This is a genomic window from Serratia sp. CoH_122_TC_1 (assembly GCF_058191755.1).
Genome location: NZ_JBXWLA010000017.1, coordinates 1 through 56,316, shown reverse-complemented (window position 1 = coordinate 56,316; position 56,316 = coordinate 1). Strand labels below are relative to the sequence as shown.

Genomic DNA, 56,316 nt, shown 5'->3' with positions numbered 1-56,316 from the left:
ACCAACTGCGAAATGGTGTGTTCAAACAGGCCGATGACACGTGACGCGATAAACGCGGTGCACAGATTGATTGCCAACCAAGCCCAGCGAGTTTTCACCGCTTTGCTGACAGGGGCAAATACATCTTCTTCCGGGCTCAACCCCCCCATACGGCGAAGGTTGCTGTCGCTTTCTTCATTGACGACGTCGACGATCTCTTCAATCGTCAGGCGGCCCATCAGTTTGCCCTTGGCATCGACAACCGGGGCACTGATCAGGTCATAACGTTCAAACGCGCTGGCTGCAGCCTCCGCTTTGTCTTCCGGCAGAAAACGGGTGGGATCGTTGTCCATGACTGCGTGTACCGGCGTTTCAGGATCGTTGAGCAGCACCGCGGTCAGCGGCAGTTCACCGAGCAGCGTATTTTTACGGTCCGTGACAAAGAGTTTATCGGTAGCGTCCGGGATGGTTTTGCGCAGCCGCAAGAAACGATGCACGGCCCCGAGGGTAACGTCAGGGCGCACAGTGACCAGTTCAAAATCCATCATCCAGCCGACGGTGTCTTTGCCGTAGTGGATCATCTCGCGCACCTGCGCACGCTGATCCGGCTCCAGCGAGGTCAGCAGGCGGCCCATCAGGTTACGCGGCAGATATTGAGCCAGATAAGCCTGTTCGTCGACATCCAGCGTTTTGATCGCCTTGAGCAGGTCTTTATCGCTCATCTCTTCGATCAGGCTGTCCCACACCGGTTCGGCCACTTCCACCAGTGTTTGGCCGCGTTTGGCATTGCCAACCAAACGCCACAGCGCCAGGCGTTCGTCCTGCGGTAACGCTTCCAGTAAGTCGGCCAGGTCAGCGGCATGCATGTCGTCCAGCAGCCCGGTAATTTCGGCGGTCTGGTTTAGCAGTTCACTTTTACTGAGGGCGTTTTCATCCCCTGGTCTGCCGAGAATACCGTCTATCAGGTCTTTGTTGTTTAACAACAGGGAAAGAATGCGCTGACGATGCTCAGCGACTTTTTTAACATTATGCGTTGCGGCGGACATGGTATTCCTTACTGGCACTCAGTGATCCTTACGGGCGATCTCTACACAAGATAGAGCATAGTGAATGCAGGCGTCATTTTTATGAAATGGGCACAGATGCCAAGGAATAAGTAAGGGGCCTGGCATGCCGAAATGCGGTCCGACGGCAGGCTGCTTAACTATTCGATTGCTCTGCAGGAGGTGTTGGGTCTGTCGGTTCAGGGGGGAGTGTCCTGGTTTTCTCCCTCTACCTCGGTGGTCTCTTGATAGGGGGCGAGCTTTTTTTCCTGATGATGGGGCACCGCAACGACGGCGGCATACAGCAGACGGCCGACTAAAATGATAAAGCTGATAAACAGCACTATTTTCGTCATTTGTCCGGTAGTTTTTTTACGCATATATCACCCGGCATGCCGGTTTCCTGTGTTATACCCGCTGCCTTTCAAACGGTAGCCACTGTAGCGGCTGTGTGGAGCCAACGGCTCATATGAGCGTAATAGGCCGTGCTTTTACCGTACTGAGAGCGAGTAATGAAAGCCGATAAAGTGTAAATGGGATTCTAGCGATTGGTGACAAATATTGTCTATTTATTTCCGGCGACCCAAACAGAGTATTTGACCGGTGTTTAGCTTGGGTTTGAGTTTATCTGTGGGATCAGCATGTTAAGAGATGACAAAAAATGGCTGACATATTTTTACCCAACTTTTCCTCCTTGGTTGATCGGCGTCAAGCCTGAGACGGCCCTCGTGCATAAAATTCCCCCCCGTTCCCCTGTCGCATATGGTACTTTCAGTTTGCCTCATGAATGGATAGAGGTATGAAAAGGAACCTGCCTTACCACCTGAACGCGTGAATGGAATTGCGCTCTGAAGGACTCATTATTTTTATGGTTGAACCGACATTTTGGAAACATTTGCGTGAGCGCTGGTGGGGATACCCCCTGATCTGGAGCTTGTTGTTGATCCCGTTCGCCGGTTGGCTCTCCCCCCGCATCATGTTACCCGAGAGCAAGGTTTATCTGCTCTACCTGCCGCTGGCAGCCTGTATTGCGTTGTTGATGGTTTATGACTGGCGGGCGTTGCCGGGAATTGCTCTTGCCATTTTACTGCGTTACGGCTGCCGACTTGGCCTGGAAAGCGGCGTGCTGCTCACGGCGTTATACCTGTTATGTCTAAGCCTATGTTGGCTGGGGTATCGCAACCAAACCCAGCGTCGCTGGTGTGCGGCCCCCGGCGTGCCCAGGTTGGTCAAGGCAAGGCTTGTCTGGCTGATCGTGTTGCCGGCGCTGCTGTTTATTCTCGGATTGAAGCTGTTGGTGGGGTTAAAACAATTGCCTGACGAGCTGGGAATGATGCCGGGTGATAATGGCTATCTGCTCGCGTTGGTTAATTTCCAGGCGTTGTTATTAGGGTGCCTTTCCGCGGTGCCACTGTTCTACTTTATGTTGCGCCTGCTGAAAAAGCCCGGGTTCATGTTAAGACTTTGGCGGCGCGTTGGCCGTGAAATGGCTCCAGACGTCGATAAAAAAGAGCTGGCGCTGTGGTTTTTGATCCTGTGCGCAATGGTCATATTGCTGTCTTATCATGCAAAAGATGCCAATCCTCTGTTGTTGGGGGGCTACGGTCTGATATTACTGCTGCCGGTGATGCTGTATGGCGCAATGCGTTTTGGCTACCAATTCAATTGCATCATTTGGTCGTCCACGCTTTTGGTGTTGCTTTCCCATCATCCCGACTATGCCCAGCACGAAAACCTGTTGCATAACCTTGCCGTTATTTCTTCGATGATGGTGGTGTTTACCTTATGCATTTTCTTGATGTCTGCGCTCAATACTCGCCAACGGTTGAGTCATGCCAGGGCGCAAAACGCCGCGCTGCAGGACCCGGTGATTGGATTGCCCAATCTGCGCGCCCTTAAACGGGATCTGGCCCAATCACCGCCTTCGACGTTGTGCTTTCTGCGCGTGAGTGAGTTGGACTTGTTAAGCCGTAATTACGGCATGCAGTTGCGCATTCGTTTTAAGCAGCAGTTGGCCGCGCTTTTACACCAAATCTTGGCGCCGGGCGAGGGGGTTTACCATTTGCCGGGCTATGACCTGTTGTTGCGAGTGGACGGCAGTAACAGTGAAGAAAAGGTCGCTGAGATTTACCGCGGGTTGGAAAAATTCCGATTGGTTTGGAATGGGTTGCCAATCCATCCGCCGTTGGGACTCGGGTACTGCAGTGTGATTGCCGATTTTGAGCATCTGTATCTTCTGCTGGGGGAACTCAGCTCGTTGGCCGAAGTCTCGCTGACCAGTGGCAAGCCGGAGAGCGCACACAATGGTGGTCATTTGATACAGGACGAAATCAAACGCAAGGTGGCGTTGCTGCATGGGGTGCAGAGTTCGCTGGATAGTGATGGGTTTATCCTGATGGCGCAGCCGATCCTGGGTCTGCGCGGCGATAGGTACCACGAGATTCTGTTACGTATGCGTGATGATCAGGGGGCGATCATCTCACCGAACGACTTTTTACCGGTGGTGCATGAGTTCGGTCTGTCCTATCGGCTGGACATGTGGGTACTGCGCAATACGTTAAAATTTATGGACAAGCACCGTACCGAACTGCCCAGCGTACGCTTTGCGATCAATGTGTCCCCCTCTTCGCTGTGCAGGCCCATGCTGTGCCATGACGTGCAGAATTTGCTGAAGCAGTACCGGATTGAACCCTATCAACTGACACTGGAAGTGACTGAGTCGCATTTGCTGCAGGATACCGACTACGCCGGTACCAATTTACAGGTATTACGTGAAATGGGGTGCCGTATAGCGTTAGATGATTTTGGCACGGGCTATGCCAGCTACGATCGGCTCAAGATACTGCCGGTGGATATGCTGAAAATAGACGGGAGTTTTGTTCGCGATATGCTGACCAATCCGGTGGATTTCCAGGTAATCATGTCGATTTGCAAGGTCGCACGGATGAAGCGATTGGTCATTGTGGCGGAGTATGTTGAAAGCGCGGAACAGTGGGCGGCGCTCAAGGGCGCTGGCGTGGATTATATGCAGGGCTATTTTATCAGTGAACCTCAGCCGCTCACGGCACTGCTGCCGGCACAACCTTGATTATCGCCCCCAAGCGGGGGCGATAGCTTTAGGCTGAGCGCTGCTCGTCCTGAGAGCCTTCTTCTTCGCAAATCAGTTTCCAACCCACGACGTCGTTCCAGTAGGCCTGTTCACGTTCAAAGTCCAGTTGCACCAGACTGTTTTGCGCCAGGTAGCCCGCAGGGAAACGCAGTGTCCAGTGGTTGTCGTCAGTGCTCAGACGCAACGTTTCTGGGGTAGTGGTCGACTGACGTTGATTGTTGAGCAGGGTACTCAGACGCAACAGTTGGATCAGCGGCAGGTAATGTTTTTTCTTGAACAGGTTCAGGCGTGGCAGTTCTTCCAGCTTAATGCCTTTACGGTGGAAGCGGACCAATGCAGCCAGCAACAACTGCTGCTCTTGGTTAAAGCCAGGCAAGTTGGTGTTTTGCAGAATATAGGCCGAGTGGCGGTGCATCCCACTGTGATTGATGCTTAAGCCTACTTCATGCAGCATGGCGGCCCACTTCAACAGGGCTTCCAACTGCGGGTTCGCCAGCTTGGTGTTTTGCGCCATCCACTGTGCGTACAACAGTTCCGTGGTTTCCAGCACCCGCTTGGCTTGTTCACGGTCGATATTGTAGTGATCGGCCAGGCTCTTGGCGGTGCGGCTGCGAATATCTTGATGGCGGAAACGGCCTTCCATCTCGTACAGGACGCCTTCACGCAGAGCACCGTCGGAAAGACGCAGATCGCGGATTGCCAGCGCATCGAATACGCCACACAGGATAGCCAAACCTGGAACAAATACCGACTGACGGTCTTCTGACAGCCCCGGCAGGCTCAGTGCACTGAAGTTTTTAAACTGCAGCACCTGTTCCGCTAACATCTCCAGCCTTTCAAGCGTAATCAGACCGTCTTTTTCACCCATTTCCACCAGCACTTCGTGTGCCGCTTTGATGGTGCCGGACGCGCCTAGCGCATACTGCCAGCCCTGAATGCGGTATTGCCAGGCCAGGGTTTCCAGTTTCTGCGCTGCTGCGAGGCGTGCACGTTTAAAGTTGTTTTTGCTGATTTCCCCGCCAGGGAAAAACTGCTGGGCGAAACTGACGCAACCCATGCGGCGGCTTTCTGCCAGCAGGGGCTCAAAGTCTTCGCCGATCACCAGCTCGGTGGAACCGCCGCCGATATCGATCACCAACTTGCGGCCTTTTTCCGGCTGGGTATGTTCCACGCCCATAAAGATCAGACGTGCTTCTTCCTGCCCGGCGATGATTTCAATGGGGTAAGGGATGACTTTGGCCGCGCGCTTGAGGAAGACCTCTGCGTTTACGGCCTGGCGTAATGTATGGGTACCGACGATCGTAACGTTATCCGCCGGGAAGCCCTGAAGCCGTTCGGCAAACAGCGCCAGACAGGCCAGGCCACGTTCTATTGCCTCTTCACTGAGCACATTGTTGCTGTCCAATCCATCGGCGAGGTGTACCCGCTGCTTTAAACGGCCTAATACCTGTAAGGCGCCGTTGACGACGCGGGCAATCACCATGTGGAAACTGTTCGACCCGAGATCGATGGCAGCGATTTCCTGCGGTTTGTTCGTTGCTGTGCTTTTTAGCGGCATAGTTGCTGGCCTACTGTCCTGGTTGTTCCAGAGCTTTTAAATACTCATAAATGGCAACCTGAGAACGGACTTTACGGCGATTGCCGCGCGGTACGTACTGGTTGCTCAGTTCTTTATCGAGGTAACGCGCCTTGACCGTGTCGCTGAACAGGATTTCAAGAATATCCAGAACCCGTTGTTTCAGCGTTGGATCCAGCAGCGAGACCGCGACTTCGATGCGGTAATCTATGTTACGGGTCATCCAGTCTGCGGAAGACAGATAAACCAGTTTGTCACCTTTGTTTTCGAAAACGTAAACCCGATCGTGTTCCAGATAACGGTCGACGATGCTGATTATCTGAATATTGTCACTGATCCCCGGCAGGTTGGGAATCAAAGAACACATCCCTCGCACCAACAGGCGGATTTTTACACCGGCGCCGGAGGCGGTATATAACCGATCTACCAACCCTTTATCCACCAGATTGTTGATTTTCAGCATAATGCCAGCCGGATGCCCCGCCTGAGCGTTGGCAATTTCCTGGTCGATCAACTCATACAGCTTCAAGCGCGAGTTCTGCGGCGACACCATCAGGTTGTCGAACGTGACCGGTCGATATGGGTTTTCGATAAAGTTGAACACGCGACGCACCTCATTGGTGATGCGTGAGTCGGCGGTCAGCAACGAATAGTCGGTATAAATACGCGCGGTTTTCTCGTTAAAGTTACCGGTCCCGATATGAGCATAGCGCACAATCTCATCGCCTTCACGGCGCGAGATCAGGAACAACTTGGCGTGGATTTTCAGCCCCGGCGCCGAGAAGATAACGTGCACGCCAGCTTCCGTGAGACGCTTAGCCCAGTGGATGTTGGCCTCTTCATCAAAGCGCGCCTGTAGCTCAACCACCACCGTGACTTTCTTGCCGTTGTGGGCTGCGTGGATCATCGACTCGATGATGCGGGAGTCTTTTGCTACGCGATAAATATTGATTTTGATCGCCAGCACGCTGGGGTCGAAGGACGCCTGGCGCAGCAGTTCCAGCACATGCTCAAAAGTGTGGTATGGGTAGTAAAGCAACACGTCTTGTTCGCGGATGGCGTCAAAGCCGTTGCGGAACTTATCGAACCAAATATGGCGCAGGCGAGGCAGCGGTTTGTTGACCAGGTTGGCCTTACCGACGTTAGGGAAGCCGATAAAATCTTTGAAATTGTGATAGCGGCCGCCGGCAATCACCGAATCGTAGTTGGAGATGCCAAGTTTACCGCGTAGCAGTTCCACCATTTCATTTGGCATATCACGCTGATAAACAAAACGCACCGGTTCGGCGGTTAGACGCTGCTTCAGGCTGGAAGACATCAGTTCCAGCAGGCTGGATTCCATTTCTGTGACCAGATCGTATTCCGCGTCACGGGTCATTTTCATGGAATAGGCATTGAGCGCATCGTAGTCGAAGAAGCCCTTAAAGATATCGTCGAGGCAATAACGCAGGATGTTATCCAACAGGATCATCGGTTTGCGGCGACGCGGAGCTTCCGGTGGCAGGTTGACGAAGCGCGGCACCTTGTCGGACGGGATCTCCAGCAGCGCGTAATCGATGCGCGTACCGCGGATGATCTCAACGGCCAAATAGGTGTAATCGTCTTTCAGGAACTGCACCAGATTGGTTTCGTGGTTGATCAGGATAGGCGTGATGTGTTGGCGCAGATGCTGTTTGAAGTATTGTCGCAGCCAAATCTGCTGGTTCTCTGACACCTGGCGTTCGTTGATCAGGAAGATTTGATTACGCGCCATTTCCAGCAGTAAATCGTTATAGAGGCTGTCGAACTCTTGATCGGTTTTTAATACCTTGGCCTGGATCTTTTTCAGCAAATGGCGAGAGGTGCCGCCAGAACCCTGTTCTTCGCTGATCAGAATGCGTCGTTTGAGATCGGCAAAACGGACTTTATAGAATTCATCAAGGTTATTGGAGTAAATGCCCAGAAAACGCATGCGCTCAATCAGGGGATTGCTCTTATCTGCGGCTTCCTGCAACACGCGTTCATTAAAGGATAACCAGCTTAATTCTTTTTCGATGTAGAGCTTTTCCTGACCCATTGCCACTCCAGTTCAATTTTAGAAAAGGATCCGGGACCTAGCCCGGATGCCGCTTCAGGTCGCGTCCCTAAAGCCCGAGCGCTGCGTGGTCGGGCTTGAACCTAGGTTCGCTATACCCAGCCCCCAGGCCTTGACTGCGGGCTTTGGGACTGCGACGGCGCCATGACCCATTGCGGGACACAGCCTACTATCTTGCATCATTATTGCGAGAGATTGACAGGAAAGTCCAACATATCCATTACGTTGGCGTGAGGCATTTTAATACGTAAAAATATTTACTGTGGCATCAGCGCGGAAGGGGCTGTTTGCGTAGCATAAAGTTGTGATTATTGTGCTTTATATTTATGTATGTGATCGGTATTGCCATCATTTTTCAGCAACATATGTGATGAATGATGAGTATTGCAGCGTAAAATTCGATGAGTGCTCTGGGTAACTTTGTCATGCAAACGTCATAAAACTGACATAAGATGCCCGGTTATTCTATGGCGCAAGCCTGCTTATATCAGCGATAGCGAGAGACATGGCACAGACTACGGTAAACCAACATCCCCGGGATCGCCTGCGAGCGCGCATCGACCGTAGCGTGCAGGCGGCGGTCACCGTCAGCGGGTTGCTGGTGCTGATGACGTTGATGCTGATCTTCGTTTACCTGCTGTTTGCGGTGCTCCCGTTGTTTAAACCGGCGGCGATGGGCCAGGCAAAGCCGTTGCCGTTCAGTGCAGCTGCACCGGCGTTGGCGCTGGGTATGGATGTGCAGCAGCGCATCGGTTATCGCATTGACGACCAGGGGGCGGGGCAGTTTTACCGCTTAGCGTCCCAAGAAGGTACTAAAGCGGGTGCGCCGTTGACGCAACAACCGTTGCTGAGCAAACCGGTGCTGTTGACCCAGGCGGCTGGCGAGCGTGATTTGTTTGCTTTGGCGCAGGCCGACGGTCGATTTATTGTCGCCAGCGCGGATTTTGCCGCTGCAGGTACGTCGTTACCGCAGTGGTTATTCCCGCTTGGACAACGGCCGTTAACGCTGGACAAACAGGGGCAGCCGTTGGCCTTGTTGACACTGTCCCAGGCGCGGCATGGGCAGTATTTGCTGGCTGGGATCACCGCCGATCGCCGTTTGGTGTTTGGCCGTTTTAGCCACGATCAACCCCCACAACTGAGTGAACACCCGCTTAATAGCGCGGTGCAGCAGTTGGTATTAACGCCGGACGGCCGTCAACTGTACCTGCTGGCAGGTAATCGGCTGGCCCGCTATCAAATAAACGATACCCAGTTACAGCTAAAAGAGAGCCGTATTCTCGGCGATCATCCCCCTTATCAACTGACGGCGTTGCCCGGCGGCAGTGCGTTATTGATTGAAGCGGCCAATGGCGTTATGCGTGAATGGTTTGATGTTGAAAAAGATCAGCGCTGGCAGTTGACGCCAGTTCAACATTTCGACCATCAGTCCGAACCACAGGATTTACTGGTGGCTGAACCGTATCGCCGGGTGTTTGCTACGCTGAGGCCCGACGGTGGCTTCTCGTTATTTTCCAGTATCCAACCACAGCCATTGCTGAATGGCAGACTCGCCGCTGGGGTACAGCAGATGGCATTCGCCCCACGCGGTGATGGCCTGCTGTTGGAAACGGCACAGGGCTGGCAACACTATGCGATCGATAACCCTTATCCCGATGTCACCTGGCGCTCACTGTGGCACAAGGTGTGGTACGAGAATTACCCCGAACCGGCTTACGTTTGGCAGTCAACCTCTGGCGAGGACAGCTACCAGGCCAAGTTCAGCCTGATTCCGGTCATTTTCGGTACATTCAAAGCCGCGGCCTACGCCATGCTGTTTGCCATTCCACTGGCGTTGGCCGGGGCAATTTATACGGCCTATTTCATGTCCGCCGGGTTGCGGCGGGTGATCAAACCGGCGATTGAGGTCATGGGCGCCTTACCGACGGTAGTGATCGGGCTGGTGGCCGGTATTTGGCTGGCCCCGGTGATCGAACACTATTTACTGGCGGTCTTGTCGTTGCCGCTGTTGCTGGCCGGGGTCGTTCTGGCGAGCGGGGCGCTGGTGAACCGCTTGGCATCGCGTCGTCTGCCGCCGGGGGTTGACCTGCTGATCCTATTACCGCTGATAGCCCTCACCGTTTGGTTGGCGTTCACCCTTGGGCCTTGGCTGGAGGTGAAACTGTTCGGCGAACCGCTGCATTTTTGGCTGGGTGATGATTATGACCAGCGTAATACGCTGGTGGTCGGCGTGGCGATGGGCTTTGCGCTGGTGCCGATTATCTTCTCTCTGGCTGAGGATGCCTTGTTCAGCGTGCCGGCAACCTTGAGCCAGGGATCGTTGGCCTTGGGGGCAACGCAATGGCAAACCGTGATGCGAGTGGTTTTACCTTCTGCCAGCGCCGGTATTTTCTCGGCGCTGATGATTGGCTTTGGCCGGGCGGTAGGCGAAACCATGATTGTGCTGATGGCGACCGGAAATACACCGGTTATCGACGGCAGCCTGTTCCAGGGCTTGCGCGCTTTGGCCGCCAATATCGCCATTGAGATGCCAGAGGCCGTTGCCGGTAGCAGCCATTATCGCGTACTGTTCCTGACTGCGCTGGTGCTCTTCATTTTCACCTTTGTCTTCAACACGCTGGCGGAAGCCATTCGTCTGCGTTTGCGTGAACGTTATACCTTGAACCAGGAGGCGCCATGAGACGTTGGGCGAAGAGCGGTTCACCGTGGATCTGGCTGACCGCCGGTTCGGTCGCCGTCAGTCTGTTAGCGTTGATCGGTATTCTGCTGCTGCTGGCTGGGCAGGGTATGCGTTATTTCTGGCCCAGCCCTGTCTACCAATTTGAACTCAACCAAAGCGCTGCCGGACCGGTGACGATGATCGGTGAGTTGTACCAGCAACAGAGCATTCCGCGCCGCCAATTGCAGGAGTCTGGCGTTGAATTACCGCCAGGAAATGCGCCGAGCTTTGAACGTTATCTGATCAAGGTAGGCAATCGCGAGAGTGAAGGGCAGGATTTCCGCACGCTGCTGGCTGGCGATATTCGTCGTCAAAGCACGCCGCGCGATTTACTGGTGCTGGAGCGCAACAGCAACGGCACAGCCTATGGCTATTTGGCCGGTATGCTACAGGACGGTCAACCCTTGACCGGGCGTAACCTCAGCCAAGCGCTGTTACAGCGTTTGCCGCAAATTGCTGCGCTTTCACGCCAGGCACATGATATTCAGTTCCGCGATATGGCGCGCATCAACCAACGGTTTGACGCGTTGCGCCTGCGCGAGAAAAGCTTGCAGCACGGCGAACAGTTGAGCGCGCGTGCTCAGGCTTCCATCAATGCTGAAAGACTGGAGTTACAACGCCAGTATCGCGTGCTGTCTGACCGGTTGGACGGATTGAACCGCGATCGCCACCGTGATGCGTTGTTGTTGCGTGATATGCACGGCCAGACTCACACCATTGCGCTTAGTCAGGTGCGTGATGCCTGGTATCCCAATGCGATGAACACCACGCAAAAGCTGGTGCATTGGGGTGAGCAGGTGAAGAAGTTCCTTAGCGATAGCCCGCGTGAAGCCAATACCGAAGGGGGCGTATTCCCGGCTATTTTTGGCACGGTGCTGATGGTGATTCTGATGTCGATTGTGGTGATGCCGTTTGGTGTGATCGCCGCCGTCTACTTGCACGAGTACGCGGGTAATAACGTGCTGACGCGTCTGATACGCATCGCGGTCGTTAATCTGGCCGGTGTGCCGTCGATCGTTTACGGCGTATTTGGCCTTGGTTTCTTTGTTTATATGATTGGCGGCAGCCTAGATCAGCTGTTCTTCCCGGAATCGCTGCCTAACCCAACCTTTGGTACGCCGGGCGTATTGTGGGCGGCGTTGACCTTGGCGTTGCTGACGTTGCCGGTGGTGATTGTTGCCACTGAAGAGGGGCTGTCGCGTATTCCAGCCTCACTGCGTCAGGGCTCGTTGGCGCTGGGAGCCAGCCGGGCGGAAACGCTGTGGCGCATTGTTTTGCCAATGGCTGCGCCAGCAATGATGACGGGGTTGATCCTGGCGGTGGCGCGCGCAGCCGGAGAGACGGCACCGCTGATGCTGGTTGGCGTAGTGAAATCCGTCCCTGTGCTACCGGTGGATGACATTTTCCCGTATCTGCACCTGGAGCGGAAGTTTATGCATCTGAGTTTCCAAATTTACGATATGGCTTTCCAGAGCCCAAGCGTGGAAGCGGCCCGTCCTTTGGTGTTTGCCACCGCCTTCCTGCTGGTGGTGATTGTGGTAGGGTTGAATTTGGCGGCGATGGGCATCCGACACTCGCTAAGGGAGCGGTACAGAGCATGGTCGCAGTAATAATGACGTTATTCTTGGGGAGTGCGTAATGGGTTTGATGACGCCAGGCAGTTTGCCCCGGCTGGATGTCCAGCATCTTGATGATGAACATACCGCGTTGGCGGTAAAGGATCTCAACCTGTTTTATGGTGAAAAGCAGGTGCTGCATGATATTTCTCTGCGTATTCCCAAACACCGGGTGACGGCGCTGATTGGCCCGTCGGGTTGCGGTAAATCAACGCTGTTACGCTGCTTCAATCGTATGAATGATTTGGTGGATAATTGCCGCATTGAGGGCGACGTACAGCTTAATGGCCAGGGTATTTATGGATCGCAAATCGACGTTGCGGCGTTAAGGCGCCGAGTGGGTATGGTGTTTCAGCGGCCGAACCCGTTCCCGAAGTCGATTTATGAAAATGTGGTTTACGGCTTGCGTCTGCAAGGTGTGCGTGACCGACGGATCCTGGATGAGGCGGTTGAGCGTTCGTTGCGTGCAGCGGCGCTGTGGCATGAGGTGAAAGACCGACTGCGTGAGAACGCATTTCGTCTTTCTAGCGGCCAGCAGCAGAGATTGGTGATTGCACGGGCGATAGCGATTGAACCTGAGGTGTTGCTGCTCGATGAGCCCACGTCGGCGCTGGATCCGATCTCGACCCTGACAATCGAAGAGCTGATTTCCGCGCTGAAACAGCAGTACAGCGTGGTGTTGGTGACACACAACATGCAGCAGGCGGCACGGGTATCCGACTATACGGCGTTTATTCATCAGGGCCGGCTGGTGGAATATAACGACACCGACGACATCTTCACCTCACCGCGTCAGCGGCGTACCGAGGATTATATTACTGGGCGTTATGGTTGAGGGCGTATCATTCCTCTCTGACAGTGAAATAGAATCTATACGCCATTATCTAAAAAAACCGCTTTCACGTAATGCTGGTCACTTAAGGTGTTTTTTTAGCGAGTTCAATGTTCTTTTCGGTCGATAAACGCACAAAGCACCATGAGGCTTATGCGCCTCGACCGAGCAAGGGACCCAGGGCGGGGTCCCTTGCAATCCCGCGCCTTTGCCCACTCAGACGGTTGGCTACGCCAACGGCTCTCACTTCACCAGAGGTTTATCGCTGGCGGGTGTTTTGAACTTTGCCAGGTACTGCGGCTGGAAGATGCACATGCGCAGCACGGTCCGGTATTCGCCGTTAACGAAGAATTCGTCAATCAGCTCGCCTTCGACTTCAAAGCCCAGCTTACTGTAGATGTGGATCGCCTTCGGGTTTTCTTTGTCGACGATCAGGTACAGCTTGTACAGGTTCAGTACCGAGAAACCGTACTCCATCGCCAGTTTGGCGGCGATCGTAGCGTAGCCTTTGCCCTGATGAGTCGGATCAATAATGATCTGGAATTCCGCGCGGCGGTGGATGTGATCGATCTCCACCAGTTCCACCAGCCCGACCTTGGCGCCTTCGTGGGCGATGATAAAGCGGCGTTCGCTCTGATCGTGGATGTGTTTGTCGTAGAGATCGGAAAGCTCGACAAAGGCTTCGTAAGGTTCTTCAAACCAATAGCGCATCACGCTGGCATTGTTGTCCATCTGGTGGACGAACGCCAAATCATCCCGTTCCAGTGGGCGTAGTTTGACGTTGGTAGTGCTGGACATGGGGGTTCCTCTATGTCGTGAAATTGTGCAAAGTATAACGTCAGAGAATGAATGCCGGCGAAAAAAAACGGTGCCGCATGGGCACCGTTTAGGCAATGTTCAGACTGCGCCGTTTTAATCGGCGGCATGGCCCTGTTCAGGCAGGCGTTCGCCATCCAGCCAAGCGGCGTTATCGCGCATTGCCAAGCGGCCCTCAACAAACCAATTTACCACCAGCGGATAAATAGTGTGTTCCTGAGCTTGCACCCGCTCAACCACCTCATCTTCCTCGTCACCGGGGAAGATGGGCACTTTGGCTTGCAGGATTACCGGGCCGCCGTCGAGCTGTTCGGTCACGAAATGCACTGAGGTGCCGTGTTCGCTGTCACCGTTATCTATGGCTTGCCGGTGGGTATGCAATCCCGGGTATTTAGGCAGCAGAGAAGGGTGGATGTTCAGCATACGCCCGGCATAGTGCTGCACGAACGCTGGGCTGAGGATGCGCATATAACCGGCCAGCACCACCAGATCGGGCTGGTATTGGTCGATAGCCTCTGCCAATGCGGCGTCGAACGCTGCACGGTCGGCAAAGGCTTTGGCATCCAGCGCATGGGCGGCAATACCTGCCGCCTCTGCACGTTGCAGGCCGTAAGCCTGCGCCCGATTGCTGAATACCGCCACGATGTCGGCGGCAATCCGGCCCTGTTGGCAGGCGTCAATCAGTACCTGGAGATTGCTCCCCTGGCCAGAGACCAACACCACGATCTTTTTCATCAGTTGATGACCACTTGTTGTTCGTCAGAAGAAGCGGTCAGTGTACCTATCTTCCAGGCTTTTTCACCGGCTGCGGTCAACAAAGCGATAGCAGATTCAACGGACGCTTCTGGCAGTGCAATCACCATACCCACGCCACAGTTAAAGGTGCGGTACATTTCGTGACGGCTGACATTGCCGGTTTGCTGCAACCAGTTAAATACTGCCGGCCATTGCCAGCTGGATTCGTCGATCACGGCCTGCATGCCTTCTGGCAGCACGCGTGGGATGTTTTCCCAGAAACCGCCGCCGGTCAGGTGGGCGATAGCGTGCACGTCGATTTTCTCGATCAGTTCCAGCACGGATTTCACATAAATCTTGGTCGGTGCCAGCAGATGGTCAGCCAGCGGTTTGCCGTCCAGATCTGTGGTGCTTGGGTCGGTGTTGCTGACTTCCAGGATTTTGCGCACCAGCGAGTAGCCATTGGAGTGCGGGCCGGAAGCGCCCAGGGCGATCAAGGCATCGCCGGACTGCACTTTGCTGCCGTCGATAATCTCGGATTTTTCGACTACGCCAACGCAGAAGCCGGCCACGTCGTAATCTTCACCGTGGTACATACCCGGCATTTCGGCGGTTTCACCCCCCACCAGCGCACAGCCAGACTGCTTACAGCCTTCGGCGATGCCGGTGATCACGCTGGCCGCGGTGTCCACGTCCAGTTTACCGGTGGCAAAATAATCCAGGAAGAACAGCGGCTCGGCGCCCTGTACTACCAGGTCGTTCACACACATTGCGACCAGATCGATGCCGATGGTGTCGTGTCGTTTCAGGTCCATCGCCAGACGCAGCTTGGTGCCTACGCCGTCGGTACCGGAAACCAGTATTGGCTCGCGGTATTTCTGCGGCAACGCACACAGGGCGCCAAAACCGCCCAGTCCACCCATGACTTCCGGGCGGCGGGTCTGTTTAACTACACCTTTGATGCGGTCTACCAATGCATTGCCAGCATCGATATCGACACCTGCGTCTTTATAGCTGAGAGAGGTTTTGTCGGTCACTGCGCGATCCCCACGACGGTTTGCGATTTGAAAACTGTGCTTCCGGCTTTGATTCCGGAATAAGGCGCGGCAATTCTAACAGCGCAGGCAAACGTTTGCGAGTGGCTTGTGAGGCAGCTCTGCTTTTTCGTCATCTATACTGTTATTCAATCTTTTGTTGATCCCGATCGGGCTATTGTGGGTGGCGCTGTCGGCAAAAGGAGGTATAATCCGGCGATTTTTTTGGCCGTCAACCACCTTAATAGGAGAAAAATGATGAAGATCGTTGAGGTGAAACACCCGCTGGTGAAACACAAGCTTGGCCTGATGCGTGAAAATGACATCAGCACCAAACGCTTCCGTGAGTTGGCTTCGGAAGTCGGTAGTTTGCTGACCTATGAAGCAACCGCCGATCTGGAAACGGAGAAGGTGACCATCGATGGCTGGTGTGGCCCGGTTGAAATAGATCAGATTAAAGGGAAAAAAATTACCGTTGTGCCTATCCTGCGTGCCGGTCTGGGTATGATGGAAGGGGTGTTGGAAAACGTCCCAAGTGCGCGTATCAGCGTGGTGGGTGTTTACCGTGACGAGGAAACACTGGAGCCGGTACCGTATTTCCAAAAGCTGGTTTCCAATATTGAAGAGCGTTTGGCGCTGGTTGTCGACCCTATGCTGGCGACCGGTGGTTCGATGATCGCGACTATCGATCTGCTGAAGAAAGCCGGCTGCAACAGCATCAAGGTGCTGGTATTGGTTGCTGCACCTGAAGGTATTGCCGCGCTGGAGAAAGCGCACCCGGATGTTGAGCTGTACACGGCCTCCATCGATCAGTGCCTGAACGAGAAGGGGTACATCGTGCCGGGCCTGGGTGATGCGGGCGACAAGATATTTGGTACTAAATAAAAAAATAAGCCGACTTTAATCAGTCGGTTTTTTTTGCATAAAATATATCTATCCCCCAAATAATTGATGTTGCACCAAGGCGGCAAGCGACAGAATCCCGATGAGCTTACTTAGGTAAGTGATTCGGGTGATTGAGCGTAGCCAACGCAGAGGCAGCGGCAAGTATGACGGGGATAGCAGAGGAAAAACATCCATGACCCGTCGTGTGATAGGCGTAAGCGAACGCCCGCCGCTACTGCAAACTATTCCGCTCAGTTTCCAACATCTGTTCGCCATGTTTGGTGCGACCGTGTTGGTGCCGATCCTGTTCAAAATCAACCCGGCGACGGTGCTGTTGTTTAACGGCGTCGGCACGCTGCTGTATCTGTTTATCTGTAAGGGCAAGATCCCGGCGTATCTCGGTTCCAGCTTCGCGTTTATTTCCCCCGTGTTGCTGCTGTTGCCGCTAGGCTACGAGGTCGCACTGGGCGGTTTCATCATGTGCGGGGTGTTGTTTTGCCTGGTGGCGCTGATCGTTAAAAAAGCCGGGACCGGCTGGCTGGATGTCATTTTCCCGCCAGCGGCGATGGGGGCGATTGTTGCCGTTATCGGGTTGGAGCTGGCGGGTGTGGCGGCCAATATGGCAGGTTTGCTGCCGGCCGATGGCGTCAGCGCAGACACGACCACGATAACCATTTCTTTGGTGACGCTTGGCGTGACAATCCTGGGGTCCGTGCTGTTCCGCGGTTTTCTGGCGATTATCCCCATCCTGATTGGCGTGCTGGTCGGGTATGCGCTGTCGTTCTTCATGGGCGTGGTCGATTTGACTCCGATCCGCGAGGCGCATTGGTTCGCACTGCCCACGTTCTATACGCCGCGTTTTGAGTGGTTTGCTATCTTTACCATCCTGCCGGCGGCGTTGGTGGTGATTGCTGAGCACGTTGGCCACTTGGTTGTGACGGCCAATATCGTGAAGAAAGATTTGATCCGCGATCCTGGCCTGCACCGTTCAATGTTTGCCAATGGCATCTCGACGGTAATCTCCGGCTTCTTCGGTTCAACGCCAAACACCACCTACGGTGAGAATATCGGCGTGATGGCCATCACCAAGGTTTATAGCACCTGGGTGATCGGCGGTGCGGCGGTTCTGGCCATTTTGCTGTCCTGCGTCGGCAAGTTGGCGGCAGCCATTCAGGCTGTACCTGTGCCGGTGATGGGTGGGGTTTCCCTGCTGCTGTACGGCGTGATTGGTGCATCAGGTATTCGTGTGCTGATTGAATCCAAAGTGGATTACAACAAGGCGCAGAACCTGATCCTGACCTCGGTGATTCTGATCATCGGCGTCAGCGGTGCCAAGGTGCATATTGGTGCCGCTGAGTTGAAAGGCATGGCGCTGGCGACCATTGTCGGCATTGGTCTCAGCTTGTTGTTCAAGGTCATCAGCCTGTACCGTAAGGAAGAGGACGTGATCGACGCGCCGGACGCGCCGGCTGAACGGATGCCATAATAGAAAACGGGCAGCCAATAGGCTGCCCGTTTTGTTAATACGCAAGACATTAGCTGCGGATTTTGCGGTAAACAAATAGCACGACGATGGCGCCAATGACGGCGACCACGAAGCTGCCGAAGTTAAAACCGTCAACCTTGCCGTAGCCGAAGAAGGTGCTGATATAGCCCCCCACCACAGCGCCGACGATCCCCAATACGACGGTCAGAATAAAACCGCCGCCGTCTTTGCCCGGCATAATCCACTTGGCTAAAATGCCAGCGATGAGGCCGAAGATAATCCAGGAAATAATCCCCATTTACCGCTCCTTCTTTGTGATATCAGGCGTTATTGCTGGGTAGCCGGCTGCGTTTTTTCCGCAGAGTCGACATCACCTTTTAATTCTTCAGCTTTATTTTCAGCGCTGTTTTTAATGGCTTCGGTTTTCGCTTTGGCCTGCTCGGTCAAATCGTTGGCACCATTAATGGCATCGTTCTTGATGGTTTTAGCCTGATCGACCAACTGCTGGCTTTGTTTGCTGGCATCTTCCTTGAGTGCGTCAGCCTTGGCTTTCGCATCGTTGGTGATGGCATCTGCCTGCTTGGCGGCATCATCTTTAATCGCAGAGGCCTTGTCTTTAAGCTGATCGGCTTGCGTGGCGGCCTCTTTCTTGATGTCCTTGGCCACCGCAGCGGCTTTGTCGGTCAGATCGTCCGCTTTTTTCTGTGCGGCGTCTTTCATCTGCTCTGCGCTGTCTTTGGCTTTTTCAAGATTGGCGTCGACTTTGGATGAATCATCACAGCCGGCAAGCAATAGCCCAATGATTGAGGCCAAAAGCACTTTATTCCATACTTTCATTGTCCATATCCTTGTAGAAATCTTATTAACGGCGATTGCATTTTGCCCCACTATACTAGGATAACTCTTGGATAAAGTACAAATTCTGCCTGTCCAGGCGAGCTGTCCGCGGGGCTTTATCGGAGCCGTTGTTCACTATTACGGCATAAAATCCTGCCGATTCAACAGAGCCTGTTTTCTGTGGTAGACTTACCGCGTTTTCCTGCCAGTTTTGGTTGAGGTGCTTTTCTGAATACGCCGGCACAGCTTTCACTGCCACTTTATCTTCCCGATGATGAAACTTTTGCCAGTTTTTATCCGGGGGAGAACCCATCCCTATTAGCCGCGATCCAGTCCGCCGTTCGTCAGGAACATGGCAGCTATATCTATTTCTGGTCACGCGAGGGTGGTGGGCGTAGCCACCTGTTACATGCAGCCTGTGCGGAGCTTTCACAACGCGGTGAAGCCGTGGGTTATGTGCCGCTGGATAAGCGAGCTTATTTCGTGCCAGAAGTCTTGGATGGCATGGAGCAGCTGGCTTTGGTGTGCATCGATAATATCGAATGTATCGCGGGCGATGAAGAGTGGGAAATGGCCATCTTCAACCTCTATAACCGCATTCTGGAAACCGGACGCACGCGTCTGTTTATCACGGGCGATCGCCCGCCACGGCAATTGAATCTCCATCTGCCTGATTTGGCTTCACGGTTGGACTGGGGTCAGATCTACAAGTTACAGCCGCTGTCGGATGAAGAGAAACTGCTGGCTCTGCAATTGCGTGGCAAACTGCGCGGTTTTGAACTGCCGGAGGACGTCGGCCGTTTTCTGCTGAAACGGTTGGATCGCGAAATGCGGACACTGTTTATGACATTGGATCAGCTCGATCACGCGTCGATCACCGCACAGCGTAAGTTGACCATCCCGTTTGTGAAAGAGATCCTGGGGCTTTAACCGGCCAATGGGGCTAAATAGGGCACCACACGTCAGTGCCCATTATCCTGCTTAGAGAATGTCCAGCACGTGCTCCGGTGGCCGGCCGATACGCGCTTTACTGCCCTTGACCACGATAGGACGTTCGATCAGCTTTGGGTTCGCTACCATAGCGGCTAACAGCTGGTCTTCGCTCAGGCTTTCATCTGCCAGCTTCAATTCCTTGTACAACTCTTCTTTTTTACGCATCAGCTCGCGAGCCGAGGTGAAACCCAGCTCTTTCAGCAGTTTTTTTAGTTGGGCTACCGATGGCGGTGTCTCCAAATATAGTACCACGTCAGGCGTTATGCCCTGTTGTTCCAGCAGTGCCAGGGTTTCACGGCTCTTAGAGCAGCGTGGATTGTGGTAAATCGTGACGTTTTTCATTGAACTCATCCTTTTCAAAATCAGCTGCGCTGGTACTGGCGGAAACGCTCTTGCAACTGGCGCAATTGGTCGATGCGCGCATCATAACGCGCCTGTTTCAGGCTGCCGAGTTTTTGCAACGAACTGGCGTTGCTGAGCAGGCCGATGGCCTGATCGAGACGGCCGGTCAGCGCCAGGCTTTCGGCGCGGGCAGAAAGCTCTTCATCGCGCAGACCTTGTGCGGCGCTGGCCTGAGCAAGCAGATCCCAGGCATTGGGATCGTCCGGGTGGGCGAAGGTATAGCGGTTAAGAATTTTTGACGCCTGTGCCGGTTGGTTGCCTTCAACATAGGCGTTCGCCAGGTTGAGCTGCAGCACCGGGTTATTGCTCTGGGCAGCATTGGCGGCTTGCAGGCGCGCAATGGCCTGTGGCGCACGCTTCTGCCCAAGATCAATGTCGGTCATCAGATCGAGCAGCCAGACGTTTTTCGGGTCTTGTGCCAGCAGTGGCTGAATAATGTTACGGGCATCATCATACTTTTTCGCCTCATAAAACAGGATAGCGCGGCCATATTTGGCGGCCATCTGTTCGCGCACGTTGCCTTTGCTGTAAGTATCGAGCAACTCTTCGCGCAGGCCATAACCCTCTGAACTGTACATGCCCAGTGAACGGACCTTGGCCATCAGGTAGTCCTGCGTGGACTGTACCAGGTGCTTAGGCATTTGGTTGGCACGGTTGCGCGCGTCGGACAGGCGGCTGTCGGGCAAGGGGTGAGTTAGCAGCATTTCCGGCGGTTTTGAGGCGTAACGCGACTGGTCAGACAGTTTTTGCAGGAAGTCGGGCATGGCTTCCGGATCAAAACCGGCACGTTGCAGCACCTGAATGCCGATGCGGTCAGCTTCTTGCTCATTTGATTGGGTAAAGCTGATCATACCTTGCTGCGTGCCGGCCAAGGTGCCGCTCAGCGCCGCCATCCCCATGGTCGGGTTGGCCATGGCCAGCAAGATAGAGCCAAGCGCACCGACCCACGTCAGCGGGGCGTTGCGTTGTTGATCTTCCATGGCTCGCGCCAGGTGACGCTGGGTGACGTGTGAGATTTCATGCGCCAAGACTGACGCCAACTGGCTTTCGTTATCGGTTTCGCGGAACAGGGCAGAGTGCAACACCACGTTGCCGCCAAAGAAGGCGAAGGCGTTGATTTCGTCGTTGCGTACCAGATAGAAATGGAAGGGCGTACGCACTGAATAGGCACTCCCCACCAGTCGGTTGCCCAACTGGTTGATATATTGGGTCAGCAGTGGGTCATTGATCAGCGGTGCGCTGGCACGAAGCTGACGAACGTAAAAATCACCCATCGCCATTTCTTGGCCAATGCTCAGGGTACCGCCCGCAGAAGTGCCCATATCAGGCAGTTGATCCTGGGTTTCCGCCTGCACCGGCGCCATCGCTGTGGCGTTGAGTGTGCCAAGCAACAGTACTGCAATCGCTGTTTTGGTCAACCGGGTGGTCATAGTCAGGCCTTTCCCTTAAAGAGTCATTTCTAAGACGTCAGCATTACCTAAGAGTTCTTCTTACCTACCGGGCTTACCAGAACAATCAGCACGAAAGCGGGTTAGCTCACAAAAATGCCTGGGTTATGGCGGCCTGTTGGCAGATAACATCATAGTCAGCCGAAAGCGACAAGGAAACGTCTGTACGGCAATAATCGAGCAGAAATGCTTTATTTTTCATTTCTGAATCTCTCTGGTGTGATCTTGAACTTGCGTCGTTCAGTCGGTCTGATAAAAACAAAGACTAACTTTGTCCGTGTTTTAATTGACAAGAAAAACGTGGACTAATATAGTCTGCGTTATTGAATTCATACGTGCAGCTCAAACCCACATGGCATACATAACTACCAGCGTTGAATACGGCATCCATTGTTTACTTTGGCTGGTCGGTGAAAATCAGCGCGCACTCAGCAGCCGCGATCTTGCAGAACTGCAGGGGATTTCACCCAGTTTTCTCGCCAAAATCTTCCCTAAGCTGGAGAAGGCAGGGATTGTCGCCGCAAGTGAAGGCGTGCGCGGCGGTTATCGACTGGCTCGTCCTGCGGATGACATCACTTTTCTGGAGATCATTGACGCGATTGAAGGGCACAAGCCGCTGTTTGACTGCCAGGAGGTGCGTGGCCGTTGTGCGGTGTTTGACGACAGCCCGCCAGACTGGGCGGTTTCCGGCAAGTGTGCCATCCATGCGGTGATGCTGCAGGCCGAAAAGGCCATGCGTGATGCGCTGGCAGTGCAAACGTTGGGGGCCGTTGCCGCTCGCTTCGGGCGCAAGGCACCAGAGGGGTTCTTTGGCGAGATCGACATCTGGATTGACGAACGCATGAGTGAACGCACGACGCGTAGCGGCAAGCCCGCCCGCGCAAAGCCTCAATAACGTCTCAGTATTTCCTCTACTTCTTTTTTTCCCCGCCTGTGTGCCACAGGCGGTAGCCCTTCTGCACCCTGTTGACAGGCGGCGGAACGGCCCAACTCGCCTGGAAAATAATTCGGGCGATTCAACAACCCGATAAACGTGTATGAAGGAGTCATTCCATGACGCAGAAAATAGTGATCGCCGGTTCTGGTTTCGCTGGATTTTGGGCCGCCGTTTCCGCCATGCGGGCGGTGTCGCTTGCGGGTAAAGAAGGGGCTGTCGAAGTGACGATGGTTTCGCCGACCCCGAATCTCACCATCCGCCCGAGATTGTATGAAGCGGTGTTGGAAAATATGAGTCCGGACATCTCGGCGCAGCTTGCGGCAATTGGCGTCCGCCATTTTGCCGGGTTGGTTGAGCAGATCGACAGCGAAAACAGAACATTGCAGGTAGTGAGTGCTGAAGGACACAAACACCCACTGGTTTATGATCGTTTGGTGCTGGCGACCGGGAGCCAGTTGTTTATTCCCCCGGTTGCCGGTTTTGCCGAGTATGGATTCAATGTCGATACGCTGGAAAGCGCGCAGCGGTTGGACGCCCATTTAAAGGCGTTGAAAGAACAACCGGAAACCCCGGCGCGTAACACCGTGGTGGTGGTGGGGGGTGGGCTCACCGGGCTGGAAAGCGCAGCAGAAATGCCGATGCGCCTGCGTGCCATTCTGGGCAATGAAGCCAATATCCGCGTCGTGATTGTTGATACCGCGGAAGAAGTGGGTGCTGGAATGGGGGCTGAACCCGCCCGCGTGATCCGACAAGCCTTGGACGAATGTGGCGTTGAGCCGCGGGCAGGAACCCGTGTTACGGCGATCGATGCAGGCAGCGTAACGCTGTCGACCGGTGAGCGCATCGCAACCAACACGGTGATATTGGCCGCTGGCGTACGGGCGCACCCATTGGTTGCACAAATCCCAGGAGAACGAGACAGTGCCGGGCGTATTCTCGGCGATGCATTCCTGCATGCGCCTGCTGTTGAGGGGGTTTTTGTTACCGGGGACACCGTCAAGGCAGCGACCGACGAACTGGGCAATCATAACCTTATGACCTGCCAGCATGCGATGAGCCTGGGCCGTGTTGCCGGGCACAATGCCGCTGCGGAGTTGGTGGGGTTACTTGCACACCCTTATAGCCAACCAAAGTACGTGACCTGCCTCGATCTTGGCCCTTGGGGCGCACTCTACACCGAAGGCTGGGACCGTCAGGTACGCTTCACGCGTGAAGAGGGCAAAAAGATCAAACAGGAAATCAACACCCAGTGGATCTATCCGCCGGCATTGGATCGCGATGCGTTGTTTGCCATTGCCAATCCGGACTTTGTGATTGTGCCTTAAATTGCCTGTGGGGGCGAAATGCTCCCCTTTTTTATGACCAGGGTGACCGGGTGAGCCGATAGAGGCCTGCCTGCAGTGAAACAGTTGCCCTGGTAATGCAGACTACGCGGTTGTTAAACGTGCCTCGTCACAACGTACGGCGAGCTATCGCTCCAGCCACTCAACCGCCAATTCTCGCGCTTCATCCAGACTGACATCACGGCCTTCCCGGGTAATGGCTATTTTTAGCTCATTAATCACGTCCGCTTTTTGGGTTTCATGTTCTTGATTGGCTAACGCCAGGAAGGCATCGCCGACCACGGTACAAATGCCGATGTACAAGGCTTTGGAGTCTTCAAAACCACTGCTCATAACTGTTTCCTCTTAATTTTGATGTAAATCTACAACGGCAGAAAAGAGCGCTCAGGCACGACGGTTTTCATCACCAAAGTAGAACTGAGGCGTTGAACGCCGGGCAGGGCGGAAAGTTTTTCGTCATATAATTGCTGAAAAGCCGGCAGATCTCGGGAAATAACATGCAGCAGGTAGTCAGGATCACCGAACAGCCTTTGTGCCTGTACCACCTGAGGGATATCTACCATTGCGTCCTCAAAGGCCGCGACAGCATGACGGTCACCTTCCCGCATGGTGACGAAAACCAGCGCGGAAAAGTTAAAACCCAGGCTGCCCGGATCAAGTTGAGCGCGGTAGCCGCGGATCACGCCAGACTCTTCCAGTGCGCGTACCCGGCGATGGCAGGGGGAAACGCTAAGCCCGATCCGTTCTGCCAGCTCCGTAACAGATTGACGCCCATCCGCCTGTAGTTCAGCAAGAATCTTGCGATCTATCTTATCCATTTGGAAAAATCTCCCCAAATTAACCATTTTCAAGCAAGTAATTGGCAACACATTTTAACGCCTTGCAGATATTCTTTCCAATAATTAAACGGCCCGGACTGAGCGATTTTTACGTGATGCGTACGTCCGCAGAATGAGGAAGAACAGGTGAAAATACGCATGACAGGGCAAGGGAGCGCGCAACCATGACGCTTGCCATTTTCGCTGCATTTTGGGCCGTCTCGATTTTGTTTGTTATCACGCCGGGCGTGGACTGGGCCTATGTCATATCGGCAGGGATACGTGGCCGGGTGGTGGTGCCTGCCGTGGCGGGATTGCTGTTTGGACACTTGCTGGCCATTTTGATTGTGGCGGCGGGTGTGGGTGTGCTGGTGGCTGGCAACCCGCTCATTCTGACGGGGCTCACTATCTTGGGGGCGGCTTACCTGCTGTGGATTGGCGTTAATATGCTGGTTCACCCGTCTGTGCCCGGCAGCAGTGAGAAACAAAGCTCGGGTTCATGGGTGCGTTGGGCGGGTAAAGGGGTTTGCGTGAGTGGCATGAACCCCAAGGTTTTTCTGCTATTTCTGGCTCTGCTGCCGCAGTTCACCGATCCCCATGCCGTATGGTCAATTCCCATGCAGATCCTCGCGCTGGGTTTGTTGCACTTGGTCAGTTGTGGGTTAGTTTATTTGCTGGTGGGTTTTGGCTCGCAATCGATATTGCAGGCGCGTCCGCAGGCCGCGCGGGTTGTCAGCCGTTTTTCTGGCGCTGCCATGGTACTCATCGCTATTGGGCTGTTCGCCGAGCAGGCGTTGAAATAATGCGAAGGTGCCGTCATCAACAAATCCACTCAGACGGTTGGCTGCGCCAACGGCTCTCACTTCATCACGGCAGGCTACGACAGGCGTCCCTGCCTGTCTTGCCTGAAAACGCCGTCCATGGCGGTTTCGCCTATGCGTTGTGCTTGCGTTCGACGGGCGCCCAACCGCGTGCTCATCTCATCATGTTCACTGTCTTTCATCAGCTAACGTCACGCTGAGGGGCTGGGTTACCCGGTGGTAGCCAATTGCCATTCATTGTAGCTACAGAGAAAGGTAGGGTATTGATGGCAATTCTACGTGCACTGAGCTTACCGATACTGAATGAAAAATGCCCGTCAGGCCTGGCTGAGTACCAGCGGGCTTGAACGGGTGTCTACGGTTATGCTTTGACAGCAAGCAGCACGGAAGAGGCTTTGATCAACGCGATTAACCGTGAGCCGTTTTCCAACGCCATGTCCTGCAGACTTTCATTGGTGATTACCGATGTCAGCGTGAAACCCGCGTCAGTTTTGATGTGCACCGTACTGTTGACGGCGCCTTGTTCTAGGGCGTTGACGGTACCGGCAAATTGATTGCGCGCTGAAAAACGCAGCCCGCAATCCTCTGACGCTAAAATGACCCAAGGCGCCTTGATCAGCGCCACAGCTTCCTTACCTGTCACCAGGCCAAGAGATTGCTGGCTTTGGACAGTCACAATGGCGACCAGCTTCTCCCCGCCCGGCAGGGTGATTTCCACTTCATCGTTGACGGCGCCTTTGGCAACTGCGGATACGATTCCGGATAACTGGTTACGAGCAGATACTGACATAAATTCTCCTGGATCAGACATAATGGGGTTGCCATACAGAATGGCTATTTTCCATCTTCTTTACCAATGCCTGTGGGATATTGTGTGAACTACGGGACGTTTCATTGGGGCGGGTCATCACGAATGCCCAGATACCTGTTTGCAGAAGAAAGCAGGTCATGCTGGATGGTAAATGGCCGGCATGGTACAACCATACGCTTGAACCCCCATTTTATGCTGGGGTTTGTCGATAGATTGAGAAAATCCCCACCACAGGAACCGCAATGCCTGCCAGTCAAACCTCTAGGAGCACTCTCTGATGCTGGAGATGTTATTACAATGGTACCGTCGCCGCTTTACCGATCCACAAGCCATTGCGCTGTTGGTGATCCTGGTCGCCGGGTTCCTCATTCTCTATTTTTTGCATGGCATTTTGACCCCGCTGTTGGTGGCCATCGTGTTGGCCTATTTGTTGGAGTGGCCGACCGCGCGGCTTCAGCGCATTGGGTGTTCGCGTAACTGGGCGGCGAGCATGGTCATGATCATGTTTGCCGGTATCGCGATGCTGTTGGTGTTTGTCGTCGCCCCCACGGCCTGGCAGCAGGGGATCAACCTGATGACGGATTTGCCGGGGATGCTCAATCAGTTCTATAACTTTGCCGCGACGTTGCCGAAGCGTTATCCGGCGCTGGTGGATGCCGGCATCATCGATATGATGGCGGAGAACCTGCGCGGACGGCTGTCGGGTATGGGCGAGTCTGTCGTGAAATTCTCGCTGGCTTCGCTGGTGGGGCTGCTTACGCTGGCAATTTACCTGATCCTGGTACCGATGATGATGTTCTTCCTGCTGAAGGACAAAGAGCAGATGCTCAACGCCGTGCGGCGTGTCTTACCGCGCAATCGCGGGCTGGCCGGGCAGGTGTGGCTCGAAATGAATCAGCAGATCACCAATTATATTCGCGGCAAAGTGCTGGAGATGGTGATTGTCGGCGTCGCGACTTACCTGGTGTTCGTGATTTTGGACATGCGTTATTCGCTGCTGCTGGCGGTATTAGTGGGGTTCTCTGTCCTGATCCCCTATATCGGTGCAGTGCTGGTGACCATTCCCGTGGTGGTGGTGGCCATGTTCCAATGGGGCATCGGCGCTGATTTCTGGACGCTGATCGTCGCTTATCTTGTGGTGCAGGGGCTGGACGGTAACCTGTTGGTGCCAATACTGTTCTCCGAGGCGGTCAATCTGCACCCGTTAGTGATCATTCTGTCGGTGATCATTTTCGGTGGGTTGTGGGGCTTTTGGGGTGTGTTCTTCGCTATCCCGTTGGCGACGTTGGTGAAGGCCGTCATTCACGCCTGGCCGGACGAATTGCGTGTAGAAACGGAACAAGAATAGAATAAGCGGGAAGGGAAATAACGAAGCGCAGCAGGCCGCTGCGCTTCGTGAGAATTATTGCTGCAGGTAGCTCAGAACAATATCGTGATGATTGGTGGTCTTGAAATCATCAAACACTTTTTCAACCTTACCCTTGGCGTCGAGCAAGAAGCTGATGCGGTGAATGCCATCATAGGTTTTCCCCATGAAGGTTTTCTCGCCCCAAACGCCGAACTGCTCTGCTACCTGGTGATCCTCATCGGATAACAAGGTGAAGTTTAACAACTCTTTCTCGGCAAAACGCGACAGCTTTTCTGGTTTATCCGTGCTGATGCCAAGCACTTCGACACCGGCTTTTTTCAAGTCATCCATGTTATCCCGCAAACCGCAGGCCTGTACGGTACAGCCTGGCGTCATCGCCTTGGGATAAAAATAAACAAGCACTCGCTGTCCTTGGAAGTCGGCTAAGTTAATTTCCTCACCGTCCTGGTCAGGCAAACTAAAGTTCGGCGCTGTGTCACCGGCTTTCAATGGGCTCATAACTACTCTCCATCTTTCTCATCATGCTGTGGATAGTTAACAACGCTAATACTGCCTTGTGCTTTCAGTTCTGTACATAGGCGATGAAAGGCTTGCTCAATATTTGATGCATCTTGATTGCCGGGACTGTGTGCCGTGATCTGGATATACAGCTGCGGCGGCAGTCCACCTTCCGCCGGCTGGGTGCGGGACACCAACTCGGCAATGTTCATCTGGCTGGAGTCGAACAGATCGGTAAAACGCTCGATGAGGTGTGGGGAGTCCTGTACTTCAACCTGTACCCATACGGTGGCCGGCATCGGCGGCCTTTCGTGTGAGTTGGTCCGTTTCATTACAATGAGCAGGTCCAGTTCTGCGCCTTTTTGCGGCAGGGTGGACTCGATCAGGGTAATGGCGTTCCAACTGCCTGAAAGCAGCATGATGAACGTGAATTCTTCACCCAACATGGCCAGACGGCTATCTTCGATATTGCATCCGCAACTGCTGACGTGACGAGTGATGGCATTGACGATTCCGGGGCGATCGGCGCCGAGCGCGGTAATCACGAGATAGTGTTCATCTGGCTTAGGCAAAATGGAGCTTCCTGTCGTGCTCAATGGGGTTACCATGGTAAACATAAAAAAAACCGCCTGCCAAGCGCTTACAACACCGTTGTTTGCTTGCTTTTGGATAGGCAGCAAAAGTACCATGAGTGACTTGTTTGTGGAGGGGACGGCCAATGTTTACGGGAAGTATTGTTGCACTGGTTACGCCGATGGATGACACAGGTGCTGTCGATCGCGCGAGCCTAAAAAAATTGATTGATTATCATGTAGCCAGTGGAACTGCGGCTATCGTTTCCGTAGGGACTACCGGTGAGTCCGCAACGCTTGCCCATGACGAGCATGTCGACGTGGTATTGCAGACGCTGGAGCTGGCCGCAGGCCGTATTCCGGTGATTGCCGGCACGGGGGCCAACGCCACCGCTGAAGCCATTTCTCTGACGCAGCGTTTCGAAAATACGGGTGTCGCGGGTTGCCTGACGGTCACGCCGTACTACAACAAGCCGACTCAGGAAGGGCTGTATCAGCACTTCAAGGCGATTGCCGAAAGCACCGCACTGCCGCAAATCCTCTATAACGTGCCTTCGCGCACCGGGTGTGACATGCTGCCGCCGGTGATTGCGCGTTTAGCAAAAATTAAGAATATTGTTGCTGTTAAAGAGGCAACAGGGAACTTAAGTCGTGTAAGTCAGATCCAAGTGCTGGTTGATGATGAAGATTTCATTTTGCTGAGCGGCGATGACGCCAGCGGTCTGGATTTCATGCAACTGGGCGGCAAAGGGGTGATTTCCGTGACGGCCAACGTGGCGGCGCGTGAAATGGCGCAACTTTGCGCGCTGGCAGCGCAGGGCGATTTTGCCCAAGCACGCCGCTTAAATCAGCGCTTGATGCCGTTGCATCAGGATTTGTTTGTAGAAGCAAACCCAATTCCGGTGAAATGGGCCTGCAAGGCATTGGGATTGATGGCAACCGATACGCTGCGTCTGCCTATGACGCCGTTGACCGACGCTGCCCGTCCGGTAGTGGAACGCGCACTGAAAAGCGCCGGTTTGCTGTAACTCTAAGGGAAATTTGATGGTTTATTCATTGCAAAAGTCGAGGGTAGCAAAAGTCGTTGGCATCTCGCTGGTTATGATGTTGGCGGCCTGTAGCAGCGACCAGCGCTACAAGCGCCAGGTCAGCGGCGATGAAGCGTATCTTGACGCTTCACCGCTGAAGGCACTGAACGCCCCCGCGGGTATGATCCTGCCGGTGCAAAGCGGTAACTACGATGTTCCGGCTACCACACTGAAAGGCGGGATCGGCAAGCAACTGGATATTCGTCCGCCGGTACAGCCTCTGGCATTGCTGAGCGGTTCACGCGCGCAATATGCTGGCGACAGCGGTACGCTGCTGCTTGAGAACAGCCCGCAAAACCAGAACCTGTGGTCACGCGTTGTCAGCATGCTGCAGGCGAAAAATATCGCGATAGCCTCACGCCAAGACGCCGGTCAGACTCTGACTACCGACTGGGTGAAGTGGAACCGTCTGGATGAAGACAACCAGTACGAAGGCCGCTACCAGATCAGCGTGCAGCAGCAGGGTTATCAGCAGGCGCTGGTGGTTAAAACCGTGGGTCTGCAGCAGCAGGGCAAAACCGATCAGGTTACCGACCCGTCTGAAGTTCAGCGCTACAACGGTATGATGATGAATACCATCGTTGAAGGCCTGGACAAACAAGACAACCTGGCAAGCAGCCAGTCTGCTAATCGTTTCGGCGCGCTGGACGTGCAGAGCGCGGCAGATGATACCGGCCTGCCAATGTTGGTTGTGCGTGGCCCGTACACTGTGGTGTGGGATCGCCTGCCGGCAGCGTTGGAAAAACTGGGGATGAAAGTGGGTGACCGCAGCCGTCCGCAGGGCACCGTCGCTGTGACCTACAAATCCCTGAGCGGCAGCGATTGGGATGCGTTGGGTGCCAAGGACCCTGAACTGAAAGAAGGCGATTACAAACTGCAGGTGGGGGACTTGAACAACCGCACCAGCCTGCAATTTATCGATCCTAAAGGTAAGCCGTTGACCCAGTCACAAAACGACGGGTTGGTTGCGGCATTCCAGGCAGCATTCAGTAAAACCAGCGTTAAATAACGGAAAAGGGGCTTCGGCCCCTTTTTGTTTGATGGTTACGGTATCGTTTGCGTCGCAGATTTGGCACAATATACCCATCATTCTTGAAGCTACAGCTGTGTTGGCTGCGTGCACTCACCCCGATCACTTACTTGAGTAAGCTCCCGGGGACTCCTGCCCTTGCCGCCTTGCTGTAACTCCAATTATTTTGGGTATATCACGCCTGTGTGTTGAAGCGTTTTTAAAAATTTTTTTGGAGTAAGTGAGATGCAAAAAATAGCTGAGCTGTATCGCGGAAAGGCAAAAACCGTCTACACCACCGAAAACCCCGACCTGCTGGTGTTGGAATTCCGCAACGATACGTCAGCACTGGATGGTCAGCGTATTGAGCAGTTCGATCGCAAAGGCATGGTGAACAACAAGTTCAACCATTTCATCATGAGCAAACTGGAAGAAGCTGGCATCCCGACGCAGATGGAACGCCTGCTGTCAGACAATGAAGTGCTGGTGAAAAAGTTGGACATGGTGCCGGTAGAGTGTGTGATCCGTAACCGTGCCGCCGGTTCTTTGGTGAAGCGTCTGGGCATTGAAGAAGGCCTGGTGTTGAATCCGCCCCTGTTCGACCTGTTCCTGAAAAACGATGCGATGCACGATCCAATGGTCAATGAATCCTATTGTGAAACCTTCGGTTGGGTGAACAAAGAGCACCTGGCACGCATGCGTGAGCTGAGCTACAAGGCAAACGACGTGCTGAGCAAGCTGTTTGACGATGCGGGTCTGATCCTGGTCGACTTCAAACTGGAGTTCGGTCTGTTCAACGGTGAAGTCGTGCTGGGCGATGAGTTCTCGCCAGACGGCAGCCGCCTGTGGGACAAGAACACCCTGGACAAGATGGACAAAGACCGCTTCCGTCAGAGCCTGGGTGGTTTGATCGAAGCCTACGAAGAAGTGGCTCGCCGCATTGGCGTCAAACTCGACTAAGGGTTTTCGCTGCAAACGGGGTCATCTGGCCCCGTCATTCCCTTCATTTTCTCGTCGTCTGCGCCGTTTTGCCTGCATTTCCAGAAAAATTCTACATTTCCCCTGCCGCTGAGCATTTATAATGATCAACGTAACATGACAAAAACCTAATCTGGAGTTTACTTATGCGTTGGCAAGGGCGTCGGGAAAGTGACAATGTTGAGGATCGTCGCGGGCAGTCTTCAGGTCTGGGTGGCGGTGGTGGCGGTTTCCGTGTGCCTCGCGGCAAAGGCGGTATCGTCATTTTAGTGGTGGTGCTGGTGGCCGGTTATTACGGTGTCGATCTTTCGCCGTTGCTCAATGGCGGTGACGTGAGCCCGCAAACTCAACAACAGAGTGCTAGCATCAGTCCAAAAGACGATGAGCTGGCCAAGTTTACCTCGGTGGTGCTGGCCTCTACCGAAGATAACTGGAAAGACGTTTTCCAACGTATGGGGAAAACCTACCAGCCGCCTAAACTGGTCATGTATCGCGGTGTAACGCGCACCAGTTGTGGTACGGGCCAGGCGGCAATGGGGCCGTTTTATTGCCCGGGTGACAAAACCGTGTATATCGATTTGTCGTTCTATCAGGATATGAAAACTAAACTGGGTGCCGGCGGTGACTTTGCGCAGGCCTATGTGGTGGCGCATGAAGTCGGCCACCATGTACAAAACCTGCTGGGCATTGAAGCGAAAGTACGTCAGATGCAGCAGGGCGCCAGCCAGGCGGAAGTAAATCGCCTGTCGGTGAAGATGGAACTGCAGGCGGACTGTTTTGCCGGTGTCTGGGGCAAATATGCCGAGAAGCAACAGATGTTGGAAGAGGGTGATTTGCAGTCAGCGTTGAACGCCGCACAGGCGATTGGCGATGATCGTTTGCAGCAGCAGGGGCAAGGACGTGTTGTACCGGACAGTTTTACCCACGGTACCTCACAGCAGCGTTATACCTGGTTTAAGCAGGGTTTTGACAGCGGCGATCCTAACACCTGCAACACCTTCGCATCACGTTAACATGCTATGCCGGAGCCTGACTCCGGCATTTTTTTAAGTCTGAGTATCAGGCTATGTCCCACCTGTGGACGTGGCACCGTCGTAAATAAGGGACACCGCCTTGTTACAGGCAATGCAGCAACGTATGCAGCAGCAGGGCATCAGGCGCCTGCTGGTGCTCAGTGGCGAACCGCAATGGTGCCGCCAGCAGGCGCAACACCTGGCAGCGATGCTACCGGGTGACTGGCCGTGGGTGGGGGAAAACCCGCCCGCGGGCGTGCAGGCGTTGGCGAGTAGCGCGGTGAAAACGCTGTTGGGCCAAGAGCGGTTGCACGCGACCTTTGACGCAACAGCCGGTTTGGATGTTGAAGCGCTGGCAGCATTAGCCGGTACGTTACGTGCCGGCAGCTGGTTACTGTTATTGACGCCATCCTGGCGACAGTGGCATCAGCAGCCGGATCATGACAGCCTGCGCTGGAGCGATTGCCCACAACCGATCACGACCCCAAACTTTATTCATCATCTGCAACAGCACTTGGTGTCAGACACTGAGGTAACGGTCTGGCGACAGGAAGAGGCGCTGGCTCTGGCGCCCTTGCCGTCACGCCCGGACTGGCATGCCCCGAATGGTCGCCCTACCACGGAACAACAAAGGTTGCTGACGCAATTGTTGGGCGCCGAATCAGGCATTTGGGTACTGACGGCGGCACGTGGGCGCGGTAAATCAACGGTGGCGGGCATGCTGGTGGCGAATACGCCACTCACCTGTTGGATTACCGGGCCGAGCCGTGCTGCCACCGAAGTCGCCAGTGAATGGGCGCAGGGCCGTGCTCAATTTTGGGCGCCGGACGCGCTGCTGGCCCATTGCCGTGAACATGACGTCAGCGACGTAGGTTGGCTGCTGGTGGATGAAGCGGCGGCGATCCCCGGACCGTTATTGCAACGCCTGGTGAGCCATTTCCCCCGCGTTTTGCTGACCACCACGGTTCAGGGTTATGAAGGCACCGGCCGTGGTTTTTTACTGAAGTTTTGTGCTGGGCTTCCTGCGTTTCAGCCATTGGGGTTGGAACAGCCGATGCGTTGGGCTCGCGGTGATGCGTTGGAGCGCGTAATAGATAACGCGTTACTGTTCACCGAGCAATCCCCCTGGCAGGCCTCAGGTGAGGCGGTCAGTATCAGCAGTACCGAACAACGCGGGTTGTGTGCCGAGCCCCAACGGCTGGCACGTTTTTATGCCTTATTGAGCAGTGCCCACTATCGCACCTCGCCGCTCGATTTACGGCGGCTGATGGATGCCCCCGGCATGCATTTCGCCATGGCGCAGGTGGAGGACAACGTCGTCGGTGCACTGTGGCTGGTAGAGGAAGGCGGATTGAGCGCCGAGCTGGCTCATGACGTCTGGGCGGGGCGACGGCGGCCACGCGGCAATCTGGTGGCACAATCGCTGGCGGCGCATGGCGGGCAGTGGTGGGCGCCGACGTTGCGTTCACGGCGTATTACCCGCATTGCGGTGTTACCTGCATTACGCCAGCAGGGCATTGCTCGCCGCATGATAGCGGAGCAACGCCAGCAAGCGCAGGGGCTGGATTACCTTTCGGTCAGTTTTGGTTACACCGAGCCGCTGTGGCGATTTTGGCAATCCTGTGGTTTTGAGCTGGTACGCATCGGTAGCAAAACCGAGGCCAGCAGCGGTTGCTACACCGCCATGGCGATCCTGCCGTTAACCGAACAGGGTGAAGCGCTGCAACATGCGGCCCATAAGCATCTTGCACGTGATTGGCGCTGGTTGCAGCCACGTATCAATCTGCAACTGGAGATCACCGGTGATGATGGCGATACACAACTGGGTGAGGACGACTGGCGCGAGCTGGCCGGGTTTGCTTTCGCCCACCGGCCACTCGAGGCCAGTCTGGGCGCGCTACAGCGTTTATTGTTAGCCAGCACCTTACCGCTGCCCGCTTTGCGTCTGCATTTGCAGCAACAAGCAACGCCAATAGCCTGCGTGGTACAGCTGGGTTGCAGCGGACAGAAAGCCTTGTTGCGTCGTTGGCGGCAAGAGGCGGGTTTGGCCCTCGAACAGCTTGATGCACAGCACTGCCTGCGTTGGCACGACTGGTCTCAATCGTTGGAATAAATTGAAGATGTTACTCAATAAAACCCGATTTTCCTGATTCCTCAGCGGCGTATAGTAGCTGGCAGAAACCCGGACACTGGGTACTGGGCAGAATCTGATGAATGAAGGAGTCACCGATGAAACATGAGCATTTCGTTGTCCAAAGCCCGGCAACCCCGGCTGCGCAGCTGATCCTGCTGTTTCACGGTGTCGGCGACACCCCGGTCGCGATGGGTGAGATTGGCAGTTACTTCGCCAAGGATTTTCCGCAGGCGTTGGTGGTGAGCATCGGCGGCCCTTTCCCCTTCGGGAACGGCAGTGGTCGCCAGTGGTTTTCGGTACAGGGTGTGACGGAAGATAACCGCGCCGAGCGCATCGCAGACGTCATGCCGCAGTTTGTCGAAACCGTACGTTACTGGCAGAAACACAGTGGCGTGAATGATGCGGGCACCGCGCTGATAGGTTTTTCTCAAGGATCAATCATGGCGCTGGAAGCCTTGAAGGTAGAACCCAAACTTGCTGGCCGCGTGGTGGCTTTCAGTGGGCGTTTTGCCAGCTTGCCGGAGCAGGCATTGGGTGAGAGCGTGGTGCATTTGATCCACGGTGAACAAGATGCGGTAATTGCAGTGCAGCACGCCAGGGAGGCGGCAGAACGGCTGCAGGCCAAGGGCGTCGACGTCACGTTGGATGTCGTGGATGACGTTGGGCATGCCATTAATCAGGCGATGATGAATAGCGCCCTCGAACGACTGCACTATTACGTGCCACAACGTTACTGGGAAGAGGCTTTGTTTGGTAAGCGGGGCGATTTAATCGCCTTCAAGTAAACGTCAGGGCGCATTACGCGCCCTGATATCATTTTTTCTTCGGCCAATCGTCTTCATCATCCCACTCGGCGTTGTTATCGCGGTGAGGGGGGAGTTCCGGCTTATCGGCCAGATAGCGTTTGACGTCAACGCGACGTAGCTCTTTGATCCCACTGATGATCATCCCGACGAGAATCAGCAAGATTATCCACCAATAGTCAGCTAACCATTCCATATTTACTCCTTTCCTTCAGTGCGTATAAAACGCGAAAATATCGATGGCAGATGCTCTTCAAGCCATGCTGCACCGGCAACGTCCTTATCTTTCCAGGCTGCCAGCAACAGTGCTGGCGTCAGCAAATGTTCAGCCTCGCGCGCCAGTGGGCGGTAGCTCAAATGCCAAGGCTCCACCGCCACGCCGTCACCCTCTTCGGTGAACGGACGGTAAAAGCCAAATTCGGCCATATGATCCGTCATCCACTGGTTGAGTGGATAAAAGTAGCCGCCTTGTTCGTATTCCCAGGGTTCCAGTTGCAACTTCTGCCCAGCGGGCAACAGAGAGGGATCGTAAACGTCCAGATCGCTGCCCCAGTGATGGCGGCTGGCGCCCGGTAAAGCCGACCAGCGTAAGATCGCCTCGCAACGTTCTGCCGCGGACAGCGGCGTGATGTCGATAGGCCGACTGTCCTTATCTAATACTGGCCGCTCCCCGCAGAATTTGCCATTCCAGATCGCCTGTTGCCGTTCAAAATCACGAAATGTGCTGGCGGGCTGTAGACTAAACCCGGCTTCGAGCGCCGCCTGTTGCATGGCAAGGAACGCCGCGACCGCTGCGGGTTGCAGGCGGTGGTGACCGCTAAGCGGCGCCAGGTGGTCAGTCGAGCGCCCAGTCAGCATTTCTGGCGTGATCATGCGACTAATTGCTCCATGATGCGTTGATACATGCGACTCAGTAATTGTAGGTCAGCCGCGTGTACACATTCGTTAACTTTATGGATAGTCGCATTGACTGGCCCCAACTCAACTACCTGCGCGCCCATTTGGGCGATAAAGCGGCCGTCGGAGGTTCCGCCAGTGGTCAGCAATTGCGGTGTCAGTTCGGAATAGTGTTCGACGGCATTCACCACCGCGTCTACCAACGCCCCGCGCGCGGTCAGGAAAGGGTGACCCGACAGACGCCATTCGATGCTGTAGTTCAGCTGATGGCGTTCGAGCAACTCTTCTACGCGTTGTTTGATCGTGGCATCAGTCGATTCAGTGCTGAAACGGAAGTTGAACTGGACGAACATCTCGCCCGGGATCACGTTGTTGCTGCCCGTGCCGGCCTGCACGTTGGCGATCTGCATACTGGTTGGCGGGAAGAATTCATTGCCGTGGTCCCACTCAATGGCCACCAGTTCATTAAGCGCCGGCATGGCACGATGTACTGGGTTATCCGCCAGGTGCGGGTAGGCGACGTGGCCCTGAATGCCGTGAATGTGCAGGTTAGCAGTGATTGAGCCGCGGCGGCCGTTTTTCACCACGTCGCCGACGCGTTCGGTGCTGGACGGCTCGCCAACCAGGCAGTAATCAAGACGCTCGTTGCGTGCCATCAGGGCTTCTACCACTTTCACCGTGCCGTGCGTAGCGCTGGCCTCTTCATCAGAGGTGATCAGGAATGCCAGACGCCCCTGATGGTGCGGGTTAGCCGCGACAAAGCGTTCGGCTGCAACTACCATGGCCGCTAGTGAACCTTTCATGTCCGCCGCGCCGCGGCCATACAGCATACCGTCGCGGATGGTCGGTTCAAATGGCGGGTTGTCCCAGCGTTTTTCGTCGCCGGTCGGCACCACGTCAGTGTGGCCGGCAAACGCCAGGGTTTGCCCCTCGCCGCGCCAGGCCCAGAAATTCAGGGTGTCGCCGAAAGGCATGGGCTCAACGGTAAAACCGATGGCTTCGAGACGTTCAATCATTAGCGCCTGGCAGCCTTCGTCATGTGGGCTGAGAGAAGGGCGTTTGATCAGCTGTTGGGCCAGTTCGATCACCGGGCAAATCATGCTGCCACCTCGGAAATAAATTGCTGATAACCCTCGGCGTTGAAGCCGAGCAGAGCATGACCTTTGCTGTCGATCAGCAACGGACGCTTGATGATGGCCGGTTGGGACAGCATCAGCGCGATGGCTGCATCGGGATTGTCGCAGGCGTTACGCTGCGCTTCGTCCAGTTTGCGCCAGGTGGTGCCGCGGGTATTCAGCAGCGGCTCCCAGCCCAAAATATCGACAAAACCACGCAGCTGCTGTTCGTCCAGCCCGTCTGCGCGGTAGTCGTGAAATTGATAAGCCACACCCTGTTCTTCCAGCCAGCGGCGCGCTTTTTTGATGGTGTCACAATTTTTGATGCCGTACATGGTTAACGTCATGGAGTAAGAACCTTCTCTGCAACCCAACACCGGCGCGTGTGGCCGGTGGTAAACCGCCGGTGGCGGTGAAATGAAAGCCAGCGACCAGAATGCCGAAAAATGGCGGGGAGTTCCACCGTCCAATGGTCTGAAAGGCGAGGAAAAGCTGAAAAAACACCGGCCGAATTTACCGCGGCGGATTATTTGCTAATCTCAATGTGGTACCCAGTCTGCCTGCACAAGAAGAAAAGCATGGATAAATATCGTATCGACATCACCGAAAGCGCGATTGATGAAATACACGCGCTGATCGCTGAGGGTTTGAATCAGTACAACGATGAGATCACGGGTAGCAACGACCGACGCCCGCTGGCCGTGGTGGTGAGAGATTCCGTGAGCGGAGCAGTGTTGGGTGGGATCACCGGACGTTCATCACTGGGCATGCTGTTTTTAGATCTGTTTTATCTGCCAAAATCGCTGAGAGGTTCGGGGCTGGGCAGCGAACTGCTGCGTCGTTTTGAACGGGAAGGGCGGAGCAGGGGATGTGTTTCTGCGGTGTTATACACCCTCAGTTTCCAGGCACCGAAATTTTATGAGCTGAATGGCTGGACGCGCTTTGGTGAAGTGCCCTGCCTGCCGGCGGGCACCCACCGTATCTTTATGATGAAGGCGCTGTAGTTTTTCCGGTCAAGGCTATGGTCTGAGCTGCCGCAATTGATAACCCAGACTTTTTTTCACCATCGGCCATTCGTGGTCGATGAGGGAGAAAACCCCGTTGCATTCACTTTTTGTCCTGGTCCTTGGACCAATGCTTCATCTCTTCGTCGATAAAGTAAGTGACGAGATCGCGATACAGTTTTTCTATCACTTCCGGGCTCAAACCTTGTTCTTCGGCCCAGACGCGTCTTTGCAACAGCATGGCGTCAAAGCGCTCTTTGGCGCGCACCGCATCGGGACTGGTCTTGAATTTTGCCGCTGCCTTTACGTAGTCGAAACGTTTGGCGATCAGCGTGATGATGTTTTCATCCATCATATCTATTTCTGCGCGAATATCGTTCATATCCGCACACTCTTGCGGAAGCAGACGGTTCTCAATGTTCATTGAGTTGTTCCCTTAAGGTTAGTTCAACGCAGGTAGCCATTCTGTTGCAGGCGTTCCAATGACGCGCTGTCGGCATAAACCATGCCGGTGGTCAGCTCACGGAAGTGGTATTTTTTGTAGAAATCCAGTTTGTCGGGCACCGAGTAGATAAACACCTTTCCGAGCGGTGCCAAATCCTGCATCACCCGATCCATCAATAGCCGCCCCCATCCCCGTCCCTGAACGTCAGGATGGAGAGCCACATCGGCCAGATAGGCAACGGAGGTCATATCACTTATCGCATGTGCGGTGGCGACCAACCTGCCATCGTAGTAGCCCCAATAGCAAAATTGGCTGTGCTGATAAACCCGTTGCAGGACTTGCGGGTCTCGTTGGCCCAATCCCGCAGCGTGCAAGAGTTCAGCTAACTGCTGCCAGTCGACGCCATAACGGTTTGGGTCGGTGACTATCTCCATATCGACCTCGCTTAGCCAATTCGATCCAGATCGGCGGCATATTGGCGGATTGCCCGTTGGTAACTGCTGATATCGCTGTATGAAGACGTTTCCGCCAGCAACAGCAACAGGTCTGCTACAGCCTGTTTGGTTTCACCCAGGTTGTACAGCGTCATGGCGCGGAACAGGGTCAATTCTTTCGCCTGCGGGAATTCGGCGAGTCCGTCGTCGAAGGTCGTCAGCGATTGCTGATACAGCCCAAGCGCGCGATAGGTGCTGCCCAGGCCAAGCCAGGCTTCTTGCCGTTGCTTTGGCGGCAACCCGTGCGCCAGCGCCGAGAGATAACAAGGAATGGCCTGCTGCTCAAGCCCTTGTACGTCATACAGACATGCCAGTTGGTAGTGCAGGGTGGCTTCTTCCGGCTTTTGCAAAAGTTGTTGTTTCGCAAGTTCGGTGGCTTCTTGGTAACGGCCCAATTCTTTCAATTGTTCGATGGTCAGCGTAGGGGACATGACATGGCCTCAGAGACGTGGGGGTTTTTTGATACCTTTGGCACGCTACTACGGAAGAATTCATCACACAAGGAATATAGGCGTTGGCATAAAATCGGCCCCGTTATCCGGGGCCGTTTATGGAGAAAGACGATCAGAACTCGTGTTTTAGCGTCAGCATGACGTTGCGCGGATCGCCATAGTTACGGGTGCTGTAGAAATTAGCCTGCGAGTAATATTTCTGATCGAAAACGTTGTTCAGGTTAAGTTGCACCGAGGTTTGTGGCGTCAGTTTGTAACGTGCCATCGCATCGACCAGAACATAAGATCCTTGCTCGGCTTTACGCTGGACCATTTCGCCGTTTTTGGCCCCGTCAACGTTGGCATAAATGCGACTCTGCCAGCGTGCGCCCCCGCCCAGAGTCAGGTCGCGTAAGGCGCCAGTCAGTTGGTAGGTGGTGAACAGGTTGATGTGGGTGCGCGGCTGCTCGGTGTTGAGATTAACGTTATCTTTGTCTTTCAGCGTGAAGTGCGTAATGCCTAGCTGTGCATTCCAGCCTTGCGCCAGTTCACCGTTCAGTTCGAACTCGAACCCTTTGCTGGTCGCCCCCTGGCTCTCATGATAGGTCTGCTGTAACCAATCCAGATTACTCGTGTCTTCATCCTGCACGCCCAGGTTGTCCTGCGTGATGCGGAAGGCCGACAGCGACAGATTGAGTCGGTCATTGAGCAATGCGGCTTTGATGCCCACTTCCTTATTTACCCCTTCAATCGGGGCCAGGTAATGGCCGCTGCTGTCGAGATAGGTCTGATCCTTAAATATATTGGTGTAGCTGGCATAGGCAGATACCTGATCGGTCAGCTTATACACCGTGCCAGCGAATGGCGTCACTTTGTTTGCCGTGGTGGTGGTGGTGTTTTTGAAGCTGTTGAAGCGGGCACCGAGTACCAGATCCAAGCGTTCCGTAACGGAGAAGTCAGCACTGCTATAAATCCCGATTTGGCGCGTCCGGTAATCCATTTGCGGCATTTTGTCCGACCACTCGGGTTCACCCAGACCGCCGTTCCAATCACGCAGGCTGCCGCTAAATAGCCGGGAGGTGCTGGCGCTGCGATAGGTGCTGTAGCTGTGTTGCCAGGCTGAGGAACTGCCTACCACAAAGGTGTGGTTACGGCCCAACAGGGTGAAGTCACCGTTCAGCTTCATGTCTATCGCATGCTGATCGCGGTAGCCTTCATAGCGCCCGGCATACGGGCTTGAGGGTTTTACCGCCCAGGTATCGGGAGCGATCAGCCCGCCGAGACTCATTGCCATTTTGGCATCGAAGGCCTGGCGACTGTGGGTGTAGTTCGCTACGCCTTTCCAGTTGTTGTCGAACTGGTGTTCCAACGTGGCGAACTGAGTACTCAGTGTGGTATCCCAACTTGACCAGTCAGATGCCCCACTGTAGTGACGATCCCAGTTGATTTCGCTACCGTCGCTGAACCAGCCGGTTGGCAAGGCACCGCCCCAGGTTGAGGCTTTAGGCCGGTTTTGCTGATAATCCGCACCCAGTCGCAGCAATGTTTCGCTGGTCAGATCGGCTTCTAGCGTGCCGTAAATCACCCCCTTGCGTTCCTGATGCCGTTCCATATAAGAATGGCTGCGGTCGGCAGCGGCAGCGACGCGTACCCTGACGGTACCTTCATCATTGAGCGGTGTACCGGCATCTATCGTCGTGCGGTAGTGATCCCAAGAGCCGGCAGAAAGCTCGGCGCGGGCAAAAGGAGAAAGGCTGGAGGCTTTCTTTCTGACCAAATTGATGGCGGCACCCGGATTACCGACACCGTTTAACAAACCGGCGGCACCTCTGACGATTTCGACGTGATCCAGCGTGATCGAATCAATTTCAGATTCACCGCCGGAATAACCGGAATCAAAGAAGGTGGGAACACCGTCATATTGATAGTTATCGACGCTAAAACCGCGGTAATTGAACGAGGAGCGTTCGCTATCGTAATTGCTTTCACTGACGCCCGTTGACCAGCGCAGAATATCCTTTAGCGAATACGCATTGATATCATCAATCTGTTGACGAGTGATGACCGAAACCGACTGTGGCGTATCCTTGATGCTTAGCGGCAGGCCGGTTGCGGTGCTCATTTGTTGGGTGGTATAGGAACCGGTATTTTCGGTACTGCCGTCATCGCTAAACGGCGAAGCCACCACCTCCAGGGTTTCTTCTTTCTGCGGCCGGGAAGTCTGCTCGTTGCCTGCGGCCTGTGCAATCATGACCGGTAGGCACAGCAATGCACCACCGGAAAGGCGAATCATAAAACTAGCCATTTCCTGCCTCACAGTCCGCCGAGGTTAATCTTGAGCAGGTAATCCTGCTTTTTCTCCATCTCTTCCTTGGACTGCTTGATGCTGGCGAACAACTGCTGGCCGTCGGAAGAGAGCGCCAGGCTGTTAGGCAATGCGCGGGTCGTGATGCTGTTTTTCACCCGGTAGCTGTTGCTGTCGACGATGCTGATGCGTTTGGCTTCGCGGTGGGTGATGTAAAGCTCGCTGCGTATCGGGTTAAATAACACCGCCAGCGCGTTGATCACGTCAATCTGGTGCAGGATTTTGCCGCTGTCGATATCAACAACCAGCACGTTTGGCAGGTCTGGATCGGTGATGAAGGCGCGCCCCGTTTTAGTATCGAGGCCGATGTTGAGGAAGAAGTGTTTTTTACTCGGTTCAACCACGACGCGTTTAAGGATCTTATGGCTGGTGGTATCCAGCGTAATCAGTTCGCCGCTGCCGTTGACGCAATAGAGATGGCCGCGTTCAGTATCCAGCGCAATGCCGGTTGGGTATTCACCCATGTTGCTCAGCGTCGCAATTTTTTCCCGCTTGGCGGTATCGATGATCCACAGCACGCCTTTCTGTGACGTGCCGGAGACATACAATCGCTGATTTTTCTTATCCAGCACCATTTCGCGTGTCGGTGTGAATTGGTCTTCTTTCATACTTTCGCTGAGCTCAATGGTGGCGAGTTCTTTGCCACTCCGGGTATCGATAACCGTGACCGAGCCGTCGACGGTGTTACCGATGTACAACAGGTGGCGTTGCTCATCGAGGGCGGTGGCGAAGGCGCGACGCTGGGTGGCGATATTGGCGTCGGTTGCCAGCGTGGACGGATTGACTTTAAAGACAATACCGCCGTTTTTTTCTTTGGCGAAGGAGGGCGTAGAGGCGGCAAACAGGGTGTTGCTGGTGCCATCAAAAGCCAGTTCATACAGGCCATGCCCGATAGGCTGGGTTTGGAATTGGCTCTCGGGAAGGTCAGCGGCCAGCGTTGAACAAGACAGCAGCAGCACAGCGGAAGCCAGTGCGCTGAGGGAGAAACCTTTACCTGAAGTGGATAGGTGCATCTTCATATACATTCCTTTACATTAACTTAGGATGCGCGAATGCTAATGATATTGATAATTAATATCAATATCATTTGTTGAGTGATGTAAGAGTGAGTTTGTTACTCATTGAAAAAAATGGGATTTATTTCTGACTATCACATTATTGTTCGACACTTTTTTGTAATGCGATGATTTTTGTTGAGATGTGATGTGAGAGGGTTTCCTACTTTGTATGCCAGTAACCTGTGAAAGACTGTAAATAAAAGTACAGCCAACAATGGCTAATGGGGTGATGCTTTTTGGATTGGCAAGGCTAAGCGCCAGGGTATTAAACCCAAGCCGGCGTGCCCAGATGCTGTCGGTTTAGATCTTTTATGCAGTGGGATTGACGGATTGATACCGGAAGGGAATAGCCAAGATTCGCCAGCGATCGGATAAGTACGAAAATGTGCACTACCCCCGGTTTTCGCGGGCGGCATCGTTCCCGAACCTCTTCACTTGCTCAAAAAACAGGCGTAGAATCCGCTTCGTCTATTAATTGAGGTTGTAAATTATTATGGTTGATCGTGAGTTGGGAAACTGGAAAGACTTCATCGATGAGATGTTAGGTAACTGACACTGCGGTGAGGTTGATAACAAGGTTGGTTTATTTGTCAGACATTGAAGCACCTTGGGAACGGAATACACGTTCGAGATAAAGCAGCATCGGTTTCCCGACGCTGCTTTTTTATGCCTGTTATTCCCCTTGGTCTTGCGTTTTGGCGGCTATCGCGTGCTTGCCGGGGAAGCGGCGGCGCACCAACACAAAGAACAAGGGCACGAAGAAGATCGCCAGCAGGGTCGCGGAAATCATGCCACCCATGACCCCGGTACCTACCGCATGTTGGCTGCCAGAACCTGCGCCGCTGCTGATGGTCATTGGCAGTACGCCGAAGATAAAGGCCAGCGAAGTCATCAAAATCGGCCTCAGACGCATGCGTGAGGCCTCCAGCGTGGCCGACATCAAATCCTGGCCTTTATGGTTCAACTCATTGGCGAATTCGACGATCAAAATGGCGTTTTTCGCCGAGAGCCCAATAATGGTGAGCATCCCCACCTGGAAGTAAACGTCATTCTCCAGCCCGCGCAGCCAGGTGGCCGCGACGGCACCAATCACCCCGAGCGGTACCACCAGCATCACCGAGAATGGGATTGACCAACTCTCATACAGCGCTGCCAGGCAGAGGAATACCACCAGCAGGGAAATCGCGTACAGTGCGGGTGCTTGTGAACCGGACAGACGTTCCTGATAGGACATAGCGGTCCACTCCAGGCCGAAGCCGGTCGGCAACTGGCTGACAAGTTTTTCCATTTCGGCCATTGCAGTACCGCTGCTGACACCTTCTGCCGCCTCGCCAACAATCTCCAATGCAGAGCTGCCGTTATAGCGTTCCAGGCGCGGAGAACCATATTCCCAATGGGACGTGGCGAAGGCCGAGAACGGCACCATGCCACCTGATTTGTTGCGAACGAACCATTTATCAATATCGCCAGGCAGCATACGGAACGGGGCCGCGGCCTGCACATAGACTTTTTTCACCCGCCCACGGTCGACGAAGTCGTTCACATAGGTTGAGCCCCAGGCCGTTGACAGGGTGTTATTGATGTCATCGATGGAAACGCCCAGTGTCTGTGCCTTGCGTTGGTCAATATCGATTTGCAGCTGTGGGCTGTCGTCCAGGCCATTGTGGCGGACTCGGGACAGCAGCGGGTTGGCGCTGGCCAGTTGCAACAGCTGGTCACGTGCCGCCATCAGTTTGGTGTGGCCCAGCCCGGCGTGATCTTCGAGTTCCATATCGAAACCGGAGGAGTTACCCAGACCGGTGATTGCCGGTGGGCTGCTGGCGATCACTCGCGCCTCATTAATCTTGTTAAAGGCTTTGGTGGCGCGATTGATGATGTCGAAAGAGCTATTGGCCCCCGAGGTGCGCAGATCCCAGTCTTTCAAACGAATAAACATACGTGCCACGTTCTGCCCATTACCGCCTGGCCCCGCACCAATGGTGGAGAAGACCGACAGCACGTCCTCTTTTTCTTGGGTCAGGAAGTATTGTTCAACCTTTTCCACCACCTTGGTGGTTTGCTGCAATGTGGAGCCTGGCGGTAACTGTACCTGCACGGTAAACACGCCGCGGTCCTCTTGCGGGAGGAACGAGGTTGGCAGCTTGATAAACAGAAACGCCATGCCGCCGAGCAGCAGCAGGTAAATTGCCATATAGCGCACGCTAAAGTGCAACACGCGCGCCACGCCACGCTCGTAGCGTGCGGCATTGCGGTTGAACATCCGGTTGAACCAACCGAAAAACCCGCGTTTGCCATGATGGTGGCCTTTGGCGATAGGTTTGAGCAGTGTGGCGCACAGGGCAGGGGTCAGAATCATCGCCACCAGCACAGATAACACCATGGCGGAAACGATGGTGATCGAGAACTGGCGATAAATTGCGCCCGTCGTGCCGCCGAAGAATGCCATCGGGATAAACACCGCCGACAGTACCATCGCGATGCCGACCAAGGCGCTCTGAATTTGCCCCATGGATTTTCGTGTGGCTTCACGGGGGGGCAGGCCCTCTTCGCTCATCACGCGTTCGACGTTTTCCACCACCACGATGGCATCATCCACCAACAGCCCGATCGCCAGCACCATGGCGAACATGGTCAGGGTATTGATACTGAATCCACAGGCGGAAAGAATGGCGAAGGTGCCCATGAGCACCACGGGGACCGCGATAGTCGGGATCAGCGTGGCCCGGAAATTTTGCAGGAACAGGTACATGACCAGGAACACCAGCAAAATGGCTTCCAGCAGCGTTTTCACCACATCCTTGATCGAGGCTTTCACGAACGGGGTGGTTTCATAGGCGACTTTGGCCTCCAGCCCGTGCGGGAAATACTGCGACAGCTCGGCGATTTTGTCTTTCACCAACTGGTCGGTTTGCAGTTCGTTGGCGCCGGAGGCCAGCTTGATGTTCATACCGGCAGCCTGCAGACCGTTATAGCGGCTGAGGAAGTTGTAGTTTTCGCCACCGAGTTCGATGGTGGACACATCACCGAGTGTGACCACCGAACCGTCCTGATTGACCCTCAGGGTGATTTTGCGGAACTGTTCCGGTGTCTGTAACTGGGACTGTGCATTAATTGTGGCGTTAAGCGCCTGCTTATCGACGGACGGTGTGCCCCCTAACTGACCGACCGCCACCTGCGCATTCTGGGACTGAATCGCCGTGACGACGTCCTGGGTGGTGAGCTGATAGCTGTTGAGCTTGTTCGGATCGAGCCAGATACGCATGGCGTATTGCGAACCGTAAACGTCCATGCTGCCCACGCCGTTGATGCGGCTTAGCGGGTCCTGCAGGTTGGAGACGATGTAATCGGCAATGTCCTGTTTGTCCATGCTGCCGTCGGTAGAAACGAAGGCCACCATCATCAACGTGGTGTCGCCGGATTTTGATACCGTCACGCCTTGGGTTTGTACGGCTTGCGGCAGGCGCTTAATGGCCGCCTGCAGCTGGTTTTGCACCTGTTGCATCGCTTCGTTGGGATCGGTGCCGGCTTCAAAGGTCAGTGTCACGGTGGCCTGCCCGGTATTGGTACTCTGCGACGACATATACATCATGTTGTCCAGGCCGGTCATATTTTGTTCAATGATCTGGGTGACGGTGTTTTCCAGCGTTTGCGCAGAGGCACCAGGGTAAGTGGCGCTAATGCGAACGTTCGGCGGCGCGAGGTTCGGATACTGTTCCACAGGTAATGAAAAAATCGCCAAAACGCCCGTCAGGCAAAGAATAATTGCCAGAACCCAGGCGAAAATCGGGCGATCAATAAAAAAATTAGCCATGCAGCGCGAACCTCGTTATGACTTGTTCTATCTTTAAGACGCATCGGCGTTGCGTTTCTCAGCGGCTGGGAAGGATTCCGGCGCTTATGCACTTTACTCGGGAAGGGGGAGTAAAGCGTGGAGAAAAAAAGGAGATAATGTAAATAACGGTAGTAGAAACCTGCAAGGACAGCGCTATTGTTGTTAAAACGGTCATTAAGACAATTTTATGACTATCAAGGGCCTGGCCGAACAGTGTGCCCGAAAAATAATCAGGACTCATATTTAAGCAGGAGCTTGGCATGGAAATTAACCCGGTATTTGCCCGTCGTCTTTATCTGTGCTGGTTGATCAGCCACAGCGAACGGCCAAACGTCCCACGTCTGATGGAGTTGACGGGGTGGCCGCGCCGTACCCTGCAAGACGTGTTGAAAGCCTTGCCAGGCTTGGGGGTCGAATTGCAATTTGTTCAGCAGGGTGTACGTAACAATGACGGTTTTTACCAGTTGGAAAACTGGGGGCCGATCAACAAGGGCTGGGTTCACCAGCATCATCAGGCGCTGCTTGCCGCCATCGAATAAAGGTTCCCCGGCGTGCCGGGGACGTCTTATTGACTCTTGTGCTCCAGATACATCACTGTCGCCGCCACGCGTGAACGCACATCCAGTTTGCGCAGCATGTTGCGGATATGCACCTTCACCGTCTCTTCAGAAATGTGCAATTGTGCAGCCACCTGCTTATTGGACATCCCGCGTGCGACTTCTTGTAATACGTCCAGCTCGCGTTCTGTCAGTTCGGCAAAGGGATCGTGCTGTTCGCTGCGGGACAACAGATAATCGGCCACCGCGTCGCTAATCACATTTTGGCCTTCCGCTGCGGCGCGAATGTGTTCCAGCAACTGTTCTGGTTCACTGTCTTTCAGCAGATAGCCGTCGGCACCGGCGTCGATCAGCGCATAAACATCGTTGCGTGAGTCGGAAACCGTCAGCACGATGATGCGTGCATCTACACTCTCATTGCGCAGTGCTTTCAGCGTGTCCAGGCCGGACAACCCTTTCATGTTCAGATCCAGCAGGATCACATCCGGTGTTTGTTGCAACGCAAACGTAATGGCTTCGTTGCCGTTGCTGGCTTCGGCGACTACCGTAAACAGCGGATCCAGCCCCAGCAGCTGTTTGATGCCCCGGCGCATCAGTGGGTGGTCGTCGACGATCATCACTCGGTAATTCTTCATCACCATGAAATATGCTCCCTGTAGCGAGTAAAGCCACTCAAACGTGCCGTGCAGCACGCTTCACAGTGGGACAGCCTCTTATAAAGTAGTGGTAATTGGCGCCACAAACATCCTTAAATGACCGTTAGACTTCGCTAAACCGTAACGAAGGGTGAACAGTCCTGATTTTATGGCGGGAATGTCAGCTGGACTTCCGTGCCCTCTGGCTCACCTCGCTGGATGCGCAGCGTTCCTCCCAGTCGCGCAGCGCGCTCGCTCATGATGGTCAGGCCATAGTGACCTTCTGGTTCACTCAGGCTGGCGATACCGCAACCGTCGTCTGCAATGCTAATCCTGTTGTCACCCTCGGCCGTCACGCCACAGCGAATCACGATCTCCCGTGCATCGGCATGTTTGATCGCGTTGAGTACCGCTTCGCGTACAATTTGCAACGCATGCACTTGCTGTTGGGCATTCAGCGCCTGGGAAGAAAGCCGACAGTGTAACTGAATCCGCGCGTCGGTAAGAACCTTTAATGGCGCCAGTAACTGGTCCAGTGCGGTATTTAAATCGGCTTCCTGAATGTTCAGGCGGAAGGTGGTCAGCAGCTCGCGCAATTGGCGATAGGCGTCAGCCAGCGCCTGATCGAAGTCATTGATAATCTCATGGGCATCCGGGGCGGTGCCCGCCAACGTTCGTTTGAGCAGCGTGAGTTGAATACGCAAAAACGACAGGGCTTGCGCGAGAGAATCGTGCAACTCGCGGGCGATAGTGGCACGTTCTTCCATCAACAAAAACTGCATGTGCTGTTTCTGCGCGCGGTTAAAATACACTCCGCGGCTCAGCATGTTGGCGACACTCTGCATCAAATGCGGGTGAGGGGGATGATCCTGATGTTGCCAACTCAGTTCGCCCAACGGCTTGTCGCCCTGGGTGATGATCAGCGTTTGCCAGTCCAGCGTCGTTGAGGGTGAGCCGCTATGCAGTTGCCATTCACTGAGGTTGTCCGCCACTTTTAGCTTGATGCAGTGCAGCTGTTCACTTTGACGCACGATGTGCAGGATTTGCTCAAAGGCCTGCTGATCTATTTGCCGTACGCTCAGCGCTTGCGAACAGTTGTACAGCACCTCCAGCGTTTTGTTCGCTTGCTGCAGGCGCTGGGTTTTCTCCTGCACTTTATGCTCGAGCGATCGATACAGCTTGGCCAGATCGCCAGACATGGCGGTAAAGGATTGCGAGAGTACCCCGAGTTCATTGGGCAGTTCAGTGTCCAGCGGCGGGTAATTAAAATCCCGTTGTTGTACGCGCTGGCTGGCTTCCACCAGGTGCTTAAGCGGTGTAACGACCTGGCGTCGCATAAAGCGGATACAAAACAGCACCAAACCAATGATAGCGATATACCCCACCACGCTGATAGCGGCCACGATGGTCAGTTTCAGTTCGGAATAACGCTGTAGCGCCAGCACAAAATGGTCAATCTGATTCACATAGCCGGCGATGTTGGCCTGATAGTCTGCCGCTTGGTCAGCCTGGATCTGCTGCGCAAGCGGTTGCCAGGCGTGTTGCAGAGACTGGTATTTTTCACGGACATCCGCAGGCACGTAAAAACGATCCAACTTTTGCAATACCGGGGCTTGCAGAGACTCTTGGTATTGCCGCAGATGCTGATTCTGTTCCGGGGCCTGTTGGGTAAGGTCGTACGCCAGTCGGTAGCTTTGCATACGCAGTGAGCCGGCAATGTTGACCGCTTCGGCGTCACGCAGGCTGTCAGCGACGGTAGTCAACGCCAAGCCAGTGGAGAGCACGGACAAAATGACAATGCAAAACAGCGCCTTGGCCAGGCTGCTGGTCACTGAACGTTTAACAAGCAATCATGCATCCTTTTCTCGCGTGCGATGGACATTGTGGAGTTTCATTCGAAAGCAAAATTATAACTTTTGCAACTAAAATGCGCGTGTCTCGCATTAAGTTGCCTGTCATGTCACCCATCAATAGACGTTATATAATCAAGTAAATAGCGACTAATTGGGAATAGTGTGGCTAAAAACGCAGAGCACCCTGTAATAGATTGATCTGGCGCAAACTCCCCCCGCATTTACCCCTTTAGGGTGATTATATACCCCCCGCGCTCCTTTTATCTTACCCCCGTCTTTCTCAAGGTTTATGTCTGTCATTTTTCACGTCATGGCGGCAACTGAACGTTCCTTGGCAACGGCAACAATAACAATACAAAAAACAGGTTCTATACCCTGCAGCTTGAAAGATGACGGGGATATTTACACGCGGTGGCGTGTTTGCAATGTCGAGGAAAAACAGCATGACCGTATTGTCACGACGCAAACTGCTTGGTGGACAATGGCGTCAGCCAACCGCTGCGATTCGCCCCCCGTGGTCGCGGCAAGAATCCCTTTTTATTGCGGGTTGTACCCGTTGTCAGGCCTGTGTTCAACACTGTGAAACGGGCGTCCTTATCGTCGGTAGCGGCGGCTTTCCTGAAGTGAATTTCCAGCGTGCAGAATGTACGTTTTGCGGGCTTTGCGCGCAGGCGTGCACGGAGCCGTTATTTCGCCCATTAACGGAAACGCCCTGGCAGCAACATGCGGTGTTCGCTAGCGCTTGCCTGGCGCAACAGGGCGTGGAATGCCGCAGTTGCCAGGATAGCTGTGAACCCCAAGCCATAGCGTTTCGACCTCGTCTGGGCGAGATGGCGCGACCGATGCTGGATGTGGCGGCCTGTAACGGTTGCGGGGCTTGTGTTGCCGGCTGCCCGGCCGGCGCTGTCACCTTAACCCGGAGCGAAAATAATGATGAATAACGAATGGCACGTCAGCGGGCTGGTGGTGCAGGCTCGACCGGAAAAAATCCCACGTCTGACGTCGGCCTTACTGGCAATAACGGACACGGAAATCCCGGCGCAGGATCAGGAGCACGGCAAATTGGTGGTCATCATGCAGGCCGCCTGTTCACATGCGCTGCTGGAAAAAATTGAGTCGGTACGCAATCTGGACGGCGTGCTGGCGGTATCGCTGGTTTATCACCAGCAGGACACTCAAGGTGAGGTAACGCCATGAAACTCAGTCGTCGAGACTTCATGAAAGCCAATGCTGCAGTCGCGGCTGCGGCAGCTGCCGGATTGACTATTCCCACGGTAGCACAGGCGGTAGCAAGCAGTGCTGACGCCATTAAATGGGACAAGGCGCCCTGTCGTTTTTGCGGTACCGGCTGCGGTGTGCTGGTCGGGACCCAAAATGGTCGCATTGTTGCCTCACAAGGGGATCCCGACGCAGCGGTCAACCGTGGGCTGAGCTGTATCAAGGGCTATTTCCTGCCAAAAATCATGTACGGCAAAGACCGTTTAACTCAGCCGCTGCTGCGCATGAAAGACGGTCAATATCATAAAGAAGGCGAGTTCACCCCTGTCAGCTGGCAGCAGGCTTTCGACGTCATGGCCGATAAGTTCAAGCAGGCATTGAAAGAGAAAGGGCCTGAGGCGGTCGGCATGTTCGGCTCCGGTCAGTGGACAGTATGGGAAGGCTATGCCGCAGCCAAATTGTTCAAAGCCGGGCTGCGTTCCAATAACCTGGATCCGAACGCACGTCACTGTATGGCGTCAGCGGTGGTCGGCTTTATGCGCACCTTCGGCATGGATGAACCTATGGGCTGCTACGACGATATCGAGCAGGCTGACGCCTTCGTGTTGTGGGGCTCCAACATGGCGGAGATGCACCCGATCCTGTGGTCACGCATCACCGATCGCCGTCTGAGCAACGAACACGTCAACGTGTCGGTGTTGTCTACCTTTGAGCATCGCAGCTTTGAGCTGGCGGATAACGGCATGGTGTTCACGCCGCAGACCGATTTGGCGATCATGAATTACATCGCCAATTACATTATTCAAAACAACGCAGTGGATCAGGACTTCCTGAATCGGCACGTCAATTTCCGCCGTGGGGCGACGGATATCGGCTACGGCCTGCGTCCGACGGACCCACTGGAAAAGGCGGCGAAAAACCCGGGCAGCGATGCTTCAGAACCGATGAGCTTCGAAGAGTATAAAACGTTCGTAGCGGACTACACGCTGGAAAAAACAGCGAAAATGAGCGGCGTACCGGAAGACCAACTGGAAGCGTTGGCGAAGCTGTATGCCGATCCCAACATCAAGGTCGTGTCTTACTGGACCATGGGCTTCAATCAGCATACCCGTGGCGTATGGGCTAATAACCTGTGCTACAACCTGCACCTGCTAACCGGCAAGATTTCCAAACCGGGCTGTGGCCCGTTCTCACTGACCGGCCAACCCTCTGCCTGCGGCACCGCGCGTGAAGTGGGCACGTTTGCTCACCGCTTACCGGCCGACATGGTGGTCACTAACGAAAAGCACCGTCAGACAGCTGAACAGAAATGGCAACTGCCGGCGGGCACCATTCCGGCAAAAGTCGGTTTGCATGCGGTGGCACAGGACCGTGCACTGAAAGACGGCAAGCTGAATGCTTACTGGGTGATGTGTAATAACAACATGCAGGCAGGCCCCAACATCAATCAAGACAGGATGCCGGGCTGGCGTGATGCCCGTAACTTTGTGGTGGTATCCGATCCTTATCCAACCGTCAGCGCATTGGCTGCCGATTTGATCCTGCCGACAGCCATGTGGGTAGAGAAAGAGGGGGCTTACGGCAATGCGGAGCGCCGCACCCAGTTCTGGCGCCAGCAGGTGAAAGCGCCGGGTGAGGCCAAATCCGATCTGTGGCAGCTGGTGGAGTTCTCCAAGCGTTTTACGGTGGAGGACGTGTGGCCAGCCGACCTGCTGGCACAGAAACCGGAGTATCGCGGTAAAACGCTGTATGACGTGCTGTTCGCTAACGGCGAGGTCAATAAATACCCGTTAACGGAAATTCCGGCAGACCAGTTAAACGATGAAGCGCGTGACGTCGGTTTTTACCTGCAAAAAGGGTTGTTTGAAGAGTATGCCGGTTTTGGCCGTGGTCACGGCCATGATCTGGCGCCGTTCGACAGTTACCATCAGGCGCGCGGCCTGCGTTGGCCCGTGGTGGAGGGCAAAGAGACGCTGTGGCGCTACCGCGAAGGCACCGATCCTTACGTGAAAACCGGAGACGCGGTGCGTTTCTACGGTAAACCGGACGGCAAGGCCGTGATCTTTGCGCTGCCATTTGAACCGGCGGCAGAGAGCCCGGATAGCGAATACGATCTGTGGTTATCCACGGGGCGTGTGTTGGAGCATTGGCATACCGGCTCAATGACGCGACGGGTCCCCGAACTGCACCGTGCTTTCCCGCAGGCGGTACTGTTCATTCATCCCCTGGATGCAAAAAGCCGCAATTTGCGTCGGGGAGACAAGGTCAAGGTGAAGTCACGCCGTGGCGAACTGATCAGCACAGTTGAAACCCGTGGCCGTAACCGTCCACCGAAGGGGCTGGTCTATATGCCGTTTTTTGACGCTGCGCAGTTGGTGAACAACCTGACGCTGGATGCCACCGATCCGCTCTCGAAAGAAGTCGATTTCAAGAAATGCGCGGTGAAGTTGGAGAAGGCGTGATGACGACCCTATTTTATTACCCAGGAGCCAAATAAAAATGAAAAGCCCTGTTGTGAAAAAGACGCTTACCCTGTGGGTGACCCTATTGTCGCTGGCGTTCGCCGGCCTGGCGTTTGCCGCCGGTGATGTCGATCTCAGTCAGTCACCGGAAGTGTCCGCCACCGTGGGTGGGCCAATTTCAATGCCGAAACAGCAGGAACGGATGGCACTGAACTATGTCAATCAGCCGCCGATGATCCCGCATAGCGTGGAGGGGTATCAGATCAGCAAGAATACCAACCGTTGCCTGCAGTGCCACGGAGTAGAACATTACCGCACTACCGGTGCCCCGCGTATCAGCCCGACGCACTTTATGGATCGAGACGGCAAAGTATTGAGTGACGTCGCGCCGCGTCGCTATTTCTGCTTGCAGTGTCACGTACCGCAAACCGACGCGGCGCCTATTGTCGGCAATGATTTCCAACCCATGCCGGGCTTTGGGCATTAAGCGGGGAAGATATGAGCGAACGCAAACATACGACGACTGAAAAAAAGCCCGGGTTGTTACTGCGGCTATGGCGCTGGTGGCGCAGACCAAGCCGCCTGGCGCTGGGTACGCTGCTGCTGTTGGGTTTTGGCGCCGGGATTATCTTCTGGGGTGGTTTTAATACCGGTATGGAAGCGGCGAATACCGAGCAGTTTTGCATCGGCTGTCATGAAATGCGGGAAAACGTCTATGAGGAGTACATGGGGACGGTGCATTACAACAACCGCAGCGGTGTGCGTGCGACCTGCCCGGATTGTCACGTGCCGCATGAGTGGGCGCCCAAAATGCTGCGCAAGCTGAAAGCCAGCAAGGAGTTGTATGCCAAGGCATTCGGCTTGATCGACACGCCACAGAAATTTGACCAGCATCGGTTGGCGATGGCGAGTAACGAATGGGCGCGAATGAAGGCCAACGATTCGCAAGAATGCCGTAACTGCCATAATTTTGAATTTATGGACTTCACCGCGCAAAAAACGGTAGCGGCAAAGATGCACGACAAAGCGATCACCGAGGGGAAAACCTGTATCGATTGTCACAAAGGCATCGCCCACAAGCTGCCGGATATGCGCGACGTCCCTAACGGGTTCTAACGCAGGTAGCCGTAAAAACCCCGTCGCTCTGCATGAGCCGCGGGGTTTTTTGTTGCAAATCCGTTGTCACTGCGGGGCTTAATCGCGGTATCATTTTTGCGTTTCAGCTAACGGAAAAGAAGAAGGGTTCATGTCCGCGAAAATTGAGAATGTGAAGAAAGAGCTGTTATCAGATAACTGGTATGTGCTGCACAAATATACTTTTGATTTGAAGCGTAAGGATGGCGGTTCCGTTCAGCAGATGCGTGAAGTTTACGATCGTGGCAATGGCGCAACCATTTTGTTGTACAACCGTGCCAAGGGTACCGTAGTGCTGACGAATCAGTTCCGTATGCCGACCTACGTGAACGGTAACGAGAGCGGCATGCTGCTGGAAGCCTGTGCAGGCTTGCTGGATGCTGACTCGCCGGAGCAATGTGCGCGCCGTGAAGCCGTGGAGGAAACCGGTTTTCAGGTTGGCGACGTGAAGAAGATTTTCGAAGCCTATATGTCCCCGGGCGGCGTGACGGAGATCGTGCATTTCTTTATTGCTGAATACCATGACAACGAACGCAACACGTCCGGTGGCGGTATCGAAGACGAAGATATTGAAGTGGTGGAGTTGCCGTTCACCGACGCGGTGGCGATGATTGCCGATGGGCGGATTAAAGACGGCAAGACCATTATGTTGTTGCAGTACCTGCAAATTCACCGAATCATGGATTAAAAAAATCAGCATCGCCGTCATGTTTGTCAGCGCGCGTTTTTTATAGCGCTAGTGAAGCTTTCGGTCGATAAAGGTCAGAGGTTTTGTTCCTGCGTTCAGCGTCTTCAAGGGCGATGAACCCCGAGCTCGTATCAGCTCCATCACTGTTGTTCAAAATACAACGCCAAGAAAAAGCCCGGCAATGTGCCGGGCTTAGGATCACGCGACAGGGCAGGGCTTATTTCAGCAGTGCCTGCGCCTTGGCCACCACGTTTTCCACGGTGAAGCCGAACGCTTTGAACAGCTGTTCTGCCGGCGCCGACTCACCAAAGGTGGTCATGCCCACGATAGCGCCGTTCAGGCCCACGTAC

The 56,316-nt window shown here is 54.5% G+C and carries 55 protein-coding genes (1 of these 55 only partly in view); 26 read left to right on the top strand and 29 right to left on the bottom strand.

What is annotated here, in order from left to right; all coding sequences use genetic code 11:
• Nucleotides 1-1,025 carry the 5' portion of a magnesium transporter gene (gene mgtE / locus AC2FC2_RS20380; RefSeq protein ID WP_209638226.1) on the bottom strand. 409 nt of this gene lie to the left of the window's left edge, so 1,025 of the gene's 1,434 nt are visible here — the first part of the coding sequence; it begins with the start codon at nt 1,023-1,025; its stop codon lies beyond the left edge, outside the window.
• A 197-nt stretch (nt 1,026-1,222) separates the two neighbouring features.
• Nucleotides 1,223-1,402 (bottom strand): YfgG family protein, encoded by a 180-nt coding sequence (locus AC2FC2_RS20375; protein WP_265555412.1) that lies wholly within the window; start codon nt 1,400-1,402, stop codon nt 1,223-1,225.
• Between the two features lie 488 nt (nt 1,403-1,890).
• Here AC2FC2_RS20375 and AC2FC2_RS20370 point away from each other — a divergent pair, with 488 nt between their 5' ends.
• Entirely contained in the window at nt 1,891-4,110 is a 2,220-nt protein-coding gene (locus tag AC2FC2_RS20370) for an EAL domain-containing protein (RefSeq protein WP_490308248.1), read from the top strand.
• A gap of 28 nt (nt 4,111-4,138) precedes the next feature.
• Here AC2FC2_RS20370 and ppx read toward each other — a convergent pair whose 3' ends face one another.
• Together ppx and ppk1 are read right to left on the bottom strand one after the other, a co-directional pair.
• Nucleotides 4,139-5,689, bottom strand: coding sequence for an exopolyphosphatase (gene ppx, locus AC2FC2_RS20365; RefSeq protein WP_037424503.1), 1,551 nt, complete (start codon nt 5,687-5,689; stop codon nt 4,139-4,141).
• Between the two features lie 10 nt (nt 5,690-5,699).
• Nucleotides 5,700-7,763: a polyphosphate kinase 1 gene (gene ppk1, locus AC2FC2_RS20360; protein ID WP_037424501.1), complete on the bottom strand. Its 2,064-nt coding sequence runs from the start codon at nt 7,761-7,763 to the stop codon at nt 5,700-5,702.
• Between the two features lie 523 nt (nt 7,764-8,286).
• Here ppk1 and AC2FC2_RS20355 point away from each other — a divergent pair.
• From AC2FC2_RS20355 to pstB, 3 genes are read left to right on the top strand one after another with little or no spacing between them, the layout of a single operon-like run.
• Complete coding sequence (locus AC2FC2_RS20355; RefSeq protein WP_490659793.1) at nt 8,287-10,461, top strand: ABC transporter permease subunit; 2,175 nt, start codon at nt 8,287-8,289, stop codon at nt 10,459-10,461.
• Nucleotides 10,458-12,110, top strand: a complete 1,653-nt coding sequence (gene pstA / locus AC2FC2_RS20350; RefSeq protein ID WP_265555420.1) for a phosphate ABC transporter permease PstA — start codon at nt 10,458-10,460, stop codon at nt 12,108-12,110. Before AC2FC2_RS20355 ends, pstA begins: the two co-directional genes overlap by 4 nt.
• A gap of 28 nt (nt 12,111-12,138) precedes the next feature.
• The gene (pstB, locus tag AC2FC2_RS20345; protein WP_209638213.1) at nt 12,139-12,951 is read left to right on the top strand and encodes a phosphate ABC transporter ATP-binding protein PstB; all 813 of its coding nucleotides are present in this window, start codon (nt 12,139-12,141) and stop codon (nt 12,949-12,951) included.
• A gap of 240 nt (nt 12,952-13,191) precedes the next feature.
• On the opposite strand, the gene speG is transcribed toward pstB, so the two are convergent.
• From speG to purM, 3 genes are all read right to left on the bottom strand, one after another.
• A complete protein-coding gene (speG, locus tag AC2FC2_RS20340; protein WP_209638211.1) occupies nt 13,192-13,746 on the bottom strand; it encodes a spermidine N1-acetyltransferase in 555 nt (184 codons plus the stop codon).
• Nucleotides 13,747-13,860: 114 nt separating this feature from the next.
• On the bottom strand, nt 13,861-14,499 hold the full coding sequence (gene purN / locus AC2FC2_RS20335; RefSeq protein WP_265555422.1) for a phosphoribosylglycinamide formyltransferase: 639 nt from the start codon (nt 14,497-14,499) through the stop codon (nt 13,861-13,863).
• On the bottom strand, nt 14,499-15,536 hold the full coding sequence (gene purM, locus AC2FC2_RS20330) for a phosphoribosylformylglycinamidine cyclo-ligase (RefSeq protein ID WP_265555424.1): 1,038 nt from the start codon (nt 15,534-15,536) through the stop codon (nt 14,499-14,501). The genes purN and purM overlap by 1 nt, the downstream gene beginning before the upstream one ends.
• 255 nt (nt 15,537-15,791) lie before the next feature.
• On the opposite strand from purM, the gene upp reads away from it, so the two are divergent.
• Both upp and uraA read left to right on the top strand, forming a co-directional pair.
• On the top strand, nt 15,792-16,418 hold the full coding sequence (gene upp / locus AC2FC2_RS20325) for a uracil phosphoribosyltransferase (RefSeq protein ID WP_020828072.1): 627 nt from the start codon (nt 15,792-15,794) through the stop codon (nt 16,416-16,418).
• Between the two features lie 193 nt (nt 16,419-16,611).
• A complete protein-coding gene (gene uraA, locus AC2FC2_RS20320) occupies nt 16,612-17,904 on the top strand; it encodes a uracil permease (protein WP_490659792.1) in 1,293 nt (430 codons plus the stop codon).
• Nucleotides 17,905-17,953: 49 nt separating this feature from the next.
• On the opposite strand, the gene AC2FC2_RS20315 is transcribed toward uraA, so the two are convergent.
• Nucleotides 17,954-18,202 (bottom strand): GlsB/YeaQ/YmgE family stress response membrane protein, encoded by a 249-nt coding sequence (locus AC2FC2_RS20315; RefSeq protein ID WP_004941647.1) that lies wholly within the window; start codon nt 18,200-18,202, stop codon nt 17,954-17,956.
• A 29-nt stretch (nt 18,203-18,231) separates the two neighbouring features.
• The gene (locus AC2FC2_RS20310; RefSeq protein WP_209638203.1) at nt 18,232-18,741 is read right to left on the bottom strand and encodes an E3 ubiquitin--protein ligase; all 510 of its coding nucleotides are present in this window, start codon (nt 18,739-18,741) and stop codon (nt 18,232-18,234) included.
• 228 nt (nt 18,742-18,969) lie between these two features.
• Here AC2FC2_RS20310 and hda point away from each other — a divergent pair, with 228 nt between their 5' ends.
• Nucleotides 18,970-19,671: a DnaA inactivator Hda gene (gene hda / locus AC2FC2_RS20305; protein WP_037424480.1), complete on the top strand. Its 702-nt coding sequence runs from the start codon at nt 18,970-18,972 to the stop codon at nt 19,669-19,671.
• A gap of 51 nt (nt 19,672-19,722) precedes the next feature.
• On the opposite strand, the gene arsC is transcribed toward hda, so the two are convergent.
• A complete protein-coding gene (gene arsC, locus AC2FC2_RS20300) occupies nt 19,723-20,076 on the bottom strand; it encodes an arsenate reductase (glutaredoxin) (RefSeq protein WP_209638201.1) in 354 nt (117 codons plus the stop codon).
• 20 nt (nt 20,077-20,096) lie between these two features.
• On the bottom strand, nt 20,097-21,566 hold the full coding sequence (gene bepA / locus AC2FC2_RS20295) for a beta-barrel assembly-enhancing protease (RefSeq protein WP_209638199.1): 1,470 nt from the start codon (nt 21,564-21,566) through the stop codon (nt 20,097-20,099).
• Between the two features lie 370 nt (nt 21,567-21,936).
• Here bepA and AC2FC2_RS20290 point away from each other — a divergent pair, with 370 nt between their 5' ends.
• Nucleotides 21,937-22,479, top strand: coding sequence for an RrF2 family transcriptional regulator (locus AC2FC2_RS20290; RefSeq protein WP_209638197.1), 543 nt, complete (start codon nt 21,937-21,939; stop codon nt 22,477-22,479).
• A gap of 158 nt (nt 22,480-22,637) precedes the next feature.
• A complete protein-coding gene (locus AC2FC2_RS20285) occupies nt 22,638-23,846 on the top strand; it encodes an NAD(P)/FAD-dependent oxidoreductase (protein WP_490308244.1) in 1,209 nt (402 codons plus the stop codon).
• A 144-nt stretch (nt 23,847-23,990) separates the two neighbouring features.
• On the opposite strand, the gene AC2FC2_RS20280 is transcribed toward AC2FC2_RS20285, so the two are convergent.
• Both AC2FC2_RS20280 and AC2FC2_RS20275 read right to left on the bottom strand, forming a co-directional pair.
• Complete coding sequence (locus AC2FC2_RS20280; protein WP_209638192.1) at nt 23,991-24,197, bottom strand: DUF2767 family protein; 207 nt, start codon at nt 24,195-24,197, stop codon at nt 23,991-23,993.
• Between the two features lie 29 nt (nt 24,198-24,226).
• A complete protein-coding gene (locus AC2FC2_RS20275) occupies nt 24,227-24,682 on the bottom strand; it encodes an Lrp/AsnC family transcriptional regulator (protein WP_186427281.1) in 456 nt (151 codons plus the stop codon).
• Nucleotides 24,683-24,867: 185 nt separating this feature from the next.
• On the opposite strand from AC2FC2_RS20275, the gene AC2FC2_RS20270 reads away from it, so the two are divergent.
• Nucleotides 24,868-25,485 (top strand): LysE family translocator, encoded by a 618-nt coding sequence (locus AC2FC2_RS20270; protein ID WP_490659791.1) that lies wholly within the window; start codon nt 24,868-24,870, stop codon nt 25,483-25,485.
• 379 nt (nt 25,486-25,864) lie between these two features.
• On the opposite strand, the gene AC2FC2_RS20265 is transcribed toward AC2FC2_RS20270, so the two are convergent.
• Nucleotides 25,865-26,293, bottom strand: coding sequence for a TOBE domain-containing protein (locus tag AC2FC2_RS20265; RefSeq protein WP_209638189.1), 429 nt, complete (start codon nt 26,291-26,293; stop codon nt 25,865-25,867).
• A gap of 298 nt (nt 26,294-26,591) precedes the next feature.
• On the opposite strand from AC2FC2_RS20265, the gene AC2FC2_RS20260 reads away from it, so the two are divergent.
• The gene (locus AC2FC2_RS20260; RefSeq protein WP_037424464.1) at nt 26,592-27,662 is read left to right on the top strand and encodes an AI-2E family transporter; all 1,071 of its coding nucleotides are present in this window, start codon (nt 26,592-26,594) and stop codon (nt 27,660-27,662) included.
• Between the two features lie 54 nt (nt 27,663-27,716).
• Here the strand turns inward: AC2FC2_RS20260 and bcp are convergent, their stop codons facing one another.
• Together bcp and AC2FC2_RS20250 are read right to left on the bottom strand one after the other, a co-directional pair.
• Nucleotides 27,717-28,181: a thioredoxin-dependent thiol peroxidase gene (gene bcp, locus AC2FC2_RS20255; protein WP_209638187.1), complete on the bottom strand. Its 465-nt coding sequence runs from the start codon at nt 28,179-28,181 to the stop codon at nt 27,717-27,719.
• A gap of 2 nt (nt 28,182-28,183) precedes the next feature.
• A complete protein-coding gene (locus AC2FC2_RS20250; protein ID WP_209638578.1) occupies nt 28,184-28,789 on the bottom strand; it encodes a glycine cleavage system transcriptional repressor in 606 nt (201 codons plus the stop codon).
• Nucleotides 28,790-28,899: 110 nt separating this feature from the next.
• Between AC2FC2_RS20250 and dapA the strand changes: the two genes are divergently transcribed.
• From dapA to ypfH, 6 genes are all read left to right on the top strand, one after another.
• On the top strand, nt 28,900-29,781 hold the full coding sequence (dapA, locus tag AC2FC2_RS20245) for a 4-hydroxy-tetrahydrodipicolinate synthase (RefSeq protein WP_209638185.1): 882 nt from the start codon (nt 28,900-28,902) through the stop codon (nt 29,779-29,781).
• Between the two features lie 16 nt (nt 29,782-29,797).
• On the top strand, nt 29,798-30,850 hold the full coding sequence (gene bamC / locus AC2FC2_RS20240) for an outer membrane protein assembly factor BamC (protein WP_209638183.1): 1,053 nt from the start codon (nt 29,798-29,800) through the stop codon (nt 30,848-30,850).
• 246 nt (nt 30,851-31,096) lie between these two features.
• Nucleotides 31,097-31,810, top strand: coding sequence for a phosphoribosylaminoimidazolesuccinocarboxamide synthase (gene purC, locus AC2FC2_RS20235; RefSeq protein ID WP_004951825.1), 714 nt, complete (start codon nt 31,097-31,099; stop codon nt 31,808-31,810).
• A gap of 164 nt (nt 31,811-31,974) precedes the next feature.
• On the top strand, nt 31,975-32,841 hold the full coding sequence (gene ypfJ, locus AC2FC2_RS20230; RefSeq protein ID WP_404760760.1) for a KPN_02809 family neutral zinc metallopeptidase: 867 nt from the start codon (nt 31,975-31,977) through the stop codon (nt 32,839-32,841).
• Nucleotides 32,842-32,953: 112 nt separating this feature from the next.
• Nucleotides 32,954-34,954 (top strand): tRNA(Met) cytidine acetyltransferase TmcA, encoded by a 2,001-nt coding sequence (locus AC2FC2_RS20225; RefSeq protein WP_490659851.1) that lies wholly within the window; start codon nt 32,954-32,956, stop codon nt 34,952-34,954.
• 116 nt (nt 34,955-35,070) lie between these two features.
• Entirely contained in the window at nt 35,071-35,760 is a 690-nt protein-coding gene (gene ypfH, locus AC2FC2_RS20220) for an esterase (protein WP_490659790.1), read from the top strand.
• A 28-nt stretch (nt 35,761-35,788) separates the two neighbouring features.
• Here the strand turns inward: ypfH and AC2FC2_RS20215 are convergent, their stop codons facing one another.
• The 4 genes from AC2FC2_RS20215 to AC2FC2_RS20200 are packed head-to-tail and all read right to left on the bottom strand — an operon-like array spanning nt 35,789 to nt 38,137.
• Nucleotides 35,789-35,974: a YpfN family protein gene (locus tag AC2FC2_RS20215; protein ID WP_265555436.1), complete on the bottom strand. Its 186-nt coding sequence runs from the start codon at nt 35,972-35,974 to the stop codon at nt 35,789-35,791.
• A gap of 2 nt (nt 35,975-35,976) precedes the next feature.
• Nucleotides 35,977-36,651: a M15 family metallopeptidase gene (locus AC2FC2_RS20210; protein ID WP_265555438.1), complete on the bottom strand. Its 675-nt coding sequence runs from the start codon at nt 36,649-36,651 to the stop codon at nt 35,977-35,979.
• Nucleotides 36,648-37,775, bottom strand: coding sequence for a succinyl-diaminopimelate desuccinylase (gene dapE, locus AC2FC2_RS20205; protein WP_209638173.1), 1,128 nt, complete (start codon nt 37,773-37,775; stop codon nt 36,648-36,650). The genes AC2FC2_RS20210 and dapE overlap by 4 nt, the downstream gene beginning before the upstream one ends.
• The gene (locus AC2FC2_RS20200; protein WP_490659789.1) at nt 37,772-38,137 is read right to left on the bottom strand and encodes an ArsC family reductase; all 366 of its coding nucleotides are present in this window, start codon (nt 38,135-38,137) and stop codon (nt 37,772-37,774) included. The genes dapE and AC2FC2_RS20200 overlap by 4 nt, the downstream gene beginning before the upstream one ends.
• A 231-nt stretch (nt 38,138-38,368) precedes the next feature.
• On the opposite strand from AC2FC2_RS20200, the gene AC2FC2_RS20195 reads away from it, so the two are divergent.
• A complete protein-coding gene (locus AC2FC2_RS20195) occupies nt 38,369-38,794 on the top strand; it encodes a GNAT family N-acetyltransferase (protein ID WP_209638169.1) in 426 nt (141 codons plus the stop codon).
• Nucleotides 38,795-38,897: 103 nt separating this feature from the next.
• On the opposite strand, the gene AC2FC2_RS20190 is transcribed toward AC2FC2_RS20195, so the two are convergent.
• The 5 genes from AC2FC2_RS20190 to yncE all read right to left on the bottom strand — a co-directional run bounded on the left by AC2FC2_RS20190 (nt 38,898) and on the right by yncE (nt 43,548).
• A complete protein-coding gene (locus AC2FC2_RS20190; RefSeq protein WP_490659788.1) occupies nt 38,898-39,218 on the bottom strand; it encodes an isochorismate lyase in 321 nt (106 codons plus the stop codon).
• A gap of 23 nt (nt 39,219-39,241) precedes the next feature.
• Complete coding sequence (locus tag AC2FC2_RS20185) at nt 39,242-39,673, bottom strand: GNAT family N-acetyltransferase (RefSeq protein ID WP_404760763.1); 432 nt, start codon at nt 39,671-39,673, stop codon at nt 39,242-39,244.
• Nucleotides 39,674-39,684: 11 nt separating this feature from the next.
• On the bottom strand, nt 39,685-40,164 hold the full coding sequence (locus AC2FC2_RS20180; RefSeq protein WP_490308238.1) for a tetratricopeptide repeat protein: 480 nt from the start codon (nt 40,162-40,164) through the stop codon (nt 39,685-39,687).
• Between the two features lie 133 nt (nt 40,165-40,297).
• Nucleotides 40,298-42,469 carry a TonB-dependent siderophore receptor gene (locus AC2FC2_RS20175; RefSeq protein ID WP_490659787.1) on the bottom strand — a complete coding sequence of 724 codons (2,172 nt, stop codon included), beginning with the start codon at nt 42,467-42,469 and terminating at the stop codon, nt 40,298-40,300.
• 8 nt (nt 42,470-42,477) lie between these two features.
• On the bottom strand, nt 42,478-43,548 hold the full coding sequence (gene yncE, locus AC2FC2_RS20170; RefSeq protein WP_490659786.1) for a 7-bladed beta-propeller protein YncE: 1,071 nt from the start codon (nt 43,546-43,548) through the stop codon (nt 42,478-42,480).
• A gap of 532 nt (nt 43,549-44,080) precedes the next feature.
• Between yncE and ypfM the strand changes: the two genes are divergently transcribed.
• Nucleotides 44,081-44,140 (top strand): protein YpfM, encoded by a 60-nt coding sequence (gene ypfM, locus AC2FC2_RS20165; RefSeq protein WP_100396732.1) that lies wholly within the window; start codon nt 44,081-44,083, stop codon nt 44,138-44,140.
• Between the two features lie 120 nt (nt 44,141-44,260).
• Here ypfM and acrD read toward each other — a convergent pair whose 3' ends face one another.
• Entirely contained in the window at nt 44,261-47,398 is a 3,138-nt protein-coding gene (acrD, locus tag AC2FC2_RS20160) for a multidrug efflux RND transporter permease AcrD (RefSeq protein WP_209638156.1), read from the bottom strand.
• Between the two features lie 281 nt (nt 47,399-47,679).
• On the opposite strand from acrD, the gene AC2FC2_RS20155 reads away from it, so the two are divergent.
• Entirely contained in the window at nt 47,680-47,958 is a 279-nt protein-coding gene (locus AC2FC2_RS20155; RefSeq protein WP_017893610.1) for a winged helix-turn-helix domain-containing protein, read from the top strand.
• Between the two features lie 26 nt (nt 47,959-47,984).
• Here AC2FC2_RS20155 and narL read toward each other — a convergent pair whose 3' ends face one another.
• Nucleotides 47,985-48,617: a two-component system response regulator NarL gene (gene narL / locus AC2FC2_RS20150; RefSeq protein WP_209638155.1), complete on the bottom strand. Its 633-nt coding sequence runs from the start codon at nt 48,615-48,617 to the stop codon at nt 47,985-47,987.
• A gap of 161 nt (nt 48,618-48,778) precedes the next feature.
• On the bottom strand, nt 48,779-50,461 hold the full coding sequence (gene narQ / locus AC2FC2_RS20145; protein WP_404760768.1) for a nitrate/nitrite two-component system sensor histidine kinase NarQ: 1,683 nt from the start codon (nt 50,459-50,461) through the stop codon (nt 48,779-48,781).
• Nucleotides 50,462-50,907: 446 nt separating this feature from the next.
• Between narQ and napF the strand changes: the two genes are divergently transcribed.
• The 6 genes from napF to nudK all read left to right on the top strand — a co-directional run bounded on the left by napF (nt 50,908) and on the right by nudK (nt 55,966).
• The gene (napF, locus tag AC2FC2_RS20140; protein WP_490308235.1) at nt 50,908-51,405 is read left to right on the top strand and encodes a ferredoxin-type protein NapF; all 498 of its coding nucleotides are present in this window, start codon (nt 50,908-50,910) and stop codon (nt 51,403-51,405) included.
• Nucleotides 51,395-51,661, top strand: a complete 267-nt coding sequence (gene napD / locus AC2FC2_RS20135; RefSeq protein ID WP_265555452.1) for a chaperone NapD — start codon at nt 51,395-51,397, stop codon at nt 51,659-51,661. The genes napF and napD overlap by 11 nt, the downstream gene beginning before the upstream one ends.
• The gene (gene napA / locus AC2FC2_RS20130) at nt 51,658-54,144 is read left to right on the top strand and encodes a nitrate reductase catalytic subunit NapA (RefSeq protein ID WP_490659785.1); all 2,487 of its coding nucleotides are present in this window, start codon (nt 51,658-51,660) and stop codon (nt 54,142-54,144) included. Before napD ends, napA begins: the two co-directional genes overlap by 4 nt.
• A 37-nt stretch (nt 54,145-54,181) precedes the next feature.
• Nucleotides 54,182-54,631: a nitrate reductase cytochrome c-type subunit gene (gene napB / locus AC2FC2_RS20125; RefSeq protein WP_404760771.1), complete on the top strand. Its 450-nt coding sequence runs from the start codon at nt 54,182-54,184 to the stop codon at nt 54,629-54,631.
• A gap of 11 nt (nt 54,632-54,642) precedes the next feature.
• Nucleotides 54,643-55,260, top strand: coding sequence for a cytochrome c-type protein NapC (gene napC / locus AC2FC2_RS20120; protein ID WP_209638142.1), 618 nt, complete (start codon nt 54,643-54,645; stop codon nt 55,258-55,260).
• 130 nt (nt 55,261-55,390) lie between these two features.
• Nucleotides 55,391-55,966 carry a GDP-mannose pyrophosphatase NudK gene (gene nudK, locus AC2FC2_RS20115; RefSeq protein WP_209638141.1) on the top strand — a complete coding sequence of 192 codons (576 nt, stop codon included), beginning with the start codon at nt 55,391-55,393 and terminating at the stop codon, nt 55,964-55,966.
• Between the two features lie 217 nt (nt 55,967-56,183).
• Here nudK and AC2FC2_RS20110 read toward each other — a convergent pair.
• The coding region (locus AC2FC2_RS20110; protein WP_490659850.1) for a transketolase-like TK C-terminal-containing protein at nt 56,184-56,316 on the bottom strand (133 nt) is incomplete at its 5' end.

Bases quoted from the DNA above. Each gene is read 5' to 3' on its own strand.
- acrD (WP_209638156.1), bottom strand. From the start codon at position 47,398: ATGGCTAATTTTTTTATTGATCGCCCGATTTTCGCCTGGGTTCTGGCA.
- AC2FC2_RS20375 (WP_265555412.1), bottom strand. From the start codon at position 1,402: ATGCGTAAAAAAACTACCGGACAAATGACGAAAATAGTGCTGTTTATC.
- napB (WP_404760771.1), top strand. From the start codon at position 54,182: ATGAAAAGCCCTGTTGTGAAAAAGACGCTTACCCTGTGGGTGACCCTA.
- narL (WP_209638155.1), bottom strand. From the start codon at position 48,617: ATGGTGATGAAGAATTACCGAGTGATGATCGTCGACGACCACCCACTG.
- AC2FC2_RS20355 (WP_490659793.1), top strand. From the start codon at position 8,287: ATGGCACAGACTACGGTAAACCAACATCCCCGGGATCGCCTGCGAGCG.
- AC2FC2_RS20370 (WP_490308248.1), top strand. From the start codon at position 1,891: ATGGTTGAACCGACATTTTGGAAACATTTGCGTGAGCGCTGGTGGGGA.
- AC2FC2_RS20185 (WP_404760763.1), bottom strand. From the start codon at position 39,673: ATGGAGATAGTCACCGACCCAAACCGTTATGGCGTCGACTGGCAGCAG.
- napF (WP_490308235.1), top strand. From the start codon at position 50,908: ATGACCGTATTGTCACGACGCAAACTGCTTGGTGGACAATGGCGTCAG.
- pstA (WP_265555420.1), top strand. From the start codon at position 10,458: ATGAGACGTTGGGCGAAGAGCGGTTCACCGTGGATCTGGCTGACCGCC.
- ypfJ (WP_404760760.1), top strand. From the start codon at position 31,975: ATGCGTTGGCAAGGGCGTCGGGAAAGTGACAATGTTGAGGATCGTCGC.
- ppx (WP_037424503.1), bottom strand. From the start codon at position 5,689: ATGCCGCTAAAAAGCACAGCAACGAACAAACCGCAGGAAATCGCTGCC.
- ypfH (WP_490659790.1), top strand. From the start codon at position 35,071: ATGAAACATGAGCATTTCGTTGTCCAAAGCCCGGCAACCCCGGCTGCG.
- purC (WP_004951825.1), top strand. From the start codon at position 31,097: ATGCAAAAAATAGCTGAGCTGTATCGCGGAAAGGCAAAAACCGTCTAC.
- AC2FC2_RS20290 (WP_209638197.1), top strand. From the start codon at position 21,937: ATGGCATACATAACTACCAGCGTTGAATACGGCATCCATTGTTTACTT.
- nudK (WP_209638141.1), top strand. From the start codon at position 55,391: ATGTCCGCGAAAATTGAGAATGTGAAGAAAGAGCTGTTATCAGATAAC.
- AC2FC2_RS20195 (WP_209638169.1), top strand. From the start codon at position 38,369: ATGGATAAATATCGTATCGACATCACCGAAAGCGCGATTGATGAAATA.
- AC2FC2_RS20260 (WP_037424464.1), top strand. From the start codon at position 26,592: ATGCTGGAGATGTTATTACAATGGTACCGTCGCCGCTTTACCGATCCA.
- AC2FC2_RS20265 (WP_209638189.1), bottom strand. From the start codon at position 26,293: ATGTCAGTATCTGCTCGTAACCAGTTATCCGGAATCGTATCCGCAGTT.
- AC2FC2_RS20210 (WP_265555438.1), bottom strand. From the start codon at position 36,651: ATGATCACGCCAGAAATGCTGACTGGGCGCTCGACTGACCACCTGGCG.
- bepA (WP_209638199.1), bottom strand. From the start codon at position 21,566: ATGACCACCCGGTTGACCAAAACAGCGATTGCAGTACTGTTGCTTGGC.
- purN (WP_265555422.1), bottom strand. From the start codon at position 14,499: ATGAAAAAGATCGTGGTGTTGGTCTCTGGCCAGGGGAGCAATCTCCAG.
- napC (WP_209638142.1), top strand. From the start codon at position 54,643: ATGAGCGAACGCAAACATACGACGACTGAAAAAAAGCCCGGGTTGTTA.
- dapE (WP_209638173.1), bottom strand. From the start codon at position 37,775: ATGATTTGCCCGGTGATCGAACTGGCCCAACAGCTGATCAAACGCCCT.
- AC2FC2_RS20275 (WP_186427281.1), bottom strand. From the start codon at position 24,682: ATGGATAAGATAGATCGCAAGATTCTTGCTGAACTACAGGCGGATGGG.
- arsC (WP_209638201.1), bottom strand. From the start codon at position 20,076: ATGAAAAACGTCACGATTTACCACAATCCACGCTGCTCTAAGAGCCGT.
- bamC (WP_209638183.1), top strand. From the start codon at position 29,798: ATGGTTTATTCATTGCAAAAGTCGAGGGTAGCAAAAGTCGTTGGCATC.
- AC2FC2_RS20180 (WP_490308238.1), bottom strand. From the start codon at position 40,164: ATGTCCCCTACGCTGACCATCGAACAATTGAAAGAATTGGGCCGTTAC.
- dapA (WP_209638185.1), top strand. From the start codon at position 28,900: ATGTTTACGGGAAGTATTGTTGCACTGGTTACGCCGATGGATGACACA.
- AC2FC2_RS20270 (WP_490659791.1), top strand. From the start codon at position 24,868: ATGACGCTTGCCATTTTCGCTGCATTTTGGGCCGTCTCGATTTTGTTT.
- AC2FC2_RS20225 (WP_490659851.1), top strand. From the start codon at position 32,954: ATGCAGCAACGTATGCAGCAGCAGGGCATCAGGCGCCTGCTGGTGCTC.
- napD (WP_265555452.1), top strand. From the start codon at position 51,395: ATGATGAATAACGAATGGCACGTCAGCGGGCTGGTGGTGCAGGCTCGA.
- upp (WP_020828072.1), top strand. From the start codon at position 15,792: ATGAAGATCGTTGAGGTGAAACACCCGCTGGTGAAACACAAGCTTGGC.
- AC2FC2_RS20190 (WP_490659788.1), bottom strand. From the start codon at position 39,218: ATGAACATTGAGAACCGTCTGCTTCCGCAAGAGTGTGCGGATATGAAC.
- bcp (WP_209638187.1), bottom strand. From the start codon at position 28,181: ATGAGCCCATTGAAAGCCGGTGACACAGCGCCGAACTTTAGTTTGCCT.
- AC2FC2_RS20175 (WP_490659787.1), bottom strand. From the start codon at position 42,469: ATGGCTAGTTTTATGATTCGCCTTTCCGGTGGTGCATTGCTGTGCCTA.
- uraA (WP_490659792.1), top strand. From the start codon at position 16,612: ATGACCCGTCGTGTGATAGGCGTAAGCGAACGCCCGCCGCTACTGCAA.
- AC2FC2_RS20215 (WP_265555436.1), bottom strand. From the start codon at position 35,974: ATGGAATGGTTAGCTGACTATTGGTGGATAATCTTGCTGATTCTCGTC.
- yncE (WP_490659786.1), bottom strand. From the start codon at position 43,548: ATGAAGATGCACCTATCCACTTCAGGTAAAGGTTTCTCCCTCAGCGCA.
- pstB (WP_209638213.1), top strand. From the start codon at position 12,139: ATGGGTTTGATGACGCCAGGCAGTTTGCCCCGGCTGGATGTCCAGCAT.
- AC2FC2_RS20315 (WP_004941647.1), bottom strand. From the start codon at position 18,202: ATGGGGATTATTTCCTGGATTATCTTCGGCCTCATCGCTGGCATTTTA.
- AC2FC2_RS20310 (WP_209638203.1), bottom strand. From the start codon at position 18,741: ATGAAAGTATGGAATAAAGTGCTTTTGGCCTCAATCATTGGGCTATTG.
- speG (WP_209638211.1), bottom strand. From the start codon at position 13,746: ATGTCCAGCACTACCAACGTCAAACTACGCCCACTGGAACGGGATGAT.
- AC2FC2_RS20200 (WP_490659789.1), bottom strand. From the start codon at position 38,137: ATGACGTTAACCATGTACGGCATCAAAAATTGTGACACCATCAAAAAA.
- ppk1 (WP_037424501.1), bottom strand. From the start codon at position 7,763: ATGGGTCAGGAAAAGCTCTACATCGAAAAAGAATTAAGCTGGTTATCC.
- AC2FC2_RS20250 (WP_209638578.1), bottom strand. From the start codon at position 28,789: ATGGTAACCCCATTGAGCACGACAGGAAGCTCCATTTTGCCTAAGCCA.
- AC2FC2_RS20280 (WP_209638192.1), bottom strand. From the start codon at position 24,197: ATGAGCAGTGGTTTTGAAGACTCCAAAGCCTTGTACATCGGCATTTGT.
- AC2FC2_RS20155 (WP_017893610.1), top strand. From the start codon at position 47,680: ATGGAAATTAACCCGGTATTTGCCCGTCGTCTTTATCTGTGCTGGTTG.
- napA (WP_490659785.1), top strand. From the start codon at position 51,658: ATGAAACTCAGTCGTCGAGACTTCATGAAAGCCAATGCTGCAGTCGCG.
- AC2FC2_RS20285 (WP_490308244.1), top strand. From the start codon at position 22,638: ATGACGCAGAAAATAGTGATCGCCGGTTCTGGTTTCGCTGGATTTTGG.